Genomic DNA, 41,793 nt, shown 5'->3' with positions numbered 1-41,793 from the left:
AAGAAGCCATAGGGCTCGGCGGTGGCGGTGCCCAGGTACTCGCCCTTGTGGAAGAGCATGATGTGGTACGGCGAGGAGGACGTTCCACGCTCGATGCTGATGGTCTGCCAGCTCAGCTCCGCGCAGGGATCGAACTGCGAGAAATCCACCAGCGTCCAGTTGTTGTCATTCCACGGTGGAACCGTGCCAATGCCTGATTCATAGGCCGCGTGGGCGTCGATATCCTGGCAGGATTCCGCATCGTCTGTAGGGGACTCGGCGGGCAACGTCGGCGAGGCACCCGCGGCCGGCGACGATGCAGCGGGGCCCTCGGCGCCCTCTGCGTTATCCGGAGTGCTATCCGTTGCGCTGCTCTGCACGGAATTGAACATCGGCGAGTCCGCAGAATCCTGCGCCGCGTTGTCCTGGGAACAGGCGGCCAGCGGGAGGCAGATAAGGGCAGCGCCGATGAAGGCGGACCTAAACATTGATGTTCCTTTCCTAGTGTGTGCGCCTCATATAGGGCGCACGACTAGCTCTATCTTATCTAGCCCATCGGCGGAACATCGCCGCTCATGATGACTTTGTGCTGGGCCTCGTCCCAACGGAAGCCGGCGTGTGTCTCTCCCGTCGGCGCGGCATTGGCATCGCCCTCTTGTAGCCAGTGATAGGTTACGGAAATCTCGTTGCCATTGACCCGCTCCACGCTGGGGAAGAAGCCATAGGGCTCGGCGGTGGCGGTGCCGATGTACTCGCCGTAGTGGAAGAGCATGATGTGGTGCGGCGAGGAGGCCGTTGCACCTTCGATGGAAATGGTCTGCCAGCTCAGCTCCGCGCATGGATCGAAGTGGGAGGAATCAACCAGAGCCCAGTTGTGGCCATTCCACTGCGGGACTTGGGCGATGTTGTCGTTGAAAGCCGCGTGTGCGTTTCCTGCCTCGCAGACTACGGGGCTGGCTTGGGCTTCTTCGGGGCTGCTGCAGGCGATAAGGGGGAAGCACAGCAGTGCGGTTGCGGCGAATACTCGTGGGGTGAACATGGTGTTCTCCTTTCTGAGGTCTCGGTGTGGTTCCAGACCCTACAAGTGGCCGCAACGCTCAGAACAGAGATGTGGAGAGCACTCCTCGGGCCACCGGGTAGTCTCGCAGGCATGGAGAATCTTTCTGGTCGTACCTTGTTCGTCGCCGCCGTGGACGCTGAAGCCGCGCATGTGCCTCAGGGAGCGCCGCTGCTCATCACGGGTATTGGTACGGTGCCCGCCGCCATCGAGCTGACGGCGGTTTTGGCCTCAGCGCAGCAGCTGCCGGAGCGCGTCATCAATATCGGTACCGCGGGCGCGCTTCGCGACGATCTCGCTGGCGTCTTCGAGATCTCGCACGTTCGCAAGCACGACTTCCACTTGGAGGTGCTCAGCGACGTCTCTCGTTATCTCCTCCCCGAGGTCATTGAATTAGAGACCTCCGGAAAGCTGCCCACTGAGACTCTGGCGACGGGCGATTCCTTCATCTCGGACACCCCTACCCGCACGCGCCTTGCCCAAGATTCCGCGCTGTGCGACATGGAGGGCTACGCCATCGCCGCGGTGTGCCGAAAGTTCGGTGTGCCGTGCACGTTGCTCAAGCAGGTATCGGATACCGCGAATGAGGAATCCTACGGCTCGTGGGCTTCGGTGCTCGATCGCGCCGCGGAGGAGCTGGCCGTCGCTTTTGGCACGGTAACCGCGGACTAGGCCCTCGACACGGAAACTGCCCTAGCTGACAGAGTTATGCCCCGCCATTGAAGCGGGAGCACTGGTTTTGGCAGATAGGGCAGTTATACGGCCAGGGAGAGCCATGAAAGCTGCGCTGCAGCTTTGGCTAGCGGGCGCTGCTGGCTTCCAGCTTCTCGTAGAGCTCCATGACGGTGTCGTGGCCCTCTGACGTAGAAATCTTGATGTTCTTGGCTTCGATTTCGCCGGCGCGCAGGCTGGCCATTTCCTGGTGGTAGCGGAAAACCACGGCAATGGTGGCCGCCACCGGGACGGCCAGGAAAGCGCCGATGATGCCCGCCAGGGCGGAACCCACGGTCACGGAGAGCAGCACCATTGCTGCGTGCAGTCCCATGGCCTTGGACTGCAGCATCGGCTGGAGCACGTTGCCCTCCACCTGCTGGACAATGATGATGAGGGCAAGTGCCAAGAGGGCCTTGGTGAGGCCATCTGAAACCAGCGCGATGATGACGGCCAAAGCACCCGCAGTGACCGCACCGATGACTGGGATGAAGCTGGCGAAGAAGGTCACCACGCCGATGACGAGAGCCAGCGGAACCTGGAGGACCCAGAGGCCGAGGCCGATGAGGAGGCCGTCGACAGCCGCGACGGCTGCTTGTGCCTGAATGAAGCCGGACAGCGTATTCCACACGCGAGTCAGCAGCTCAGTGGCGTGCCAGCCCGCGGAGTAGCCGGAGTAGGTGCGCAGCCACGGCAGGAACTTATCGCCGTCCTTGAGGATGAAGAAGGCGACGAAGAGCATGATGGCGAGCGCCATGGCGATGGAGCTGGCCATCGATACACCGGAAATCACCCCGGTGGCGATGTTGGAAGCTTGGCCCTTGAGGAAAGCCATGGCGTCATCCAACACTTCCTGGACCTTCGCTGCATCAATCTCAATGGGCAGGTCCTTGGCCATATCGACGAGCTTGTTCAAGCCGCCCTCAGCTTGGCTGACCAGGGACGCACCCTGAGAGGAGACCACTGGGGCCATTGCTGCGAACACGCCGCCGATGATGGCCAAAAAGCCCAGCAGCGTGGTGATGGCGGCCAGCGCGCGGGGGAACTTGTGCGCGCGCAACCAGTTGGTCACGGGGAAGAGCACCGTGCACACCAGGATGGCCAGGATGACCGGCAGCAGGCCTACCCAGATGAACTTCAGCAGGTAGCCGGCTAGGCCGACGCCCGCCACCACGATGATGAAGATCAAGCACACCTTGGCCAGGGAGATGGCGTCGCGCCCGAGGACGCGGGACTTGTCATCGGTCTTTGACACCGGGAGGGCGGCTTCTTCGCTGATGGGCTTCGCAGCAGCGGACTGTTCTGCGGCTTCAGAAGCCGCAGTGGACGCCGCCGCGTCAGAGGCCGTGGAGGGCTGGGGGTCGGTGCCCGGGCGGGCACCGTCACCATTGTTGTTTCTCATGCGCTCCATCTTCTCATATGAGCGCAGAAACGAGCTATGCGCGGATGCTGCTTACCTGGCGGATGATGCCAAAGCGGTGCATCGTCACCGAGACCGCCTGCTCGAGGAGGAAGGGCAGAAGCTCGCGGCGGCCATCGGCCAACACCGGCTGGTCCAAGACCACGGAGTTGGATTCCACCGCTGCCTCAAAGAGGCCCGGCTCCACGGAACCAACGACGCGCACGCGGCCCGACTCCAGGCGAGCGACCTCACGGGCGAAGGTTTCTGCTTCCACGGCGTCGACCTTAAAGCCCAGTCCACGCAGCTCCGCAGCCTTCTCCGGGGCGGCGCTGAAGCGCACCGGGGAGTCGGTGCGGGTGGCGGCGAGGGCGAGGCGGGAGACGTCGCGAAGCGCGGCGTCCGAGGCGATGCGCACCTGCAGCGGGGTCAGCACCGGGCGGTAGCGGAAGACGTTGGCCTCGCAGACCAGGCCGGAGCGGTCGTGCTTGCGGCCGAACTCCTGCTGCCAGGCCAGTTCGTCGAGCTCTGCTGCGCGCCACAGCCAGGCGGTGTCCTCCTCCGAGAGATCGAGGTCACCGAAGGCACGCAGCTGGGCCGCCACCGGCTGCGAGATATCCACGTCGAAGGGGCGCAGCGGGCCCTCGGACCAGGTGCCGAACTGCGCGACATAGTTCGGGCCGCCGGCCTTGGCACCCGGGCCCATGACGGATTGCTTCCAGCCGCCGAAGGACTGGCGTTGCACAATCGCGCCGGTAATACCGCGGTTGACGTAGGCGTTGCCCACCTCCACGCGCTCGAGCCAGTAATCGATCTCATCGTTATCCAGCGTGTGGATGCCGCCGGTGAGGCCGTAGCCGGTGGAGTTCTGCCACTCGATGGCCTCCTCCAGGGTCTCCGCGTGCATGATGCCAAGCACCGGGCCGAAGCACTCGTTGACGTGGAACCAGGAGCCGGGGCGCACGTTATCGCGAATACCCGGCGACCACAGGGTGCCTTCCTCGTTGAGCTTCTTCGGCTTCACCAGCCACTTTTCACCCGGCTCCAGCTGGGTCAGGCCGCGCAGCAGCTTCTCGCCCGGGGCTTCGGCCAGGCCGTTCATCGTCGTCGTGATGTCGTAGCCGGGGCCGGTGATGAGGGTCTCGACGGCGTCGACAAGCTGGGAGCGCAGGCGCTGCGACTCGCCGGCCGCGCCCACAAAGATAACCAGGGAGGACGCCGAGCACTTCTGGCCGGAGTGGCCGAAGGCGGAGAGGTACAGGTCCTGAATGGCCAGGTCCGGGTCCGCGGACGGGGTGATGATGAGCGCGTTCTTGCCGGAGGTCTCCGCCATGATGTTGAGCTCCGGCTTCCAGGAGCGGAAGAGCTTGCCGGTATCGGAAGCGCCTGTGAGGATGACGGCGTCGACGTCGCCGTGGGAGACCAGAGCGCGGCCGGCATCACCCTCGTCGGTGAAGACGAGCTGGACCAGATCCGGGTCGAGGCCTTGTGCCTCGAGGCCGGCGCGGAAGGCGTCCACGACGAGCTTCGCACAGTGCACGACCTGCGGCGCAGGCTTAATGATGACGGCGGAACCCGCAGCCAGGGCGGCCGCGATGCCGCCGGTGGGGATGGCCACCGGGAAGTTCCACGGCGGGGTCACCACGGTCACGCGGTAGGGCGTGAACTCGGCGGCGTAGTTCTCCAGCAGGCGCGCGGACTGCGCGTAGTAGGTGCAGAAGTCGATGGCCTCGGAGATTTCCGGGTCGGTCTGCGTGACAGTCTTATTGGCCTCGTAGGCGGCCACGGAGATGAACTCGCCGCGGCGGTTGGCCAGCACATCGGCCACGGCCTCGAGCGCGCGGGCGCGGTCCTCGGCAGGACGGGAGCCCCACTCGGCGCCGAGCTCAGCGGCGCGGGCCACGTGCTTGTCGACGACCCCCGTATCCGTCACCTCGTCCACCCCGTGCTCGCCCGGGTCGCTGGCCAGCGCCTTAAGCGCCCACTCGCGGTTAGCCTCCAGGGCTGGGTCGGTGTCCGGCTCGTTGGCGAAGCGCCCGGTGCGCGGTGCCTGGCGGCCGGCTGCCTGCTCGGCCTCCTCCAGGCGGTTTTGGGTGCGGCGCGGGCCGGCGAAGGTATCCCAGCGCTGCGCGACGGCCTCGCGGAAGACCTCCTCCTGGTCCTTCAGCGCCTGCTCCTCCGGGGCGAAGAGGGCGTAGAGGAAGTTCTGCGGAGCGGAGTTCTCCTCCAAGCGGCGCACCAGGTAGGAGACGGCGACGTCGAAGTCCTCCATGTGCACCACCGGGGTGTAGAGGATCTGGCGGCCCTCGAAGGCCTCGCGGACCGCGGTCTGCTGGGCCGGGGACATGCCTTGGAGCATCTCGGAATCCATCATGCGCATCACGCCGCGCTTGGTGCCCAGCTTGTAGGCAAACGCCGCGGTGTAGAGGTTGTGGGTGGCCACGCCGATGCGCACGCAATCGGCGAACTCGGGGCGCAGGATGTAGTCGAGCAGGCGGTAGTAGTTGGCGTCCACCTCATCCTTGGTGACATAGGGCGCTGCCGGCCAGCCGTGGATCTCGCCCTGGACGTGCTCCATGGAAAGGTTTGCGCCCTTGACGATGCGAATCTTGATGTGGGAGCCGCCCTCGGCCACGCGCTGCTTAGCGAACTCGGCGAGGTGCGTCAGAGCGTCGAAGGTATCCGGCAGGTAGGCCTGCAGCACGATGCCGGCCTCGAGGTTGATGAACTCCGGCTCGCTGAGCAGCTCGGTGAACAGGCGCACGGTGAGGTGGAGGTCGTGGTATTCCTCCATATCCAGGTTGATGAAGACCTTGTCCGGGCGGCGCGCGGCGGCCTCGTACAGCGGGCGCAGGCGCTCCTTGAGGCGGACCAAGGAACCCTCGATATCCCAGGGGTTGAGCTGGGCCACCATGGAGGAAGCCTTGACGGACACGTAGGTCACGCGCGGGTTCTTGATGAGCTTGAGGGTGCGCTCAGCGCGGGAGCGCGCTTCCGCATCACCCAGCACGGCCTCGCCGAGGAGGTTGAGGTTGAGTTGCTCGCCGGACTCGGCGGCCTTGTCCAGGGTCTTGTTCAGGGCATCGCTCTCAGCGTCGAGGACCAGGTGGCCGACCATCTGGCGCATGCGCATGCGGGCCAGCGGCATGACCAGGTTGGGCAGGATCGGGCCGAAGAAGCCACCCAGGCCCACCAGCGATCCGTTGATGAGGCCGAGGAAGGAAGCATCGTAGGTGGTGGTGACGGACTTCAGTGCGTGGGCGGCTACCTTGTCATCTTCGGGGCGCATGACGCGGTCGACGAAGTCCATGGTGAAGGCCACTCCGTCCGGGTTGCGCAATAAGTCAGCGAGCTGTTCTGTGGCCGGATCCTGTTCGTCGGCAGTGGAGGCGAGCCAGGAGTGGGCTTGGGCCGCGGCGGCGTCGATCAGCGCGGCGTCGATGTCGGTGGATTCGGGCACGGGGGTATGAGCATCGTTAGTCATGGATTACAACCTTTATGGGTCTCAAGGCACACTGGTACAGCCTTATGGAATGCGGAAAGAACACAAACTATCGAGTCCAGCAGTTGCTCAAGCTCTGTGCGGCGCTGATTAGCCTGTCCAGTTTGTGTGATAAGAGGGCTTACTTAACGTTGGCGTGCACAACTGGAGGCCGGTCGGAAGAACGACGCTGTCTAATGAAGTAAGCATTCATATGTGACCACCCTTCTTGCGTGGGGAAACGGCCAAGCGGTGGCTTGGCCGGGCCAGCGAAAAATAGGCGCCTTTAACATGGTCCGCCACACAGTGGGTGCAGACATGTAACCCATCTCGCTTATATGAAAGCTAGCCCCTTATGTTGGGGTGAGTCAATCCCACAGGTGTTGTTTTGAGGGGAGGTTGCTACCCCCGTGTTAGTGACTGAGATACTCCGTGAGATCTGTCGCGATCTTCTGTGCGCCCATTGGACCTAGGCCGAGTGCCCACGTATCGTCGCTGACCTCGATAGCATGGCCGTCTTTAACCGCTGGAAGCTGCTGGAACGCCGCAGTGGAAATGGCGGTGTCTTGGCCGGTGGCGGAGGGATCTCCGTAGCTGCAGTAGAAGATGTAGTCGGCGTCCGCTTGGTCAATGTTCTCCGGTGAGATTTCTGCAGCGAGCTCTTCGATGTCCTGGTTGGCGGGGCGGGCGAGGCCGGCGTCATCAAGCACCGTTCCAATGAGTGAAAGGCGCCCGTAGAGGCGTACTTTGCCCGGCATGAAGCGCAGAATGGTGACGGTGGTGTCTTCGCTAGCTGGCCCGTCCTTAATGACCTTCTTTACTTCTTCGATCTTCTTGTCGTAGTCGGCCATGACTTGTTCGGTGCGCTCTTCCTCGCCGAGGGCTTCACCGATCAGGTGGAAGTTTTCTTTCCAAGTGTACCCAGGGCGAATCGAGAAAACGGTAGGCGCGATGGAGCTGAATTGGTCATAATACTTATCCATGCGCAGCTGCGAGCCGATGATGAGGTCCGGTTGTAGTGAGGCGATCTTTTCCATATTGACTTCGTTGATCGTGCCTACCGTTTCGATGTCACTTGCTTTGTCGGCCATGTAATCGGGGACGGGGTTCTGACCCTTAGACGTGGTCATGCCGACTGGCTTCATGCCAAGGGCAAGGACGGAGTCGAGCTCGCCGCTTTCGAGAACGACTACTCGTTGAGGCTTCTCTTTGAGCTCGGTCGTACCACGGGCATGTGTGACGGTGCGGGGGAACTGGCCGGGAGCTGCATCGCTGCCAAAGGATTGGGTCTTCTCTCTGGCTCCAGCAAAGCCCTCGCCACCAGTTGCCACGGAGTCATTTCCTGCGGCGGAGTTGGATTTTCCTGTTTCCTTCTCTGCTGGAGAGGATGAGCTGGACCCGCCGGTGTTTGAATCGGCGTTTTCGAGGCTGGCGCAACCGGTGAGAGCTAGCGCTGCGGTAAGGCCAACAGCGGTAAGGCGGAGGAGTGGGATGTGAGACGCGATTTTCTTTCGAGTAGTCATAAAAGGTAGCCTAACCTAAATTAGGTCAAGCTAAGGAAACGTGAGCGTATGAAGGTGTTTGGGTGGTGTTGGTGATTGAGCAGGGGGTGCACACCGGAAAGGGAAATACTCGGCGTCTTGGTCGGGTAGTAGTTGCTGGCCTTGCCATTCTCTGTATCGGCGTGGGGCTGTCGCTGGCGTTGGGGGCGCGCAGCATTCCTTTCAGTGACGTGTTGGCCGCCCTTCGAGGTCAGCCTGGTATAGCTTCCTCGATCGTGTGGGAGAGGCGGCTTCCCCGTACTCTCGTGGCCGTTTGTGCGGGCTGTGCTTTGGCTCTCGCTGGTGCAGTTCTGCAGATTATGACGCGCAACCCTTTGGCAGATACCGGAGTTTTCGGGATTAACGTAGGCGCCAGCTTGGCCGCGGCCATTGCTCTGGGCTGGTGGGGGTGGCAATCACCTTTTGCTTTTTCGCTCGCAGCCATCATCGGTGCGGCAGTGACCATGCTGCTGGTCACCGCGGTAGGGCGTGGCAGAGCTGGCGATGTTGATCCGCTGAGACTGATTCTTGCAGGTGTAGCCATCGGGGCGGTATGTGAAGGGCTTTCCTCCGCTCTCATCCTGGTAGATCCGCACTCTTTTGCACGTATCCGCGCGTGGGTGACGGGCTCTGTTGACGTGGCCTCGTGGACACCGGTGGCGATTACAGCCGGCGGGTTAGCAGTTGGTGTGGTGCTGCTGATTGCCTTTGCGCGCCATTTGCCGCCCCTTGCTCTGGGGGATGACGTTGCGGCGGGTCTCGGTATCAACCTCAAACTGACTCGTTTGGGACTTGTCGCGGCGGTAACAGTGTTGGCTGCTACCGCTACCGCAGCGGCGGGGGTGATTGTATTTGTCGGATTAGTCATCCCGCATGTTGTCAGGCTGTGCGGGATATATGAAGAACGGGCACAGCTTGTCGCCGCTGCCGTGGTGGGGCCTTTGTTTTTGTTGGGAGCCGATATTGTGGGGCGCTACCTCACTGCTGCTGAGTTGCCGGCTGGCGTCACGGTGTCGCTCATTGGTGCCCCAGTATTGATTGCGCTGTCCCATCGCGCTGGAAGGAGGCTGTGATTGTGAGCGTGAGAAGTGTTTTGTCCTTTACGGGCATTGTGATCGTCGCGCTGGCTATTGCTGCCTATTCGCTCTTCTCGCCTGGTGCCGGGCAAGAAAGCGCAGCGTTGTGGTCCGTGGCTACGAATCCCAATAGCACTGACTTTGCGGCCACCGTCGTGTGGCAATGGCGTGCTCCGCGGGTGGTTGCTGCGATTGTCGTAGGAATGTGTTTGGGCATAGCGGGCGCCATCTTTCAGATCCTTACTCACAATCCTCTGGGGTCGCCCGACATCATCGGGTTTAATACCGGTGCCTATACCGGTGTCATCGCGGTTTCCTTGGCGGGCTTTAGCTCCGCGTTCAACATTGCGCTAGGCGCATTGGTGGGTGGGGCTCTCACTGCGTTACTCATCATGGGGCTTTCATTTGCAGGAAGGCTTACGGGAGCAAGACTGATTGTGGTGGGGATTGGAGTGACGTTCTTTCTTTCAGCAATAAACAAGTGGTTGATTCTTAGCGGTGAGTTGGAGCAATCCTTAGGCGCGGCGACTTGGGCTGCTGGAACATTGAATGCTGTGTCCTGGGCACGAGTTATTCCATTGGGGGTGCTGGGAGGCGCGGCGTGCGTCGCTGGGTTGCTGCTGCGTGGCTGGTGCGACGCGCTTGCCCTGGGGGATAGCGCGGCGAGTGCGTTGGGGTTGAACGTGAGTCGTGCACGTGTGGTGATGGTTCTGGTTGGCACAGTTCTTGTCGCTGTATCGACGGCGATAGCGGGTCCAATCTCATTTATCGCCCTCGCGGCCCCGCATATGGCTCGGTTGCTCTCGCGTCCAGACAGGACACCGGTGTTGCTCTCTGGAGTCCTCGGTGCTCTTTTCTTGCTCGCTGCCGACTTAGCAGGGCAGCGACTGTTTTTCCCAATTACTCTGCCTGCCGGTCTTATTACGGTGTGCGCCGGTGGCATCTATCTGGCGGGTCTGCTGCTGTGGCAATCCCGAGCTGCCGGAATGAAAGGTCAGTAAAGTGAACCAGCAAAAAGTATGTGACGGTGCGCCGAGCGTGCGGGCTGAGGGGGTGAGCATGTCCTACGGGAGGACTGCCCCGCTAATTCTCGACTCGGTGGATGTGTCTTTTCCGGCCGGGAAATTTTCTGCCATTATCGGCCCCAATGGTTGTGGAAAATCCACTTTGGTGAAGGTGTTGGCGCGGTTGGAAATGCCGAACGCGGGCGCGGTGTGCATTGGCGAAGAAGATGCAGCCGCATTCTCTCGGCGAAGCTACGCTCGGCGTGTCGCCGTGATGTCGCAGCAATCCATAGCTCCCGAAGGGATCAATGTCAGGGAACTGGTTGCGCGCGGGCGATTCGCCCACCAAGGATTTATGGGGTGGAGGAGCCAGGAGGACGAGCGTGCCGTTAGTCGTGCGCTAGCAAAGGTGGGCCTTGAACAACTGGAGACGGCCGAGGTAGCGGCGTTGTCTGGCGGTCAGCGTCAGCGTGCTTGGTTGGCCATGGCCCTCGCCCAGGAAACGCCTGTGCTCTTCTTGGATGAGCCAACGAGCGCGCTTGACATTGGATACCAGCATTCCTTCATGCGGCTGATGCGGCAGCTGGCAGGAAACAAAACCCTCATTGCGGTCATTCATGACTTGGCGCATGTATTGCGCTATGCGGATCGCGTCGTGGCGATGAAAGATGGAAAGGTGTGGGACGCGGGCGTGCCGCGCGACGTCATTACCCCTGCCCTTATTGAGGAACTCTATGGGCTGACAGTCCGCGTTGTAGATGTGGACGGTGAGCCAGCAATCGTCCCTGTGGGGTGAGTTTCCGCCAAACCGGTTTTGTTTTCCCAGCGTGTGGGCGGTAATTAAAAAAAGTTGAGTGGATCGGGAACAACTTTGGGTTTGCCCGCGTTGTGTAGGTTGAGTGACCGGCGCTCAGGTTTGGATGACAATGGGTGCCGCTTCTGTTAGAGTTCAACCCTGAACGCGGCGGAAGTTGAGTCGCGCACTATCAACTTAAGAACAAACCCCAACAAGCAAGGAGAAAAGATTATGGGACGCGCAGTAGGAATTGACCTCGGTACCACCAACTCGGTCGTATCCGTTCTGGAAGGTGGCGAGGCCACCGTTATCGCTAACTCGGAGGGTTCCCGCACCACCCCGTCCGTCGTGGCTTTCGCCAAGAACGGCGAAATCCTCGTCGGCCAGTCCGCTAAGAACCAGGCGGTCACCAACGTTGACCGCACCATCCGCTCCGTCAAGCGCCACATTGGTACTGACTGGACCATCGACATTGATGACAAGAAGTACACCCCGCAGGAGATTTCGGCCCGCACGCTGATGAAGCTGAAGCGCGACGCCGAGGCTTACCTGGGTGAGGACGTTACCGACGCCGTTATTACCGTCCCGGCTTACTTCGAGGACTCCCAGCGCCAGGCCACCAAGGAGGCCGGCCAGATCGCAGGCCTCAACGTCCTGCGTATTGTTAACGAGCCGACCGCCGCTGCACTGGCCTACGGCCTGGAGAAGGGCGAGCAGGAGCAGACCATCCTGGTCTTCGACCTGGGTGGCGGTACCTTCGACGTCTCCCTGCTGGAGATCGGTGACGGAGTGGTTGAGGTTATGGCTACCGCTGGTGACAACCAGCTCGGTGGTGACGACTGGGACCAGCGCATCGTCGACTGGCTCGTGGATAAGTTCAAGGCTTCCCAGGGCGTTGACCTGACCAAGGATAAGCGCGCCGTCCAGCGCCTGCGCGAGGCTGCGGAGAAGGCCAAGATTGAGCTGTCCTCCTCCCAGTCCGCCAACATCAACCTGCCGTACATCACGGTGGACGCGGAGAAGAACCCGCTCTTCCTGGATGAGACCCTGTCCCGCACCGAGTTTCAGAAGATCACCCAGGACCTGCTGGACCGCACCAAGGAGCCGTTCAACCAGGTTATCAAGGATGCTGGCCTGTCCCTGTCCCAGGTTGACCACGTGGTTCTCGTCGGTGGCTCCACCCGTATGCCGGCTGTGTCCGAGCTGGTGAAGGAAATGACCGGCAAGGACCCGAACAAGGGCGTTAACCCGGACGAGGTCGTGGCAGTCGGCGCTGCTCTGCAGGCAGGTGTCCTGCGCGGTGAGGTCAAGGACGTGCTGCTTCTCGACGTCACCCCGCTCTCCCTCGGCATCGAGACCAAGGGCGGCGTGATGACCAAGCTCATCGAGCGCAATACCACCATCCCGACCAAGAAGTCCGAGACCTTCACCACGGCTGATGACAACCAGCCTTCCGTGCAGATTCAGGTCTACCAGGGCGAGCGTGAGATGGCTTCCGCCAACAAGCTGCTCGGCTCCTTCGAGCTCGGCGGCATCGCCCCGGCACCGCGCGGCGTACCGCAGATTGAGGTCACCTTCGACATCGACGCCAACGGCATCGTCTCCGTCTCTGCTAAGGACAAGGCCACCGGCAAGGAGAACACCATCAAGATTCAGGATGGTTCCGGCCTGTCCCAGGAGGAGATCGACCGCATGGTCAAGGATGCCGAGGCTCACGCCGAGGAGGACAAGAAGCGCCGCGAGGAGCAGGAGACCCGCAACCAGGCGGAATCCACCTCCTACCAGACCCGCAAGTTCATGGATGAGAACGCCGACAAGCTGCCGGAGGACCTCAAGACCCGCGTGACCGAGGCTGCCGACGCCGTCGACGAAGCCCTCAAGGGTGATGACATTGAGGCGATTAAGTCGGCCGTCGAGAAGCTCGGCACCGAGTCTCAGGAGCTGGGCAAGGTCCTGTACGAGGCACAGGCTGCTGAAGCAGGTGCCGAGGGCGCTGCTGCTGGCGAGACCGCTGGTGACCCGAACGTCGTCGACGCCGAGGTTGTCGACGAGGACGACGAGAACAAGGAGAAGTAAACCATGACCTCCCCTCAGGACCCGGGCAACCCGGCCAACACCGACCCTGAGGCAACCTCCGCTGAGGCTGCGGAGGCTGCCGCCGCCGAGGCTGCTTCTGCTGACGGCGTCGTGGATGACGCCACGACGAACACTGCTGAGGCGCAGGCCGATGCTGCCACTGCGAACACCGCTGAGGCAGAGGCCGCGGTTGAGGATGCCGCCCGCGACATCACCGAAGAAGCGGCCGCTGGTGAGGACACCGTTGCAGAGGATTCCCTGGAGGCTCAGCTGGCTGAGCGCACCGAGGACCTGCAGCGCCTCAACGCGGAGTACACCAACTACCGCCGCCGCACCGAGCGCGACCGCCAGGCCGTGATCGAGACCACCAAGGCCAAGGTCTTGGCAGACTTCCTGCCAATCCTTGATGACATGGAGCTTGCTCGCCAGCACGGTGACCTCAACGAGGGCCCGCTCAAGGCCATCGCGGACAAGCTCACGGGCGTGCTGACCAAGAACCAGCTGACCCCGTTCGGCGCCGAGGGCGATGCCTTCGACCCCGAGGTGCACGAAGCGGTCCAGGACTTGTCCACCGGTGACGAGCAGGTCATCGGCACGGTTCTGCGCCGCGGCTACACGGTGGGGGAGCGCGTTGTGCGCACCGCCATGGTGATTATCGCCGACCCTGCAGAGTCAGCCGATACCGCTGAGAGTCCGGATAGCTCGGACAACGCAGAATAGGTATTGCAGGTGGCGTCAGGGCTCAATGTTCCTTGGCGCCACTCTTCTTTTCTCTACTTAGTTAGCTTTTTACTTAGCAAAAAATCTTAAAACCCAACCATGAATCGACTCTCCTGAAAGGAGGAGATGCCCAGTGAACGCTAAGCCAGAATGGGCAGACAAGGATTATTACGCGGATCTGGGGGTCTCCTCATCCGCTACCGCCGAAGAGATTAAGCACGCTTACCGCAAGCTGGCCCGCCAGAACCACCCCGATGCCAACCCGGATAACCCCGCGGCGGCGGAGAAATTCAAGCAGGTGGCTGAGGCCTATGACGTGCTCTCAGATAAAGCGACCCGCAAGGACTATGACCAGTTCAAGGCCATGATGCGCGGCGGTGGCTTTGGACGGAGAGGAGGCGCCGGGTTTCCCGGCGGGTTTCGATCCACGCACATGGGTGGACCGGGTGCGCAAGAATTCGACATCTCGGACATCTTCGGAGGATCCGCTCGAGGAGCGTCTCAAGGCGGCGGTCTTGGGGATATCTTCGGTGGCGTTTTCAACCGCGGCGGTGGTGCTGGCCACACAGCTCGGCCGTCGCGGGGGGCCGACGTCGAAACACAAATAACCCTCGACTTCCGCGAGGCGGCGAAGGGAACTACCATTCCGCTGCAGCTCAGCGGCGAAGCTCCCTGCACCACGTGCCATGGCTCCGGTTCGAAGAGTGGCAAGCTGTCGACGTGCTCGACGTGCAATGGCACCGGTTTCACCTCTGAGCAGCGCGGTACCTTCGGTTTCTCGGCGCCGTGCACGGACTGTGACGGCACCGGCCAGCGCGCCGAGGATCCGTGCGCTGATTGTTCCGGTTCCGGAACGGTGCACCGCACCCGCTCCATCACGGTGCGCATCCCCGCAGGCGTGATCGATGGCCAGAAGGTACGCCTTGCTGGTCAGGGCGAAGCGGGCCCGAATGGCACGCCGTCTGGTGACCTCTTCGTGGCGGTCACGGTAAAGCCCGACAAGGTCTTCACCCGGGAGGGCGATGACCTGCACGTCACCGTCCCCGTCTCCTTCGCGGAGCTGGCCTTGGGCGACACCATTACGGTGCCGACCCTCGATTCACCCGTACGCGTGAAGGTGCCCGCAGGCACGCCCGATGGCCGCACGTTGCGCGTGAAGGGCCGCGGTGTGGCCAAGCGCGGCGGCAAGGCCGGTGACCTCATGGTGACCGTACAAGTTACGGTGCCCTCCACCCTGGATGCTGCTGCCTCCTCGGCGCTGCGCAATTACGCGCAGGCGGAGAAGGACTCCGGATTTGATCCGCGTGCCGGCTGGGCCGGCAACACGGTGACGCGCTAGTAGGAGGTGTGAGATGAGCAAGGACGACACAAATCGAACCGATGCGGCTCAGCCCAAGGCGATGTACGTCATCTCTGTTGCCGCGGAACTTTCCGGCATGCACGCTCAAACATTGCGCACCTATGACCGGATGGGGCTGGTCTCCCCAGCCCGCACCTCCGGGGGTGGGCGCCGCTATTCCGAGAGCGACATCGAGCTCTTGCGCAAGATTCAGACGCTCTCGCAAGATGATGGCGTGAATCTGGCCGGCATTAAATCCATCATCGAGCTGACTGCGGAACGGGACCGCCTCGCGGCCGAGCGCGATGAGCTGCAGGCGGAGGTCGACCGCCTGCGCAGCCAGGCGCGACCTTCGCGCGGCGAGCTGGTTCACGTACCGCGTTCTACCTCCGTGGTGATGTGGACGCCGCGGCGCAACCGCCGCCGCGGCAGCTAGGCACTTCCCCCTCCTGTGAGGGGGTTCTTTTCGTTTTAGAGCCAGCCTGCTCTGCCCGGCCTAAGACCGCGTGCTCTTCGCTTAAAAGCTTAAGAAGTGCCGTTGTTGCCAAAGATCGTGCCCAAATTTGCGGCAGGCCTTCGAACTTTGTCAGATAGGCACCTTTGGGCAGTAGGTTTGGGGCCGTTTGGGAACAGGTGCCCTGAAGAAAAGCTTTCCTCATTAAAAACGTGAATTTGGCAATACTTATAGCTACACTCGCGTCCAGCGTTGTGTCGACCGTCACGTGTAGATGCGTTTGTGCGGGCGGCCACCGTGACGGTACTGAATCCACGAGAAAGGCACTAGGCTTATGACTTTGTACGCAAACCCAGGCACCCCTGATGCCATCGTCAACTTCCGCGAGCGCTACGACAACTACATCGGCGGCGAGTGGGTACCGCCGGTCGACGGCGAGTACATGGACAACATCACCCCGGTGACCGGTGAGGTTTTCTGCCAGGTGGCCCGCGGCAAGGAAGCCGATATCAACTTGGCCATCGATGCCGCGGAGAAGGCTTTCGAGACCTTCGGCAAGACCACCCCGGCAGAGCGCGCGCTTCTGCTGCACCGCATTGCGGACCGCATCGAGGAGAACTTGGAAAAGATCGCCGTCGCGGAGACCTGGGAGAACGGCAAGGCCGTGCGCGAGACCCTCGCCGCCGACATCCCGCTGGCGGTCGACCACTTCCGCTACTTCGCCGGCGCCATCCGTGCGCAGGAGGGCCGTCTGTCGCAGATTGACCAGGACACCGTGGCCTACCACTTCCACGAGCCGCTGGGTGTTGTGGGCCAGATCATCCCGTGGAACTTCCCGCTGCTCATGGCGGCGTGGAAGATCGCGCCGGCGCTGGCTGCGGGCAACACCATCGTGATGAAGCCCGCCGAGCAGACCCCGACCTCCATCCTGCTGCTCATTGAGATCATCGAGGACCTCCTGCCGAAGGGCGTGCTCAACATCGTCAACGGCATTGGTGAGGAAGCGGGCGTGGCGTTGTCCACCTCGGACCGCATCGCCAAGATTGCCTTCACCGGCTCCACCCCGGTGGGCAAGATCATCAACAAGGCCGCTGCGGACAAGGTCATCCCGGTCACCCTGGAACTCGGCGGCAAGTCGCCGTCTATCTTCTTCGCGGACATCATGGACAAGGACGATGCCTACCTGGAGAAGTGCGTCGAGGGCTTCGTCATGTTCGCCCTCAACCAAGGCGAGGTCTGCACCTGCCCATCGCGCGCGCTGATCCACGAGGACATCGCGGATAAGTTCCTGGAGATGGCCGTGGAGCGTGTGAAGAAGATCAAGATCGGTCACCCGCTCGATACCGAAACGATGATGGGCGCGCAGGCATCCCAGGAGCAGATGGACAAGATCACCGAATACCTCGAGATCGGCCCGAAGGAAGGCGCGGAAACCCTCATCGGTGGCCACGTGAACAAGGTGGAAGGCTTGGAGAACGGCTACTACATTGAGCCGACCGTCTTCCGTGGAACCAATGACATGCGCATCTTCCGCGAGGAAATCTTCGGTCCGGTGCTCTCCGTGGCTACATTCAAGGACTTCGAGGAAGCCATCCAGATTGCCAACGACACCAACTTCGGCCTCGGCGCCGGTGTGTGGTCGCGCCATCAGAACACCTGCTACCGCGCCGGCCGCGAAATCCAGGCCGGCCGCGTGTGGGTCAACCACTACCACGTGTACCCCGCCCACAGTGCGTTCGGTGGCTACAAGGAATCCGGCATCGGCCGCGAGAACCACCTCATGATGCTCGCTCACTACCAGGAGACCAAGAACATGCTGGTGTCCTACTCTGAGGAGCAGGCCGGCCTGTTCTAATATCTGCTGGCTATGACCCCCAGACCCCGCAGAAATGCGGGGTCTTTCCAATAGGAGCCATGATCGCCCGGTAGCCCGCTCGCGCCCGGCACCGCGGTGGCGCCGAAGGCAGGGGAGGAAGGATCTGGGCCGTGGATGCCGCCGCGCGGTCCGGTGGTTGCGGCGATCGGATCCTCGGCGTTGCGTGCGCTCCAAACCCGGCCGTGCAGTTGCGAGGCGTGAGCCACGGAGGCGCCCGGGCTGCCGACGAGTACGACGTCATCCGCAACATAGTCCTGCTGCGCAGCCTTGCCCGCCACCACGGAACCATAGGAGTAGCCGATCACCATGTGCTGGGCACCAGGGAAGCGTTGCCGCAGGGCGCGCTGGAAGCGGATGAGTTCGACAGCGCCGCGGCGCGCCGGCTCCTCGTGTGCCGCGCGGGACAGCGACGAGGGAGCAGCATAGCCAATCCATGCCACGGCGGGCCCATGCGTGGCGCGGGCGATGGCGCGGGCGCGCTCCACTGCGGTGGCCCAGCTACCAGGCTCGGAGGAGCCAACCCCGCCCACAAACGTGCTGACTTGGGCCGCATGCGTGCCGATATTCTCTGGGTCGACGAGCACCACCAGCCGCCCGGGACTGGCCTCCAGCACGGTGAGGTCCGGATTAGCTGCAATCAGGGAGCGGACCTCCTCGCTGGCCATGGTCAGCTGGACCTCATGCAACTCCGCAAGGGATAGCTCGCTGAAATCCTCCAGGCGGGTCGGCGGCTCACCCAGCTCCGGGGTGCACAAGGCGCTCAGCTGACGGGCGCAGGCCCAGTCGAGGGCATCGGCCAGCGTGTCGAGGTGCCCCAGCACCGCGCTGACGGGCTCCGCAAGAGCGGGAACCGCAGCGAGCCGAAGGGCTCGGGCGCGCAGCTGCTCAATCCGCTCCATCAACGGCGCATAAAGGCTCACGATGTGTGCCGCCACGCGCATCTGCTGCGCCGGCCCCCGCAGTGCATCGGTGGCGCTGTGGAGGGTGCCGCGCGCTGCGTCCGCGGCCGCCCCGGATATCGATAGAGCTACCCAATAATGGTGCGAGGCATCGATATATCGGGACAGCTCAACGGCGTAATCCTCCAAACGGTAAGCTTCCGCACGCAATGTCGCTGCTGCGCTCATTGGGTGTCTCCCAAGAAAGAAGAAAGCTCCACATCGACATCCTGGGCCACACCCACGAAGCGGTCCAGCTCCTCCAATTGTGCTCGCCGCGCACTCTCGCTGAGCCTTCGTGACTCCTCCCACCGCGCGCCGAGGATCTCCAAGGCACGTGCGGTCCGGGGAGGCTGCCGCACGGAGGGCAAAGCGGTGGGGGAGGAATGGTCGAAGAGGGAGCGGATCTGCTGGCGGGCACCGCGGTCAATGGCGAGATGGTTCATAGCATTGAGACTGCGCCAGCAGCCCACCCGCAGTAAAGGACTGCGGCACTGAATCCGCGAAATCTGTGGATAACTAGTCCGGGCTCGTCTACCGTGGGCCGCATGAAGGTAGCAGCAGTTCAATTGACCAGCACCGGGGACGTTGAAAAGAACCTCGCCGTAGCACTCGACAAGATCCGGGAAGCCGCGGATAACGGCGCGCAGCTCATCGTCCTGCCGGAAGCTACCACCCAAAGCTTCGACTCCGGACGCCTCGATACGAACGCGGAGGGGCTCGATGGCCCCACCGCCACCGCGGTGCGCGCCCTAGCGGAAGAACTCGGCGTGTACGTGGTCCTGGGAATGTTCGCCCCGGCGGATACCGTCGAGCGCGGTGAGAAAACCATCAACCGCGTGGCCAACGTCGCGCTCATCGCCGGGCCCGGAGTCCTCAGCGGCTACGAGAAAATCCACACCTACGATGCCTTCAAATACAAGGAATCCGATACCGTCCGGCCGGGCGAATCACTCGTTACCTTCGAGGCCGGTGACCTCACCGTGGGCGTGGCCACCTGTTATGACATCCGCTTCCCTGAGCAGTTCAAGGAACTCGCCCGCCGGGGCGCCCAGCTCATCGTCGTGCCCACCAGCTGGGCGGATGGCCCGGGCAAGCTGGAACAGTGGCGCCTGCTCAGCGCAGCGCGGGCGCTCGATTCCACGACGTTCATCCTGGCCGCCGGCCAGGCGCGCCCCGGCGGCGAGGCCAAGGCTGGGCAGGCCTCCGGGCCGACTGGTATCGGGCATTCCGTCCTCGTGACACCGGACGGCACGCGCCGTGCCGAGGCCGGCTACGAGCCGGAAATTCTCTACGGCGAGGTGGACCCAGACACCGTGGTAAAGGTCCGCCAGTCCCTCCCCGTCTTGGACGCCTAAGCGCCTAAGCACCGTTTGCACACATAGGCGTTTTGAGCGCCTATGCCCACTGGGATTTCTTCCACGCCGCCCAGGCTTCCCAGTCATCGCCCCAGCCGTCGAGCTCCGCAGCGGAGGCCGCCCACTCGTGGCCGCGCTGCCAACTATCGGTGGTGATTGCTTCCTCTGCAACGCCGCCCGAAAGCAGAGCCGCCTGGGCTAGCTCGACGCGGTCGGCCGGGCCGATGAGCACGAAGCGGCGGTCAGTTCCCTCAGCGAGCACCGGTTCCATCGGCTCCTTGGCCACCACGGGATCGAAGCCTGCGGCGGCCGGTTGTGCGCCGAGTAGCCAGGGGTCCTGGCCATCCCGGACGATGTGGCGCAGCTGCAGGCCTGGAGCCACAGCCTGCAGGTTAGCCTGGAATTCCGTGTCATAGTGCTCGCCCGGCGAAGGAGCCACGGCATAGACCTGGAGCCCGGTGGGAAGGTTGTTCGCTAGGCCGTCGAGAAGCAGCGCCCGCGCGCCCGCCCAGCCGGTACCGAAGGAAATCAGTGTCGTAGTGTCATCCAGCCGCGGCGGCTCACCAGCGGGCGCGCCCAGCGTCCACCAATCGCCCGGCTGCGCCTTGGCCAGCATGGAGGAGGCCTCACCGGCCAGCGCGAGGTGGAATATCAGCTGCCCCGACCCCTCCGGGGGTGCCGCCGGGGTCAGTGGACGCCAAGTGCCGGGCGTGAGCTGAGACGTCACCGGAACGTGCTGCCCTGCGCGGTAATCCAGCGCCACGCCCGATTCCAACCGGACCACCGCGGTGCGCCGGTTCGGCTTGTCAACAGCCACCACCTGGGCGCTGTGGGCAGGGGGATCACCATCCGAGTCCGCCTCCTGTGCGGCGGTGCGCATGATGGAGCACACCTGGGAAATGGTGCGCGTGGCGACGTCGTGCTGGTACGGGGTAAGCCCCAGAACCTCCAGCCCGTGAACGAGCGATGCCTCGAATTTCGGATAGACCTCAGGGGGAAAACCGTGGCGGCGATGATCACGGCCCATGCGTGCCAGGCGCTGAGCGACGTCCCCCTGTACCTCATCGCCCTCCACATTCTCCAGCACCCACGCCAGCGCCGGGGCCATGGAGGGGTGTGTGTCCTTCATCGACAGGGCAAAGACTTGGCGGGACTCGGCCACGGTGGCGAAAAAGTGCCTGTGTACTGCATCGCGATAGTCTTCCGCGTGGTTGCGTAGGTGCTCACCCAGTTCCCTCATGCCCGCCCATCCTAGCCCCTGGGGGTAGAGCTACATCACCCTAGGGTTATATGCCAGGGGTGGAAAAGCGGGAAGGGAGTTGTAGTGTAATCAACGGATCATTTCCCGAAAGAGGGTGAGTCTCGTCTCAAGGACGCCGCCATGGGCGGCATGGAAGGAAGTTTTCGCATGGAAGAATTCTCTGCGTTCACAATCATGACAGACGTGGGCTGGATTTCTTTGCTCATGGTTATCGGCAACGTTTTGCGCCACCAGATTAAATTCGTATTCCAGGATTTGCTGCTGCCTGCACCCATCACCGCCGGCCTGCTCGGCCTGCTCTTCGGCCCCAACGTCCTGGGCTGGATCGGTTTCTCCGACAATCTTGGTGATTACACCTCGCTGCTCATCGCCGTAGTCTTCGCCTCCATGGCCTACTCTATGGAGATGGGCGGCAACATGGGCAAGGGTGCCCGCAATATGTGGGGCTACTCCACCATGATGTTCACCGGCCAGTGGGGCCTGTTCATTGTTTTGGGGCTTCTCCTGTTCAAGCCGGCCTTCGACACCCCGGACTGGTTCGGCATGATGCTGCCCGTCGGCTTCACGGGTGGCTTCGGTACCGCGGCGGCTGTTGGCAGTGCCCTGGAAGGCGTGGGTGCAGATGCCGCAGCCTCCCTAGGCTTTACCTCCGCGACCGTGGGTACGCTGGCCGCCATCATTGGCGGTATCGTCGCCGGTAACTGGGGTATTCGTAAGGGCAAGGTCTCCCACGTTCCGAAGGAGCTTCCGGAGGAACTGCGCCGCGGCTACATCTCGCGCCTGGAGGATCGCCCCTCGCTGGGCCGCGCTACGACGAACCCCTCCGCCATCGAGCCCATCACCCTCCACGTGGGATTCATCGCCCTGACCGTGATGACCGCCTATGGCATTAACAAAGGGATCGCCTCCGTGTGGGAGAACGTCTCCATCCCGCTGTTCGCTATGTCCATGGTTGTGGGCCTGCTCTTCCGTGCAGTGATGAACATGGTGGGCGCCAAGGATTACCTGGATAAGGACACGGTGAGCTCGGTGTCCGGTGCGGCAACCGACTACCTCATTGCCTTCGGCGTGGCCGCCATTGTGCCGGCCGCCGTGGCCGCCTACTGGCAGGCTCTTCTCCTGCTCTTCGTCTTGGGCACCATTTACTGCGCATTCTTCCTCATGTGGTTCCCCGCCGAGTTCTTCGGCGAGCGCTGGATCGAGCGCGGTATCTTCGGCTGGGGCTGGGCCACGGCTACGGTGGCTACCGGCATTGCGATCCTCAAGATCGTGGACCCGAAGCTCAAGTCCGGCACACTGTCGGAGTACGGCATGGCCTACATTGGCTTCGGCCCCTTCGAGATCTCCTGGACCATCATCGCGCCGCTGTCGGTGATGTACGGTTTTACCGCCGGCTTCGGCTGGATCTCCCTGGGCATCGCGGTAGCTATCTATATCGTGTTCAAGTTCAGCGGCATGATGCCGCCGCGCGGCACCATCTTCAAAGAAGGCATCGGTCACGTCGGCTCATCGAAGTAGACGCTGACCTGCTAGCACGTGAAAACCCTCAGCCTTATGGCTTGAGGGTTTTCTCGTCTTAAGCAAGTCCTGAGTAGTAGTGCGAAATGAATTTCATCTTGCATTGCTCTTGTGAGAAGAAAGAGGCTAAAATTCAGGAAGCTGTCAGTGTGGCGCTCTCGCAGCCTCTCTTTTTTCTTTCCTTCAGTGTGCGCAGGCTTAGGAATCCATATGTATTTTCTTTATGAAGACTCACCTCGTGAGGTCATCCTCGAGTCTGCTCTTCACATTGGCGCCGCGCAGGGTGATGAGGCAATTACCGTGGAGTCGGTGGCGAGGCTCGCGGAGGTTACTCCCGCCGAGGTTCGCGCGGAATTCTCGGATCGTGAGCAGATCGTTGCCGCCATCCCGGGCTATGCCTCCGAGCGCAAGGTCAAGTTTTTGGAGGAGACGCTCGACGCCGCTCCTGGCTACGCCGATCTTTTTACCAAGCTGACCACCTTCACGGAGGCCTACTATGAGTACGCCGAGCGCGAACCGGAGCTTTTTCGCTACCTGTTTGAGCAGAAGGGCTGCGTCTTTGAGGATGAGTGGCAGTCCCTCCTGCAGGGAAACAGATCGGGCAACCGCGCGCTGGATCTGATTTATGACAACATCGCGCTCATCGCGGACGATGCACAGCTTGAGGTCGGGCCGGATGTGTGCCCCCAGACCTTGGCAAAGTTGAGCGTTGCTAGCTGGGCCACCGTCCACGGCATGGCCCACTTGAGCGTCCTTGGCGTGCTGCGGCACCAGCATTCGGTGGTGCGGCGCTTCAACCTGCGCGAGGTGTGCAAGGCGCTCATTGGAACCCTGTTCATGACGGCCGAGACGTTGGAGCTTCCCGATCTGCGCCACCCGATGCAGGAGTACCGCGCACTGCTGAGTGGCTTCACGCCGGACCGGGACCTTTCCCTGGATATTACCGCCATCGAGGATCTGACAGAGCTTCCCGCGGAGCAGGCCCGCGCAGCCGTCGTGGAGCGCGCCATCCAGCTGGCGGCGTGGGTTGGCATGCAGTCGGTGACCATCGAGAACGTCGCCGAATACTTCGGTGTTTCTGATGTTTTCGTCGCCTCTCTGGCGGACAATGACTTCGTTCTACGTGAAACCGTCGAGCAGGAGACCGACCGTGAACTCGTGGACGGCATCCTCTACCTTTTGGAGCGGCTGCCGGAGGGGGCCTCGGCCGTCGATAAGCTCCTGTGCGTGGCGGTGGCCTATTTTCATTACGCGGTGGAGCATCCAGAGCGCTACAGCGCCTGCATCGGTGCAGCGTCTGGCTCCGTGGTCCCGCTGAGTGAGGACGGCGAGGAACAGACGCAGATGAGCGAGTCCTTCGCGCTGCTGATGCGTTTTGCCCGTGAGGCCCTGCGGGAAGCCGGGCACGAGCCGGAAGACCGCCTGGTCTACATTAAGAACTTCATCCTGTGGGGCGGGGCCGACGGCATGTGCCACCTGGCCTCGGTAGGTGAATTCCGCAACATCGACCTCGACGAGAAGTGGTCGCTCTACTACTCCGTGGCGGCCGTCGTCCTAGCATCGTTTAAGTACGGCCTTCCCCAGGAAGCGGCAGTAGCTAACCCCTAGCCCCGCCCACTGGCACCGCGGGCAATCCACAGCAATCCGCGCCGCGCAGAAAACCACACAGCGCAACGTCTGCGTACCTCCATCGGCGTGCTGGAGGCATCCGCCAAAAGGCGTCTGGCAAAAGGCATCAGTCATAAGGCGTTTTCACGGCCAAAAACGCCATTTACGCATGGCAGATGGCGTTTTTAGACCCAAAGATGCCGTTTGCCAGATGCCTTGTGCGGAACGCCCTCCGGACGTAGGCGCATTTTAGTGCGCAACAATCCCACCCCACCGCAGAAAACCACCAGATGGCAGTGCCAAGAATGGCGTTGCTTACCCGCCCATGACCTAAGTGGTGTAAAGACGCACACCGTAGACTTGAGCGTCCCGCGCTCAATCCGGCGGGGTGAAAGATTTAAAAAAGTTCTAGTTGAGTGGAACAGACTCAAGTTCTGTAGCGTTATAGACAGTGAAGCTTCCTTCCCTGCCGTAGCCGCAGGGAGGTTTGGATAAATAGTAGAAACGGAGAAACACAACAATGAGTTCTTTTAACCCCACCACTAAAACTCAGGAGGCCCTGCAGCAAGCGCTGCAGACGGCCTCCGCCAACGGTAACCCGGACATCCGCCCGGCACACCTCTTAGCAGCCATCCTCGAGCAGAAGGACGGCATTGCCGCCCCGGTGCTCAAGGCCACCGGTGTGGACCCGGAGACGGTGTTGAAGGAGGCGCGCCAGCTTATCGACGCCCTCCCGAAGGCCGAGGGCGCCAACATGGCGAACCCGAACTTTAACCGCGACGCCCTCAACGTCCTCACCCGCGCCCAGGAGCTGGCCGGTGAGCTCGGCGATGAGTACGTCTCCACCGAGGTCCTGCTCGCGGCTATTGCGGGCTCCAAGTCGGATGCCGCCGAACTGTTGACCTCCCGCGGCGCTACCTACGACGCGCTCAAGGGCGCTTTCCCCTCCGTGCGCGGTGCGGCCAAGGTGACCTCGGAGAACCCCGAGGAACAGTTCCAGGCCCTGGAGAAGTACGCCACGGACCTCACCGCCCGTGCCCGCGAGGGCAAGATTGACCCGGTGATCGGCCGCGATCAGGAGATCCGCCGCGTGGTCCAGGTGCTCAGCCGCCGCACGAAGAATAACCCGGTGCTCATCGGTGAGCCCGGCGTGGGTAAGACCGCCATCGTGGAGGGCTTGGCCCGCCGCATTGTGGCCGGTGACGTCCCGGAATCCCTCAAGGGCAAGACACTGCTGAGCCTGGACCTTGGCTCCATGGTCGCCGGCGCGAAGTACCGCGGCGAGTTCGAGGAGCGCCTCAAGGCCGTCCTCGATGAGATTAAGGCTTCCGATGGACAGATCATCACCTTCATCGATGAGCTGCACACCATCGTGGGTGCCGGTGCATCGGGCGAAGGCTCGATGGACGCCGGCAACATGATTAAGCCTATGCTGGCCCGCGGCGAGCTCCGCTTGGTTGGCGCTACCACCCTCGACGAGTACCGCAAGTACATCGAGAAGGACGCCGCCTTGGAGCGCCGTTTCCAGCAGGTCTACGCCGCTGAGCCTTCCGTCGAGGACACCATCGGTATCCTCCGTGGCCTCAAGGAGCGCTACGAGGTGCACCACGGTGTGCGCATCCAGGACTCGGCCTTGGTGTCTGCCGCGGAGCTCTCGCACCGCTACATCACCAACCGCTTCCTGCCGGATAAGGCCATCGACCTAGTCGATGAGGCTGGCTCCCGCCTGCGCATGGAGATTGACTCCTCCCCGCAGGAGATTGATGAGCTGGAGCGCATCGTGCGCCGCCTCGAAATTGAGGAGCTGGCTCTGAAGAAGGAGTCGGACGCCGCCTCGAAGGACCGCCTGACCGCCCTCCAGCAGGAGCTGGCGGATGAGCGCGAAAAGCTCGGTGAGCTCAAGGCCCGCTGGGCCAATGAGAAGAAGGCCATCGATGACGTGCAGACCATCAAGGAACAGCTGGAGGATCTGCGCCGCCAGGCAGAGATTGCGGAGCGCGATGGTGACCTAGCCCTGGCCTCCGAGATCAACTACGGCAAGATTCCGCCGCTGGAGAAGGACCTGGCTGCCGCCGAGGAGAAGGCCGCGCAGCAGCACAACACCATGCTCAGCGAGGAGGTCACCCCGGACACCATCGCGGAGGTCGTCTCCGCCTGGACCGGCATCCCGGCCGGCAAGATGCTGCAGGGAGAGACTGAGAAGCTGCTCAACATGGAATCTGTGTTGGGTGAGCGCGTGGTAGGCCAGAAGGAAGCCGTCACCGCGGTGTCCGACGCCGTTCGTCGCGCGCGTGCCGGTGTGGCTGACCCGAACCGTCCGACCGGTTCCTTCCTCTTCCTCGGCCCGACCGGCGTAGGTAAGACGGAGCTGGCAAAGGCTCTGGCGGACTTCCTCTTCGACGATGAATCCGCGATGGTCCGCATCGACATGTCCGAGTTCGGTGAGAAGCACTCCGTCGCCCGCCTCGTCGGTGCCCCTCCGGGATACGTGGGCTACGACGCCGGCGGCCAGCTCACGGAGGCGGTTCGTCGCCGCCCGTACACGCTGGTGCTTTTCGACGAAGTCGAGAAGGCCCACCCGGATGTCTTCGACGTGCTGCTCCAGGTGCTCGATGAGGGCCGCCTGACCGATGGCCAGGGCCGCACCGTGGATTTCCGCAACACGGTCATCATCCTGACCTCGAACCTGGGTGCCGGCGGTACCAAGGAAGAGGTCATGGAGGCGGTCAAGCGCAGCTTCAAGCCGGAGTTCATCAACCGCCTCGATGATGTCGTGATGTTCGAGCCGCTCACCTCGGATCTGCTCTCTGGCATCGTGGACATCCAGCTCAAGGGCCTGGCCGAGCGCCTGTCCGGCCGCCGCCTGACGCTGCAGGTCTCCGACGCCGCCAAGCTGTGGCTGGCCGAGCGCGGCTATGACCCGGCCTACGGTGCCCGCCCGCTGCGCCGCCTGATCCAGCAGGCCATCGGTGACCAGCTGGCCAAGAAGCTGCTGGCCGGTGACATCGTGGACGGCGATACCGTGCACGTCGACGTCGCCGACGGTGGCGAGCACCTCGAGCTAGCTGCCCGCACAGCTTAATCCGCCTAAACCGGTGAGCACGATTAGTGCTCACCGCGCTCACCGCGCTCACCGGTCGCCACCACCCGCTCATGCCCCTATGATCTGGGACATGAGCATTTTGGTCTCCCCTCACGAGCTAAGTGAGAAGATTTACCGCGGTGACAAGACAACCATCCTTGCCTCCCTCTGGGCACCAGGGGAAGGCGAGGCCTTCAATCAGTTTTCCTCCCTGCACATTCCGACCGCCCAGTATGCCGACGCCGCCTCCGCCTTCGTGGGCCTGCCCGGCTCCAAGGCCGGGCGCAACCCCCTCCCAAAGCCCGAGAAGATTCAAGAGTGGATCGATCACTGGGGCCTGCGTGAGGATAGCGAAGTCGTGGTCTACGACGAGGGCCGCGGACTCTTTGCCGGCCGCGCGTGGTGGACACTGCGTTGGGCGGGCATCCGCAACGTCCGCATTCTCGACGGTGGCCTGTCCAACTGGCGCGCCCAGGCGATGCCCACGCTCACCGGCCCGGGCAACCTGGGCATGACCTCAAACCTTAAAGTGACGCCGGGGTCGATGCCCACGGTCACCATCGATGAGGTCAAGGAACACGAGGGCCTGCTTCTCGACGTTCGCACGCGCAACCGCTTCGCCGGCCGCCGCGAGAACCTCGACTTGAAGGCCGGCCACATCCCAGGCGCGGTTAACCTTCCGGAGCGCCTCTTCCACACGGAGGACATCACCGTGTGGAAGTCCAAGGAGGAGATCCTGGAGATCCTCGACGACCACGGCGTGACCAAGGAGAACGTGGACGGCGCCATCATCTACTCCGGCTCCGGCAACCACTCCGCACTCACCATCGCCGTGCTGGAGTACGTGGGCTTTACCGGCCTGCGCCACTTCGTGGGTGGCTGGTCGCAGTGGTCAGCCAACCCGAAGAACCCAGTGGAACGCGGCGACCGCGAGCACGTCTAACAGTCGCACCCGCCACCCAGTTGTGCGCGCCCAAACCTGTGCGTGACCAGCGCGTCAGCGCGGATCGGGCGCGCCGGGCGATTAGAGTCGATCAGTGATGCCTTTCGTACTCTTATCCCTCGCCGCCGTCGCGCTCGCGGCTGGCCTCATCGTGCTCTGGCTGGACCAGCGCCAGCGCGCCGCTCTCTCTGCCGGCGACCCCGCTGACAACGCCGTTGCCGATACGGCTGACGACGCGGCAGTCGACACCGCCGCGCCTGAATCCGTCGCCGACGGCGTTGCTGATTCCGCCGCTGCCGACGCAACGCACGACGCCGAGCCCGTCGCCTCCAACCCGGAGCCCGAGGTCGTTCAGGAACCAGAGTTCACCGCAGAGCCGGAACCCGTTGTCGAGCACAACCCCGAACCTTCCGACGAACCCGTTGCTGAGCCCGAGGATTTCACCGAACCGCAGGCTGCAGCGCCCAGCTTCGCGGAGCGTGCGGAGCGCGCCAAGTACTTCGTGCCGGGCAGCGCCCGCCGCGAGCGCAAGGCCTTTGGCCAGCAGCGCGGCTGGGAGTACGCCAAGCATGATTCCTACCTGGCGGATGAGTGGAGCCGCGGCGCGGCCGCCCGCGGCCAGGAGCCCAGGGACATCGTGGCCGGAAACTTCCGCGGCCACGAGACCCTCCTTTTCGATATGGGAACTATCCCGGTTATGGCCATGCGCACCGGTGCGGCCTCGGACATCGTGGTGGATTTCCGCCGGGCAGGGGAGACAGTGGACAACTCGTCCGAGGATCTCGTGTACGTGCGTGAGGAGGAAGGGTTTGAAGTCTTTGCCTCCGATGCCGGCGTGGGCCAGCGTCTTATCGATCCCCGCGTCAGCGCGGCGCTACACCGCCTACCCACCGCAGTGACCGCGGTGTGGATGGAAGGGGAGTGGGTTCTTGCCCAAACCACCAAGCACGCCCGCAGCGCGGAGTGGGAAGAGTTGCTGGAACCGCTAGCCCTGCTGGCTGATGCCGCCCGCGTCCTTCCACCGCGCTCTGAGGCGACACAGGTCCTGCGCGTCGATGAACTCGACCCGAGCCGCGACATCCCGCAGCCCCCACAGCCCGAACCTACCGGGCCTACCGCTGTCCCGGACCGCGATGATTCCCACGATGCGCCCACCATCCAGCGCCCTACCGAACCGGTTGTCATGCCGAGCCGCAGCACCAGCGAGGCGCGCGGCACCATTGACCACTCCAGCCTGGGCGCGGATGAAGTGGATGCGATTGCCGATGGCCGCGAACCCCCCACCCCGGAGGACAACCAGGCCCGCCTGCCGCGCCGCTTCGACGGTGGCTCGTCCATCTTCGACTAGGCCCGCCAGCCCGCCACCACAGCCAAGTGTCGCCGCCAGGTGCCGCAGCCGGGCACCAGCACTAGTCGCGGGCAACCGTGCGGGAAGAGGGTAAACTACAGGGCGGATTTTTGAAGGCCAAACAGCCACAGATTTTAAGGAGCGAGCGATGAGCCTGGATCAGCAGAAGAAGCAACGTCTAGCAGAACTGGTGAAGGAGCTGGCCGTCGTCCACGGCAAGGTCACGTTGTCCTCCGGCAAGGAGGCCGACTACTACGTGGACCTGCGCCGCGCCACCCTGCAGCACGAGGCCTCGCGCCTCATCGGCTCGCTGCTCCGCGAGCTCACCGCCGACTGGGACTACGCCGCCGCCGGTGGCCTGACCATGGGCGCGGACCCAGTCGCGCTGTCCATCATGCACGCCGATGGCCGCGACATCGACGCCTTCGTTGTCCGCAAGGAAGCCAAGAAGCACGGTATGCAGCGCCAGATTGAGGGCTTCAACGTCGACGGCCAGAAGGTGCTCGTTGTGGAGGACACCACCACGACCGGTAACTCCCCACTGACCGCCGTGAAGGCGCTGCGCAAGGCCGGCGCCGAGGTCGTCGGCGTGGCCACCGTGGTGGACCGCAACACCGACGCCGGCGCAGCCATCGCCGCCGAGGGCTTGGAATACCGTTACCTGCTGGGCCTCGAGGACCTTGACCTTGCCTAATCCCGAGGAAGAGGCGGAGGCCAAAGGTCCCACCGAATGGAATGAGGGCCGCCACGGCGTCGGCCCCTGGGAAGGCCCGCTGCCCGAAGGCCCCGAAGCGGAGAAATACGATCCTGAGCTTCTCGCGGAGGGGGACCGCCGCAATGTCGTCGACGCCTACCGCTACTGGACGCGCGAGGCGATCCGGGAGGATATCGACACCCGCCGACATGCCCTGCACATCGCCATCGAGAATTTCGAGAACGATGCCAACATCGGCACGGTGGTGCGCACCGCCAACGCCTTTGCCGTCGACACCGTCCACATCGTGGGCCGGCGCCGCTGGAACCGGCGCGGTGCCATGGTCACCGACAGGTACCAACACCTCATGCACCATGCGGACGTGAACGAGTTGATGGCCTGGGCGGCGGACCAAGACCTGACCGTCGTGGCCATCGATAACACCCCCGGGTGTGTGCCCCTAGAAACCGCGGAGCTGCCCGAGCGCTGCTTGCTCCTCTTCGGGCAGGAAGGCCCGGGGGTTAGCCCGGAGGCCCAGGATGCAGCAGTAATGACGTGCTCCATCGCGCAATTTGGTTCTACTCGCTCCATCAACGCGGGCGTGGCCGCGGGCATTGCCATGCATGCATGGATTCGGCAGCATGCGGATTTATCAAAAGCTTGGTGAGATCCCGCGCACTGTGTTTACATCTAGGTAACGAATTCACATTGTGAGAATGATGAGACAAAAGTGTTAGAGAAATGGTCCCACCGCGCCGACCTTGCGGAAACAGCCATCAATGAGCGCCACGCGCAAGCCGTGTGGGGCTTGCCCCGAACCAACCTTGCCGTGGTGAGTTGGCCACCCACCACCAAGGAATCACTCTTCGTCCACTGGCATTACTGGTGGCAGGCACACTACCTGGACTGTCTTGTCGACGCCGCCCTGCGCAAGAACACCAAGGCGCGCCGCACGCTCATCGCCAACACCATCCGCGGCGTCCACGTGCGCAACCTCCAGCCACTGACGAAGAACCGCTACTACGACGACAAGGCCTGGATGGCCCTGGCCATCGCCCGCGCTGGCGAGCTTAAGAAGATGCGCCCCCACAAGAAGCTGAGCAGCCTGCAGCACAACATCCGCGATGGTATCGACTCGCAGGTAGGCGTGCTGCCCTGGCGTGAGGGCGAGACCTTCCTTAACGTCCCCTCCAACGGGCCGGGCGCCATCATGCTGGCTCGCATGGGCCGGGTTGAGGAAGCTCGCCACATCGTGGACTGGATCTATGACCACCTCATCGATGACGATGGCTTCGTCATGGATGGCATCCGCATGCGCATGGATGGCCGCGAGGTCGTCCGCGCCATCCACCCCTACTGCCAGGGCGTGGTGCTCGGCGCCTGCCTGGAAATCGTGCTGGCGCTGCGGGAGAAGACCGGCCTGCGCTCCGTGGAGGACATCGATTCTGTCCACGAGGCCGAACTCGCCGCAGACATGATGGACTACACCACCCGCATCCGCGGCTTGGTCCAAGCGGTAGCCACGGGCATGGCAACGTACACGGGCGTCATCGATTGGCAGACTGGCGACGGCGACGGCGGCCTGTTCAAAGGCATCCTTGCCCGTTACCTCGCGGACGTAGCGGTGCGCTTGCCGGGCGATTCTCCGGCCAACCGCGCAACCAAGAAACTGGCTGCCCGCCTCGTGACGGCCTCGGCGGAATCCGTGTGGGAACACCGCCTCGAAGTAGATGGTTTGCCCATCTTCGGCTCCGATTGGACCGCAGATGCGAAGCTGCCTCACAACTACGGTTTCGGCCCCTCATCACTGAGCCAGAAGATGGGCATTATCCGCGTGGCTGAGCGCGATTTGTCCGTTCAGTTGTCCGGTTGGATGTTGTTGGAGGCCTGCACCCGGATTGTGAAGTACAAGTCAGAATCCAAGAAATAGCAGCGTTTCCCCAGATAGGCGGGGGCTTACCGTCCCCGCGAAGCAGCGTTTAAGTGAGGTCACATCGCATCTCGCGGCGGAAAACCACAACTACAGGCATACTTGGATGTTGGAACGTGTTGTTTCGCTGGACGTGGGACGGCACGGCTTACTGCACAGCAACTCCAAAGGATGGAATTTCATGCCTATTGCAACCCCTGAGGTTTATAACCAGATGCTGGATACCGCCAAGAAGGGCGGCTTCGCATTCCCGGCAATTAACTGCACCTCCTCCGAAACCATCAACGCCGCTCTCCGCGGCTTCGCCGAGGCTGAGTCCGACGGCATCATCCAGTTCTCCACCGGCGGCGCCGAGTTCGGTTCCGGCCTGTCCGTGAAGAACAAGGTTGCCGGCGCCAAGGCACTGGCTGCCTTCGCTCACGAGGCTGCACAGCACTACGGCATTAACGTTGCGCTGCACACTGACCACTGCCAGAAGGAAGTTCTGGATGAGTACGTGCGTCCGCTGATCGCCTTCTCCCAGGAGCGCGTTGACCGCGGCGAGTTGCCGCTCTTCCAGTCCCACATGTGGGATGGCTCCGCTATCCCGATCGATGAGAACCTCGTGATCGCACAGGAGCTCCTCGAGAAGGCCCACAACGCCAACATCATCCTTGAGGTTGAGATTGGCGTCGTCGGCGGCGAAGAGGATGGCGTTGAGGCTAAGGCCGGCGCTAACCTCTACACCTCCCCGGAGGACTTTGAGAAGACCGTCGATGCCCTCGGTACCGGTGAGAAGGGTCGCTACCTGCTGGCCGCTACCTTCGGCAACGTCCACGGCGTGTACAAGCCGGGCAACGTGAAGCTGCGCCCGGAGGTCCTCGACGAGGGCCAGAAGGTTGCTGTGAAGAAGCTCGGCCTGGCTGAAGGCTCCCAGCCCTTCGACTTCGTCTTCCACGGCGGCTCCGGCTCCGAGAAGGAGAAGATCGAGGAGGCACTGCGCTACGGCGTCATCAAGATGAACGTTGACACCGATACCCAGTACGCCTTCACCAACCCGGTCGCTCGCCACATGTTCGCCAACTACGATGGCGTCTTCAAGATCGACGGCGAGGTAGGCAACAAGAAGGTCTACGACCCGCGCTCCTACCTCAAGAAGGCGGAGCAGGGCATGGCCGACCGCGTAGTTGAGGCCTGCCAGGACCTGCACTCCGTGGGCAAGACCGTTTCCAAGTAAACCCACACCAGCCGGATGCCGGCGCTGAGCACCCACCGGCGCTAAGCGGCGTCGCGCCATCCCAACAAGCCACCCCTCAATCTCGTGGGGTGGCTTTGTTCGTCCAAACCCGCCGCCAGAACGCGTAAAATACCGGAGTCATGGAAGCGCAAGAGTCATCGTCGAGTTCGTCGAGTACCGTCAAGCGTGTTCGCAAGACCACCCGCGAGCAGCTGCGGTTGGTGGATAAGTCCCTCAAGGCGCGCCTCACACGCATCCGCAACCGGCTCGTGTTCATGCTCCAGTGCACGATAGGCGCGGGTTTGGCCTTCTATGTTGCGCACGATTTCTTCGGCCATGCGCAGCCCTTCTTTGCCCCGATGGCCGTCATCATCATCCTCGGCTTATCGGGCAGGGACCGTCTCAAGCGCGCCGTGGACATGGCCCTCGGCGGTGTTGTAGGAGTCTTGGTGGGCACGCTGCTTGTCGACGCCCTCGGGACCGGCCCCATCCACATGACCATCATCATCGGGTTGGCCCTGATTATCGGTTCTTTCTTCACTAGTTCGCAGCTGGTGAGCAACCAAATCGTTATTGCCGCCATCCTCATCGCCACCATTCTTCCCCCGGAAGAAATGGGCGGCATCTCCCGTGCCATTGACGCCATTATCGGCGCGGTCATTGGCCTCACGATGATCGTGCTGATTCCTTCCTCGCCCCTGCGTGCGGGGCGCTCGGAAGTCTCGAAGGTCCTGGGCATTACCTCCTTGGTCCTCTCCGACGTGGCCAAGGGGCTGGAAGAAAACGATCCTGAGACCATCACGGAAGCACGCGACGCGGTGCGCGGCACGCAGGATGACATCAACAACATGCTCAACGCCACCAAGGGCGGTGCGGAAACCGCACGCCTGTCACCGTTCCTGTGGAGCTCGCAGCGCACGGTTCGCTCCCTGGAACGCATCCTCACGCCCGTCGACAACGTGGTCCGCGGCACCCGCGTGCTTTCGCGTCGGGCGCTTGTACTCGCCGAAGACGGCGACCAAGCCACCCCCGAGCAAGTTGAGATCATCGACGAACTTGCTGAAATCACGATGGAACTCTCCGACCTCTATACCCACCAAACCGCACGTGAGCGCCGCGTGGATGAGGCGCAAGCCATTCCGGAGATAGTCAACCGCCTGCGCCAGCTGGGGGCGCGCTGTTCGATGGAGGTTGCCGGCGAGGAGGCGGTGCTCTCCGCTTATGCCGTGCTCGCCCAGACGCGCTCCATCATCGTGGACCTACTCATGGTGTGTGGCATGTCGCGGGAGTCGGCCGTGGCACAACTCGTGCCCACCTCCAAACACCCGGCCTACCCGCCGGAGGTCTGGGAGGAAAACTAAGGCTGGGCGAGGGCAGCTGATACAGGCAAAGAAGAACTGAGGCAGGCTAAGGCCGCACGATCTGTAGGTCCCGCAGGTGGCGGTAGAACGTCACGCGCTTGACCGGCCGCTTAGCGCGGACTCCATCGACGCTGACGCTGAGCGACGGCCCTCCTGCCTGCACCGCCCGGCCCTGCACGACGCTGGCCGGGTCGAGCTGCCCCGGTTGGGCAGGCTTGCGCAGGCGGACGAACAGCCCACGGCGCGGTGCAGCCTCCGCCTCAAAGCTCGTCACTGCCTTCGCCGCCACGATGCCCGGCGCATCCGTCATTGGTACGAGCTTTGCCCCAAAGACATCTTTCTCACGATCTGCGCGCAGCAGCACGGCATCGTCGACGATGATCTCCCCGGTGATCTCCTCATTCGACCATTCCGCAATCGTTGCCGAGCCCGCCACGGCGAGGCCCGCGTCATTGCGGATGAGCGGCACCGGCTTGACGGGCGCGGTCATGGCAAAGGAGAGCGCCTCCTCCATCACTGCTCCCTGGTTGCCGGGACCCTGGCGACCTTGGCCGGCTTCGCTCGATTTTAGGCCCCAATTCATCGCCGCCGTGGAGTGCTCCCCGGTGGGGACATACCCAACCTCGGCCCACAGGTAATCCGCGCGCATCATACGGGTCAGCACCGCGCTGAGTGCGGCATCGCTGCCAATAACCACGATGCGCAAAGGCTCGCGCAAGTACTGCTTTTGGGGTGCTGGCCCCGGCTCACCGAGGTGGCTCACGTCCGGTTGCGCGGCAATCTTATCCAGCGATGGAGTGGGGTCCTCCGGAAGGATGTCCCTGGCCAGCGCATCAATAGCCTTCAGCTCCTGCCGGCTGGGGACCGAGGCGACGCGGAAGTGCTCAACGCGGATTCCGCTCTGTTGAGCCTCAGCGAGGGCATCGGTATGGGCCTCAGTGAGATGGCCGCCGCAGTCTACAAGCGCACAGATCATACAAGAAGCATAGAAGCGTGAGAAGAGGTTCGCGAAAAAGGAGCGCCAGCGCCGCTCAACCAACGGCGCTTCCAGAAACTAAGTAGTGCACGTCACATCTGCTAGGTAGGCTCCATTACAACGCTTAACTCCAAAGCAACTCTCAACTTCTTAACACTTAACTTTTTCTTTGTCTGATAGCTGGAGGTATTCACCGTGTCCACCCGTATGGCAACTCTTGCGCTTGTATCCGCCGCTGGACTGTTGGTGAGTTCGTGCAGTTTCGGCGGGGGTTCGCAGACGGAAGCCGAGGAACCCGCCTTCACCGAGGCCGCCGCCGCGTCCGTGACTAGTTCTACGAAGGCCAGCGCGACGACATCGTCGACACCGAGCAGCACTTCCTCCTCCAGCACGCACCCTAACTGCGAAGAAAAGAAGGAGCTCGAGGACACCGACCTTGGCAAGGTCCTTGATAACAAGGAAGCCTACGTGAAAGGCTCCACCGAGAAATTTGAGGACCTCACCATCGGCGAAGACGAGTATGACCCCTGCAAGTTCCTCAGCTACGTGGTGTTGGAGGGCAAGGTCGATGGCGAACCCGTGAAGGTTCCCGTCTTCTTCGTCAACGGCAGGGTCTACGACGAGAATGCCCTGTACATCACGTCCTCCTCATTTGAGGTCACTGAGGATGGAGAGGGTTACACCTATGAGTCCAAGACTGAAGGAGACATTGTCGGCGTCGAAGGAAAGGTGTACAAGCGCCCAGGCACTGAGGCACCTTCGATGGAGAACTCCTTTGACGGTGTGAACTCGGACATATTCTTCATTGACGTAAAGTCAGAGCCCACCGACTCCGCGGACCTGGCCAAGGATGAAGAAGACCTCCGCGGTGAAACGCTGTTCGATATTTCCGCCGACGGTTGGAACTTGGTGTGCGGTATCGATGCGAATGAAAAATCCATTGACTGCGCACACGGCGGTGGCGGAGCCTGGGTTATCAAGAGCGATAAGACCAACCTGCCGGAAGATATGGAATTCGATGTGGTGAGCCTCCTACCGCTGGAGGGTGAAACCAGGTACAGCCAGGGTGGTGTCGACAACCTCCCAACTGACGGCAAGAAGATCGATAGCAACGGTCTCTACCGAATCGGCATCGATGACATTGAAGCTCAAATCGCTGTCGTTGACGATGGGATCATTATCAGCACCCCAAACAATTCGAGGCTGATGTTCACCAATGACACCATCTTCATCGAAGAGAAAGACAAGGGCGACGGTGCCAACTCAAACACCGAAATCGCGTAGTTGGACTTGAACGAGGTTCGGGACGAACCTCTCCACGAAGGTGCCGGCGCATCAATTCCTGACGAGCTTGTCACAAACTCACCGCTGCACCGCTGCGGCGGGTAAAGTAGGTGCGTATTTGACTTCAATAAATAGGAAGTGACATCAAACATGGCAGCGATCGTCATCGTCGGCGCCCAGTGGGGCGATGAAGGCAAGGGCAAGGCTACCGACATCCTCGGCGGCAAAGTCGATTACGTAGTGAAGCCCAACGGCGGTAACAATGCCGGCCACACCGTCGTGGTCGGCGGCGAGAAGTACGAGCTGAAGCTCCTTCCCGCCGGAATTCTTTCTGAAAACGCCACCCCGGTCCTGGGCAACGGCGTGGTGATTAACCTGGAGGCCCTCTTCGACGAGATCGATGGCCTCGAAGCCCGCGGCGCCAACGCTTCGCGCCTGCGGATTTCCGCCAACGCCCACCTCGTGGCGCCCTACCACCAGACCCTGGATCGTGTACAGGAGCGCTTCCTGGGCAAGCGCGCCATTGGCACCACCGGCCGTGGCATCGGCCCGGCTTATGCCGACAAGGTAGCCCGTATCGGCATCCGCGTGCAGGACATCTTCGATGAGTCCATCTTGCGCCAGAAGGTCGAGTCCGCCCTGGACATTAAGAACCAGATGCTGGTGAAGATGTACAACCGCAAGGCCATCGAGCCGGAGCAGGTTGTGGAGTACTTCCTGAGCTACCGCGAGCGCCTGCGCCCGATGGTCATTGAGGCCGAACTGGAGCTGAACCAGGCATTGGATGAGGGCAAGCACGTCCTCATGGAGGGTGGCCAGGCCACCATGCTGGACGTTGACCACGGCACCTACCCGTTCGTGACCTCCTCGAACCCGACTGCCGGCGGTGCTGCTGTGGGCTCCGGCATTGGTCCGACGCGCATAACTACCTCCCTGGGCATCATCAAGGCCTACACCACCCGCGTCGGCGCAGGCCCGTTCCCCACGGAGCTTTTCGATAAGTGGGGCGAGTACCTGCAGACAACCGGCGGCGAAATCGGTGTTAACACCGGCCGCAAGCGCCGCTGCGGTTGGTACGACTCTGTGATCGCCCGCTACGCCACCCGCGTCAACGGCTTCACGGATTACTTCCTGACCAAGCTGGATGTCCTCACCGGTATCGGTGAGATCCCCATCTGTGTGGCCTATGACGTTGACGGCAAGCGTTACGACGAGATGCCGCTGACCCAGTCCGAGTTCCACCACGCCGAGCCCATTTTTGAGACCATGCCGGCCTGGGACGAGGACATTACCGGTTGCCAGACTTTCGAGGAGCTTCCGCAGAAGGCACAGGACTACGTCCTGCGCTTGGAGGAACTCTCCGGCTGCCGCATCTCCTACATTGGTGTCGGCCCCGGCCGCGACCAGACCATCGTGCGCCACGACGTCATGCAAGACCAGTAAGGCGTCATCAAGTCCAAATCCGCACAACCTCAGGCACCGCCTCACGGTGACGGTGTCATGTAGTAACCGCCCCACTTCTCAGACTGGATCGTGCACACAACCGCCTGCACGCGCCATGCACGGGGAAGCGGGGCGGTTTGTGTTTCTATGGCTACATTTGTGCGCTCAATACACCCTGCTTGGCGACGCTTCCCACAACTCCACCTGTCACCGTGCTGTATAAAACACCCCCGTTAGGAGTGTACTCCTGGGGAAAATGTTACGGATGTGACGACGTGAGCTATTTAACAATCGCAACCGCGTGTCGCAATCGCGGCGAAAAGAGCAGGTCAAACATGTGCTTGATGCTGTTAGTGGCGAAAAGTTTGCATTCATGAAATTTTCAGGAATCCGTACGGTTTCTTTAATTCGTGCACGGAGTTAACATTAGAGACGAGTTTGTTCATAGACCCTTGGAACCTCTGACCTTCTTCCAAGGTGACAGAAGTGAGCTGCTCTCGGTTGCGTAAGCCGGTATCACCCCTTGCGCGGTCACGTACCCCTAGCGTGATCAGTTCTTTCAAGTCTTAAGGAAAGGGCTTCTTGATATGAACAAGAAGGAAATTAAGCGTACTGCTGTACGCCGTCGCGGCACTACGATTGCTGCCGCGGCGCTCTCTATTGCTATGGTGGGCCCCTTCGTCCACGCAGTTACTCCTGCATCCCCGTTCGCAGCGGTTGCCAATGCGCAGGAAAACCAGCCGGATCCTGAGGCTCCGGCAGCTGGTGGCGATAAGGATAAGGCTATCCACTCTCCTGGCCAGGCGGACCAGACAGGCACGATCTCTGGCTCTGTGAAGGAGATCGTCGAAGCCAAGATTGGTTTCGGTAACGTCCAGGACTCTGGTAAGCCGCTTGCTGGTGTGAAAGTGTACGCCCAGTGGTATGAGGGTGAGAACACTCAGCACTCGTCGCCGGTGTACTACACCGAGTCTGATGAGAACGGCAACTTCACCATCAAGATGGCACCGTACACCGATGCCCTCGGAGCGACCCGTTTCTTTGATGCGGATGCTTCTGTTGGTCTGACCACTGGCCCCGATCGGGGTAAACGTGATCATAAGCGTGAAAAGATCCGCGTGTGGACCGAGCTTCCGGAAAACCTGACTGACAAGTACCGCCTAGTTCACCAGCCAGCGGCAGGTGTCTTCCCGCTGACGGCTACCACCCCGACGACTCAGGGTGATGGTGATTGGGGCGGCAACAAGATCACGGGTATGACCATCCAGTATGCGCAGAAGGACAAGCTGCCGCAGCACCTGCCTAAGGAGAAGTGGGCAGAAAGCGTCGGAACGGGTGGTAATGGTGGAACCTATGCGGGCCAGGCTTTCTGGAACCTTGACGTTCTGCAGGGTGCCAAGAACCACAACCAGGTGAGCCATTTTGATCCTAAGGACATCCCTGCCTCTGGTTTGAAGGTTGTCGGTTCCTACCTCACCGACGACGCGGTGAACAAGATTGAGACGTACGCGAAGGACAACTTTGCGGGCAAGACGCTACGTGGCAAGGGGTGGACTCCTGCCGATGAGCAGGGCCTGCAGAAGTGGATTAATGAGCAGGTAGCTGCTGATCCGGAAGGCTGGATTGCAGAAACCGTGACCACCACCACCGGTGCAGACGGTGAATTCCAGCTGCGGTGGAAGGGTCTCTATGGCTATGACCACAAGACGCGTGGACTTGTGCCTGCAGACAAGTTTGGCAAGCTGGCTGGCTCCCACGGTGAGGGCAATTGGAGTAACGGCCTTTCGAGCTCCAAGCATGTCAACATGCACTGGAGCTACGTCAGCATTCTTGGCAAGGACGGCAAGCCGCTGCCGGACAACATCGGTACGCTGTACCCGTGGTCCCTTGGCCAGTGGGCAGGCCCAGGCTTCGGTACTGATCTGAAAGCTGGTGCTAACGCACAGCTCTTCGGTGGCGACGGTGCCCTCATCGGTAACACCACTGATGCCTACACCGGCTGGAACATTGTCCTTGCTCCGCAGGCTCTGAAGTTTGACGTTGTTGACAAGAACACTACCGACAACTGGGCGAACATCGGTGATAAGGTTCAGACCGACACTTCCGGTCTGCCGATCACACAGGACCTGAATTACTACATCGAGTGGGTCGACAAGAACGGTAAGGTCGTCAAGACCTGTGAGACTCAAAAGGCGGATTCCGCAACCAAGATCCCGAGCTGTGAGCTCGACGTTCCTGCGGATGCTCAGACCGGTGATACGTTCACCGCTCGCCTGAAGGTTACTCAAGGCAACCCAGACCCTGCGAACGACCTCGTTCTGGCAATGGATGCCTTCGCTGTGACTCGCGACTACCTTGACTACGAAGAGGTCGACGCGAAGGCAGGCCAGGAGGCTACCTCCGAACCGAAGTTCGACAACCCGGCTACCGATCCTAAGGAAACCAAGCCTGAAAAGGCCAAGTTCGAGCTAGGCAAGCTGCCTGAAGGCGTTACTGCAGACCAGGTCAAGGTTGATCCTGCAACTGGTGTTGTGACCTTCACCCCGAACGATAAGCAGGCCGGCAAGACCATCGACATCCCCGTCGTGATGCGCGATGAGGCTCTGCAGGTTCCGGTTCTCGACGAGAACGGTGACCCGGTCAAGGACGAGTCTGGCAACCCGAAGACCCAGGGCCGTATTGTCGCCCGCGGTGAGGCTCCTTTCAAGGTCGGGGAAGAAACTAAGAAGACCACCGTTGATGTCGATGTGAAGCCCGTTGATCCGACCAAGGATCCGCAGGATACTGGTATCAAGGTCAACAACCCGGACGATGACACCAAGATCTCCGCTAAGGACGAGGACGGTAACGACGTTCCGGTAAAGATTGACGAGGACGGCAAGGTCATCGTCACTCCGGGTGAGGATGTTGATGGTCCGATTACGGTGACCATTACCGATCCGGATCTTCCGGATGGCAAGGTCGACGTTGAGGTCCCGGTTAACGGCCACGAAAAGGGCAAGGACGACAATGGCTCCGAGGAGACTCCGACTGCGCCTTCTGTGGTGAAGGATAAGGTGACTGTCACGGAGGGCAAGCCGGCTGATCCGTTCGAGACTGCGAAGAACGTTCCTGAAGGTGGCGAGGTTAAGGTCGATAACCTGCCTGGCGGGCTAGAGGTTGATCCGAAGACTGGTCAGGTCACGGGTACTCCGGACAAGATCACTGACTGGGGTCCGGAAGAGGAAGAGCGTGACGTTGAGGTCACGGTCACCATCACCGATAAGGACGGCAAGGAAGTCGCCAAGGATACTAAGGTGATCACGGTTCAGCGTGACACTGATG

Annotated in this window: 32 protein-coding genes; 23 read left to right on the top strand and 9 right to left on the bottom strand. The window is 62.0% G+C overall.

What is annotated here, in order from left to right:
- Positions 1-467: LppP/LprE family lipoprotein (locus HMPREF2993_RS13285; protein ID WP_070702668.1), on the bottom strand; the 467-nt coding region annotated here is incomplete at its 3' end.
- A 59-nt stretch (positions 468-526) separates the two neighbouring features.
- Entirely contained in the window at positions 527-1,018 is a 492-nt protein-coding gene (locus tag HMPREF2993_RS12570; RefSeq protein WP_070511002.1) for an LppP/LprE family lipoprotein, read from the bottom strand.
- Positions 1,019-1,129: 111 nt separating this feature from the next.
- On the opposite strand from HMPREF2993_RS12570, the gene HMPREF2993_RS12565 reads away from it, so the two are divergent.
- A complete protein-coding gene (locus HMPREF2993_RS12565) occupies positions 1,130-1,708 on the top strand; it encodes a nucleosidase (RefSeq protein WP_070511004.1) in 579 nt (192 codons plus the stop codon).
- Between the two features lie 127 nt (positions 1,709-1,835).
- Here the strand turns inward: HMPREF2993_RS12565 and HMPREF2993_RS12560 are convergent, their stop codons facing one another.
- The 3 genes from HMPREF2993_RS12560 to HMPREF2993_RS12550 form a co-directional block, all read right to left on the bottom strand.
- Complete coding sequence (locus tag HMPREF2993_RS12560) at positions 1,836-3,149, bottom strand: AI-2E family transporter (RefSeq protein ID WP_198531360.1); 1,314 nt, start codon at positions 3,147-3,149, stop codon at positions 1,836-1,838.
- A 34-nt stretch (positions 3,150-3,183) separates the two neighbouring features.
- Positions 3,184-6,630 (bottom strand): bifunctional proline dehydrogenase/L-glutamate gamma-semialdehyde dehydrogenase, encoded by a 3,447-nt coding sequence (locus HMPREF2993_RS12555; RefSeq protein ID WP_070702666.1) that lies wholly within the window; start codon positions 6,628-6,630, stop codon positions 3,184-3,186.
- Between the two features lie 410 nt (positions 6,631-7,040).
- Complete coding sequence (locus HMPREF2993_RS12550) at positions 7,041-8,150, bottom strand: ABC transporter substrate-binding protein (RefSeq protein WP_046647137.1); 1,110 nt, start codon at positions 8,148-8,150, stop codon at positions 7,041-7,043.
- 62 nt (positions 8,151-8,212) lie between these two features.
- Between HMPREF2993_RS12550 and HMPREF2993_RS12545 the strand changes: the two genes are divergently transcribed.
- From HMPREF2993_RS12545 to HMPREF2993_RS12510, 8 genes are all read left to right on the top strand, one after another.
- Entirely contained in the window at positions 8,213-9,241 is a 1,029-nt protein-coding gene (locus HMPREF2993_RS12545) for a FecCD family ABC transporter permease (protein ID WP_369799722.1), read from the top strand.
- Positions 9,238-10,245: a FecCD family ABC transporter permease gene (locus HMPREF2993_RS12540; RefSeq protein ID WP_232745432.1), complete on the top strand. Its 1,008-nt coding sequence runs from the start codon at positions 9,238-9,240 to the stop codon at positions 10,243-10,245. The genes HMPREF2993_RS12545 and HMPREF2993_RS12540 overlap by 4 nt, the downstream gene beginning before the upstream one ends.
- Position 10,246: 1 nt before the next feature.
- Positions 10,247-11,044, top strand: coding sequence for an ABC transporter ATP-binding protein (locus HMPREF2993_RS12535; RefSeq protein WP_070702664.1), 798 nt, complete (start codon positions 10,247-10,249; stop codon positions 11,042-11,044).
- A gap of 231 nt (positions 11,045-11,275) precedes the next feature.
- Positions 11,276-13,120, top strand: coding sequence for a molecular chaperone DnaK (dnaK, locus tag HMPREF2993_RS12530; RefSeq protein ID WP_070702662.1), 1,845 nt, complete (start codon positions 11,276-11,278; stop codon positions 13,118-13,120).
- A 3-nt stretch (positions 13,121-13,123) separates the two neighbouring features.
- Positions 13,124-13,840, top strand: a complete 717-nt coding sequence (grpE, locus tag HMPREF2993_RS12525) for a nucleotide exchange factor GrpE (protein WP_070702660.1) — start codon at positions 13,124-13,126, stop codon at positions 13,838-13,840.
- Between the two features lie 133 nt (positions 13,841-13,973).
- Complete coding sequence (gene dnaJ / locus HMPREF2993_RS12520) at positions 13,974-15,179, top strand: molecular chaperone DnaJ (protein ID WP_070702658.1); 1,206 nt, start codon at positions 13,974-13,976, stop codon at positions 15,177-15,179.
- 13 nt (positions 15,180-15,192) lie between these two features.
- Complete coding sequence (locus tag HMPREF2993_RS12515; RefSeq protein ID WP_070702657.1) at positions 15,193-15,615, top strand: heat shock protein transcriptional repressor HspR; 423 nt, start codon at positions 15,193-15,195, stop codon at positions 15,613-15,615.
- 352 nt (positions 15,616-15,967) lie between these two features.
- The gene (locus tag HMPREF2993_RS12510) at positions 15,968-17,488 is read left to right on the top strand and encodes an acetaldehyde dehydrogenase ExaC (protein WP_070702655.1); all 1,521 of its coding nucleotides are present in this window, start codon (positions 15,968-15,970) and stop codon (positions 17,486-17,488) included.
- On the opposite strand, the gene HMPREF2993_RS12505 is transcribed toward HMPREF2993_RS12510, so the two are convergent.
- On the bottom strand, positions 17,485-18,636 hold the full coding sequence (locus HMPREF2993_RS12505; RefSeq protein ID WP_070702653.1) for an alpha/beta hydrolase: 1,152 nt from the start codon (positions 18,634-18,636) through the stop codon (positions 17,485-17,487). The two genes, HMPREF2993_RS12510 and HMPREF2993_RS12505, sit on opposite strands and share 4 nt — an antisense overlap.
- Positions 18,633-18,893: a hypothetical protein gene (locus tag HMPREF2993_RS12500; protein WP_070702651.1), complete on the bottom strand. Its 261-nt coding sequence runs from the start codon at positions 18,891-18,893 to the stop codon at positions 18,633-18,635. The genes HMPREF2993_RS12505 and HMPREF2993_RS12500 overlap by 4 nt, the downstream gene beginning before the upstream one ends.
- Positions 18,894-18,995: 102 nt before the next feature.
- On the opposite strand from HMPREF2993_RS12500, the gene HMPREF2993_RS12495 reads away from it, so the two are divergent.
- Positions 18,996-19,805 (top strand): carbon-nitrogen hydrolase family protein, encoded by an 810-nt coding sequence (locus HMPREF2993_RS12495; protein ID WP_070702649.1) that lies wholly within the window; start codon positions 18,996-18,998, stop codon positions 19,803-19,805.
- Positions 19,806-19,845: 40 nt separating this feature from the next.
- Here the strand turns inward: HMPREF2993_RS12495 and HMPREF2993_RS12490 are convergent, their stop codons facing one another.
- The gene (locus HMPREF2993_RS12490; RefSeq protein WP_070702647.1) at positions 19,846-21,045 is read right to left on the bottom strand and encodes an FAD-binding oxidoreductase; all 1,200 of its coding nucleotides are present in this window, start codon (positions 21,043-21,045) and stop codon (positions 19,846-19,848) included.
- Between the two features lie 168 nt (positions 21,046-21,213).
- Here HMPREF2993_RS12490 and HMPREF2993_RS12485 point away from each other — a divergent pair, with 168 nt between their 5' ends.
- From HMPREF2993_RS12485 to HMPREF2993_RS12440, 10 genes are all read left to right on the top strand, one after another.
- A complete protein-coding gene (locus tag HMPREF2993_RS12485; RefSeq protein WP_070702742.1) occupies positions 21,214-22,584 on the top strand; it encodes a sodium/glutamate symporter in 1,371 nt (456 codons plus the stop codon).
- A 210-nt stretch (positions 22,585-22,794) separates the two neighbouring features.
- A complete protein-coding gene (locus tag HMPREF2993_RS12480) occupies positions 22,795-24,192 on the top strand; it encodes a TetR/AcrR family transcriptional regulator (protein ID WP_070702645.1) in 1,398 nt (465 codons plus the stop codon).
- 520 nt (positions 24,193-24,712) lie between these two features.
- Positions 24,713-27,274, top strand: a complete 2,562-nt coding sequence (gene clpB, locus HMPREF2993_RS12475) for an ATP-dependent chaperone ClpB (RefSeq protein ID WP_070702643.1) — start codon at positions 24,713-24,715, stop codon at positions 27,272-27,274.
- A 91-nt stretch (positions 27,275-27,365) separates the two neighbouring features.
- On the top strand, positions 27,366-28,217 hold the full coding sequence (locus HMPREF2993_RS12470; RefSeq protein ID WP_070702638.1) for a sulfurtransferase: 852 nt from the start codon (positions 27,366-27,368) through the stop codon (positions 28,215-28,217).
- Between the two features lie 97 nt (positions 28,218-28,314).
- On the top strand, positions 28,315-29,565 hold the full coding sequence (locus tag HMPREF2993_RS12465) for a type III secretion system chaperone family protein (RefSeq protein WP_070702635.1): 1,251 nt from the start codon (positions 28,315-28,317) through the stop codon (positions 29,563-29,565).
- A 148-nt stretch (positions 29,566-29,713) separates the two neighbouring features.
- Positions 29,714-30,259 carry an orotate phosphoribosyltransferase gene (gene pyrE / locus HMPREF2993_RS12460; protein ID WP_070702633.1) on the top strand — a complete coding sequence of 182 codons (546 nt, stop codon included), beginning with the start codon at positions 29,714-29,716 and terminating at the stop codon, positions 30,257-30,259.
- Positions 30,252-30,926 (top strand): TrmH family RNA methyltransferase, encoded by a 675-nt coding sequence (locus HMPREF2993_RS12455; protein WP_070702740.1) that lies wholly within the window; start codon positions 30,252-30,254, stop codon positions 30,924-30,926. Before pyrE ends, HMPREF2993_RS12455 begins: the two co-directional genes overlap by 8 nt.
- 63 nt (positions 30,927-30,989) lie before the next feature.
- A complete protein-coding gene (locus HMPREF2993_RS12450; protein ID WP_070682384.1) occupies positions 30,990-32,189 on the top strand; it encodes a glycoside hydrolase family 76 protein in 1,200 nt (399 codons plus the stop codon).
- Between the two features lie 181 nt (positions 32,190-32,370).
- On the top strand, positions 32,371-33,405 hold the full coding sequence (gene fbaA, locus HMPREF2993_RS12445; protein ID WP_070509842.1) for a class II fructose-bisphosphate aldolase: 1,035 nt from the start codon (positions 32,371-32,373) through the stop codon (positions 33,403-33,405).
- 140 nt (positions 33,406-33,545) lie between these two features.
- On the top strand, positions 33,546-34,766 hold the full coding sequence (locus HMPREF2993_RS12440) for an FUSC family protein (RefSeq protein WP_070702631.1): 1,221 nt from the start codon (positions 33,546-33,548) through the stop codon (positions 34,764-34,766).
- A gap of 46 nt (positions 34,767-34,812) precedes the next feature.
- Here the strand turns inward: HMPREF2993_RS12440 and HMPREF2993_RS12435 are convergent, their stop codons facing one another.
- Complete coding sequence (locus tag HMPREF2993_RS12435) at positions 34,813-35,742, bottom strand: hypothetical protein (RefSeq protein ID WP_070702738.1); 930 nt, start codon at positions 35,740-35,742, stop codon at positions 34,813-34,815.
- Positions 35,743-35,937: 195 nt separating this feature from the next.
- On the opposite strand from HMPREF2993_RS12435, the gene HMPREF2993_RS12430 reads away from it, so the two are divergent.
- The 3 genes from HMPREF2993_RS12430 to HMPREF2993_RS12420 form a co-directional block, all read left to right on the top strand.
- Positions 35,938-37,026: a hypothetical protein gene (locus tag HMPREF2993_RS12430; RefSeq protein ID WP_070702629.1), complete on the top strand. Its 1,089-nt coding sequence runs from the start codon at positions 35,938-35,940 to the stop codon at positions 37,024-37,026.
- Positions 37,027-37,176: 150 nt separating this feature from the next.
- Entirely contained in the window at positions 37,177-38,469 is a 1,293-nt protein-coding gene (locus HMPREF2993_RS12425) for an adenylosuccinate synthase (RefSeq protein ID WP_070702627.1), read from the top strand.
- Between the two features lie 587 nt (positions 38,470-39,056).
- A partial coding sequence (locus tag HMPREF2993_RS12420; protein WP_168166780.1) for a Rib/alpha-like domain-containing protein occupies positions 39,057-41,793 on the top strand: 2,737 nt, incomplete at its 3' end.

Source organism: Corynebacterium sp. HMSC068G04, assembly GCF_001814885.1.
Lineage (GTDB): Bacteria > Actinomycetota > Actinomycetes > Mycobacteriales > Mycobacteriaceae > Corynebacterium > Corynebacterium hiratae.
Note: the sequence above shows the minus strand (reverse complement) of the source record. Positions and strands in the feature narration are given on the sequence as shown.

Coding starts and splice junctions, on each gene's coding strand:
- pyrE (WP_070702633.1), top strand. CDS start 29,714: ATGAGCCTGGATCAGCAGAAGAAGCAACGTCTAGCAGAACTGGTGAAG.
- HMPREF2993_RS12570 (WP_070511002.1), bottom strand. CDS start 1,018: ATGTTCACCCCACGAGTATTCGCCGCAACCGCACTGCTGTGCTTCCCC.
- HMPREF2993_RS12480 (WP_070702645.1), top strand. CDS start 22,795: ATGTATTTTCTTTATGAAGACTCACCTCGTGAGGTCATCCTCGAGTCT.
- HMPREF2993_RS12465 (WP_070702635.1), top strand. CDS start 28,315: ATGCCTTTCGTACTCTTATCCCTCGCCGCCGTCGCGCTCGCGGCTGGC.
- HMPREF2993_RS12500 (WP_070702651.1), bottom strand. CDS start 18,893: ATGAACCATCTCGCCATTGACCGCGGTGCCCGCCAGCAGATCCGCTCC.
- HMPREF2993_RS12560 (WP_198531360.1), bottom strand. CDS start 3,149: ATGAGAAACAACAATGGTGACGGTGCCCGCCCGGGCACCGACCCCCAG.
- fbaA (WP_070509842.1), top strand. CDS start 32,371: ATGCCTATTGCAACCCCTGAGGTTTATAACCAGATGCTGGATACCGCC.
- HMPREF2993_RS12485 (WP_070702742.1), top strand. CDS start 21,214: ATGGAAGAATTCTCTGCGTTCACAATCATGACAGACGTGGGCTGGATT.
- clpB (WP_070702643.1), top strand. CDS start 24,713: ATGAGTTCTTTTAACCCCACCACTAAAACTCAGGAGGCCCTGCAGCAA.
- HMPREF2993_RS12495 (WP_070702649.1), top strand. CDS start 18,996: ATGAAGGTAGCAGCAGTTCAATTGACCAGCACCGGGGACGTTGAAAAG.
- grpE (WP_070702660.1), top strand. CDS start 13,124: ATGACCTCCCCTCAGGACCCGGGCAACCCGGCCAACACCGACCCTGAG.
- HMPREF2993_RS12515 (WP_070702657.1), top strand. CDS start 15,193: ATGAGCAAGGACGACACAAATCGAACCGATGCGGCTCAGCCCAAGGCG.
- HMPREF2993_RS12425 (WP_070702627.1), top strand. CDS start 37,177: ATGGCAGCGATCGTCATCGTCGGCGCCCAGTGGGGCGATGAAGGCAAG.
- HMPREF2993_RS12510 (WP_070702655.1), top strand. CDS start 15,968: ATGACTTTGTACGCAAACCCAGGCACCCCTGATGCCATCGTCAACTTC.
- HMPREF2993_RS12550 (WP_046647137.1), bottom strand. CDS start 8,150: ATGACTACTCGAAAGAAAATCGCGTCTCACATCCCACTCCTCCGCCTT.
- dnaK (WP_070702662.1), top strand. CDS start 11,276: ATGGGACGCGCAGTAGGAATTGACCTCGGTACCACCAACTCGGTCGTA.
- HMPREF2993_RS12565 (WP_070511004.1), top strand. CDS start 1,130: ATGGAGAATCTTTCTGGTCGTACCTTGTTCGTCGCCGCCGTGGACGCT.
- HMPREF2993_RS12435 (WP_070702738.1), bottom strand. CDS start 35,742: ATGATCTGTGCGCTTGTAGACTGCGGCGGCCATCTCACTGAGGCCCAT.
- HMPREF2993_RS12440 (WP_070702631.1), top strand. CDS start 33,546: ATGGAAGCGCAAGAGTCATCGTCGAGTTCGTCGAGTACCGTCAAGCGT.
- HMPREF2993_RS12470 (WP_070702638.1), top strand. CDS start 27,366: ATGAGCATTTTGGTCTCCCCTCACGAGCTAAGTGAGAAGATTTACCGC.
- HMPREF2993_RS12505 (WP_070702653.1), bottom strand. CDS start 18,636: ATGAGCGCAGCAGCGACATTGCGTGCGGAAGCTTACCGTTTGGAGGAT.
- HMPREF2993_RS12490 (WP_070702647.1), bottom strand. CDS start 21,045: ATGAGGGAACTGGGTGAGCACCTACGCAACCACGCGGAAGACTATCGC.
- HMPREF2993_RS12555 (WP_070702666.1), bottom strand. CDS start 6,630: ATGACTAACGATGCTCATACCCCCGTGCCCGAATCCACCGACATCGAC.